The sequence below is a fragment of the Enteractinococcus coprophilus genome, from assembly GCF_006716305.1.
Lineage (GTDB): Bacteria > Actinomycetota > Actinomycetes > Actinomycetales > Micrococcaceae > Yaniella > Yaniella coprophila.
Genome location: NZ_VFOU01000001.1, coordinates 749,731 through 807,401, shown reverse-complemented (window position 1 = coordinate 807,401; position 57,671 = coordinate 749,731). Strand labels below are relative to the sequence as shown.

Annotated in this window: 49 protein-coding genes (2 of these 49 only partly in view); 16 read left to right on the top strand and 33 right to left on the bottom strand. The window is 56.9% G+C overall.

Annotated features, from left to right (window positions below; all coding sequences use genetic code 11):
• The 12 genes from FB556_RS03670 to FB556_RS03615 all read right to left on the bottom strand — a co-directional run.
• Positions 1–1,897, bottom strand: partial view of a type VII secretion EssC family protein gene (locus tag FB556_RS03670; RefSeq protein WP_141864820.1) — the beginning only. It extends 2,435 nt beyond the left edge of the window; only the first 1,897 of its 4,332 coding nucleotides appear in the window; its start codon is at positions 1,895–1,897; its stop codon lies beyond the left edge, outside the window.
• A gap of 27 nt (positions 1,898–1,924) precedes the next feature.
• Positions 1,925–3,313 (bottom strand): ABC transporter substrate-binding protein, encoded by a 1,389-nt coding sequence (locus FB556_RS03665; protein ID WP_141864819.1) that lies wholly within the window; start codon positions 3,311–3,313, stop codon positions 1,925–1,927.
• Positions 3,310–6,201 carry a hypothetical protein gene (locus FB556_RS03660; RefSeq protein WP_141864816.1) on the bottom strand — a complete coding sequence of 964 codons (2,892 nt, stop codon included), beginning with the start codon at positions 6,199–6,201 and terminating at the stop codon, positions 3,310–3,312. Before FB556_RS03660 ends, FB556_RS03665 begins: the two co-directional genes overlap by 4 nt.
• A 514-nt stretch (positions 6,202–6,715) precedes the next feature.
• Positions 6,716–7,543, bottom strand: a complete 828-nt coding sequence (locus FB556_RS03655) for an energy-coupling factor transporter transmembrane component T family protein (protein ID WP_141864815.1) — start codon at positions 7,541–7,543, stop codon at positions 6,716–6,718.
• A gap of 72 nt (positions 7,544–7,615) precedes the next feature.
• Entirely contained in the window at positions 7,616–8,023 is a 408-nt protein-coding gene (locus FB556_RS03650; RefSeq protein WP_141864813.1) for a DUF6188 family protein, read from the bottom strand.
• Positions 8,024–8,350: 327 nt separating this feature from the next.
• Positions 8,351–8,647 carry a DUF6881 domain-containing protein gene (locus FB556_RS03645; protein WP_141864811.1) on the bottom strand — a complete coding sequence of 99 codons (297 nt, stop codon included), beginning with the start codon at positions 8,645–8,647 and terminating at the stop codon, positions 8,351–8,353.
• Complete coding sequence (locus tag FB556_RS03640) at positions 8,644–14,088, bottom strand: HYD1 signature containing ADP-ribosyltransferase family protein (RefSeq protein ID WP_170200348.1); 5,445 nt, start codon at positions 14,086–14,088, stop codon at positions 8,644–8,646. Before FB556_RS03640 ends, FB556_RS03645 begins: the two co-directional genes overlap by 4 nt.
• A 109-nt stretch (positions 14,089–14,197) precedes the next feature.
• Entirely contained in the window at positions 14,198–14,485 is a 288-nt protein-coding gene (locus FB556_RS03635; protein ID WP_141864808.1) for a pyrophosphorylase, read from the bottom strand.
• A gap of 284 nt (positions 14,486–14,769) precedes the next feature.
• Entirely contained in the window at positions 14,770–15,252 is a 483-nt protein-coding gene (locus FB556_RS03630; protein ID WP_141864806.1) for a hypothetical protein, read from the bottom strand.
• An 80-nt stretch (positions 15,253–15,332) separates the two neighbouring features.
• Positions 15,333–15,659, bottom strand: a complete 327-nt coding sequence (locus tag FB556_RS03625; RefSeq protein WP_141864804.1) for a hypothetical protein — start codon at positions 15,657–15,659, stop codon at positions 15,333–15,335.
• A 428-nt stretch (positions 15,660–16,087) separates the two neighbouring features.
• Entirely contained in the window at positions 16,088–17,596 is a 1,509-nt protein-coding gene (locus FB556_RS03620; protein WP_141864803.1) for an APC family permease, read from the bottom strand.
• Positions 17,597–17,833: 237 nt separating this feature from the next.
• On the bottom strand, positions 17,834–17,938 hold the full coding sequence (locus tag FB556_RS03615) for a DUF1348 family protein (protein ID WP_211343966.1): 105 nt from the start codon (positions 17,936–17,938) through the stop codon (positions 17,834–17,836).
• 176 nt (positions 17,939–18,114) lie between these two features.
• On the opposite strand from FB556_RS03615, the gene FB556_RS03610 reads away from it, so the two are divergent.
• The 5 genes from FB556_RS03610 to FB556_RS03590 all read left to right on the top strand — a co-directional run bounded on the left by FB556_RS03610 (position 18,115) and on the right by FB556_RS03590 (position 22,091).
• Positions 18,115–18,741: a DUF2249 domain-containing protein gene (locus FB556_RS03610; RefSeq protein ID WP_141864801.1), complete on the top strand. Its 627-nt coding sequence runs from the start codon at positions 18,115–18,117 to the stop codon at positions 18,739–18,741.
• Between the two features lie 225 nt (positions 18,742–18,966).
• Positions 18,967–19,776, top strand: a complete 810-nt coding sequence (locus FB556_RS03605; protein ID WP_141864799.1) for an ABC transporter ATP-binding protein — start codon at positions 18,967–18,969, stop codon at positions 19,774–19,776.
• The gene (locus tag FB556_RS03600; protein WP_141864798.1) at positions 19,773–20,450 is read left to right on the top strand and encodes an ABC transporter permease; all 678 of its coding nucleotides are present in this window, start codon (positions 19,773–19,775) and stop codon (positions 20,448–20,450) included. Before FB556_RS03605 ends, FB556_RS03600 begins: the two co-directional genes overlap by 4 nt.
• Positions 20,447–21,202, top strand: coding sequence for an ABC transporter permease (locus tag FB556_RS03595; RefSeq protein ID WP_141864796.1), 756 nt, complete (start codon positions 20,447–20,449; stop codon positions 21,200–21,202). Before FB556_RS03600 ends, FB556_RS03595 begins: the two co-directional genes overlap by 4 nt.
• Positions 21,174–22,091 carry an ABC transporter substrate-binding protein gene (locus tag FB556_RS03590; RefSeq protein WP_141864795.1) on the top strand — a complete coding sequence of 306 codons (918 nt, stop codon included), beginning with the start codon at positions 21,174–21,176 and terminating at the stop codon, positions 22,089–22,091. The genes FB556_RS03595 and FB556_RS03590 overlap by 29 nt, the downstream gene beginning before the upstream one ends.
• 60 nt (positions 22,092–22,151) lie before the next feature.
• Here the strand turns inward: FB556_RS03590 and FB556_RS03585 are convergent, their stop codons facing one another.
• Together FB556_RS03585 and FB556_RS03580 are read right to left on the bottom strand one after the other, a co-directional pair.
• The gene (locus FB556_RS03585; protein ID WP_141864793.1) at positions 22,152–22,688 is read right to left on the bottom strand and encodes a TetR/AcrR family transcriptional regulator; all 537 of its coding nucleotides are present in this window, start codon (positions 22,686–22,688) and stop codon (positions 22,152–22,154) included.
• Entirely contained in the window at positions 22,675–24,156 is a 1,482-nt protein-coding gene (locus FB556_RS03580; protein WP_141864791.1) for an MFS transporter, read from the bottom strand. The genes FB556_RS03585 and FB556_RS03580 overlap by 14 nt, the downstream gene beginning before the upstream one ends.
• A 280-nt stretch (positions 24,157–24,436) precedes the next feature.
• Between FB556_RS03580 and FB556_RS03575 the strand changes: the two genes are divergently transcribed.
• Positions 24,437–25,348 (top strand): amidohydrolase family protein, encoded by a 912-nt coding sequence (locus FB556_RS03575; RefSeq protein WP_141864790.1) that lies wholly within the window; start codon positions 24,437–24,439, stop codon positions 25,346–25,348.
• Between the two features lie 178 nt (positions 25,349–25,526).
• On the opposite strand, the gene FB556_RS03570 is transcribed toward FB556_RS03575, so the two are convergent.
• Positions 25,527–27,131, bottom strand: a complete 1,605-nt coding sequence (locus FB556_RS03570; RefSeq protein ID WP_141864788.1) for a Na+/H+ antiporter NhaC family protein — start codon at positions 27,129–27,131, stop codon at positions 25,527–25,529.
• Between the two features lie 346 nt (positions 27,132–27,477).
• Between FB556_RS03570 and FB556_RS13750 the strand changes: the two genes are divergently transcribed.
• From FB556_RS13750 to FB556_RS03535, 6 genes are all read left to right on the top strand, one after another.
• Complete coding sequence (locus FB556_RS13750; protein ID WP_141864786.1) at positions 27,478–28,680, top strand: PucR family transcriptional regulator; 1,203 nt, start codon at positions 27,478–27,480, stop codon at positions 28,678–28,680.
• 413 nt (positions 28,681–29,093) lie between these two features.
• Complete coding sequence (locus FB556_RS03560; protein WP_342774651.1) at positions 29,094–30,491, top strand: short-chain fatty acid transporter; 1,398 nt, start codon at positions 29,094–29,096, stop codon at positions 30,489–30,491.
• Positions 30,492–30,539: 48 nt separating this feature from the next.
• Positions 30,540–30,956: a cupin domain-containing protein gene (locus tag FB556_RS03555; protein WP_141864785.1), complete on the top strand. Its 417-nt coding sequence runs from the start codon at positions 30,540–30,542 to the stop codon at positions 30,954–30,956.
• A 303-nt stretch (positions 30,957–31,259) separates the two neighbouring features.
• Positions 31,260–31,748: a metallophosphoesterase family protein gene (locus tag FB556_RS03550; protein ID WP_141864783.1), complete on the top strand. Its 489-nt coding sequence runs from the start codon at positions 31,260–31,262 to the stop codon at positions 31,746–31,748.
• Positions 31,699–32,922 (top strand): metallophosphoesterase family protein, encoded by a 1,224-nt coding sequence (locus FB556_RS03545; RefSeq protein WP_141864782.1) that lies wholly within the window; start codon positions 31,699–31,701, stop codon positions 32,920–32,922. Before FB556_RS03550 ends, FB556_RS03545 begins: the two co-directional genes overlap by 50 nt.
• Before the next feature lie 264 nt (positions 32,923–33,186).
• Positions 33,187–33,534 (top strand): LPXTG cell wall anchor domain-containing protein, encoded by a 348-nt coding sequence (locus tag FB556_RS03535; protein WP_141864778.1) that lies wholly within the window; start codon positions 33,187–33,189, stop codon positions 33,532–33,534.
• A gap of 193 nt (positions 33,535–33,727) precedes the next feature.
• On the opposite strand, the gene FB556_RS03530 is transcribed toward FB556_RS03535, so the two are convergent.
• From FB556_RS03530 to FB556_RS03470, 13 genes are all read right to left on the bottom strand, one after another.
• Positions 33,728–35,365: an FAD-dependent oxidoreductase gene (locus tag FB556_RS03530; RefSeq protein ID WP_141864777.1), complete on the bottom strand. Its 1,638-nt coding sequence runs from the start codon at positions 35,363–35,365 to the stop codon at positions 33,728–33,730.
• Complete coding sequence (locus FB556_RS03525; RefSeq protein WP_141864775.1) at positions 35,365–36,441, bottom strand: alcohol dehydrogenase catalytic domain-containing protein; 1,077 nt, start codon at positions 36,439–36,441, stop codon at positions 35,365–35,367. Before FB556_RS03525 ends, FB556_RS03530 begins: the two co-directional genes overlap by 1 nt.
• Before the next feature lie 12 nt (positions 36,442–36,453).
• Positions 36,454–36,753 carry a YciI family protein gene (locus tag FB556_RS03520; protein ID WP_141864773.1) on the bottom strand — a complete coding sequence of 100 codons (300 nt, stop codon included), beginning with the start codon at positions 36,751–36,753 and terminating at the stop codon, positions 36,454–36,456.
• Positions 36,754–36,866: 113 nt separating this feature from the next.
• Positions 36,867–37,667, bottom strand: a complete 801-nt coding sequence (locus tag FB556_RS03515; protein WP_141864772.1) for an IclR family transcriptional regulator — start codon at positions 37,665–37,667, stop codon at positions 36,867–36,869.
• Positions 37,668–37,722: 55 nt separating this feature from the next.
• Positions 37,723–38,604, bottom strand: a complete 882-nt coding sequence (locus FB556_RS03510) for a shikimate dehydrogenase (protein WP_141864770.1) — start codon at positions 38,602–38,604, stop codon at positions 37,723–37,725.
• On the bottom strand, positions 38,601–39,986 hold the full coding sequence (locus FB556_RS03505; RefSeq protein ID WP_141864768.1) for an MFS transporter: 1,386 nt from the start codon (positions 39,984–39,986) through the stop codon (positions 38,601–38,603). Before FB556_RS03505 ends, FB556_RS03510 begins: the two co-directional genes overlap by 4 nt.
• Positions 39,987–40,098: 112 nt before the next feature.
• Positions 40,099–40,992 carry a LysR family transcriptional regulator gene (locus tag FB556_RS03500; RefSeq protein ID WP_141864766.1) on the bottom strand — a complete coding sequence of 298 codons (894 nt, stop codon included), beginning with the start codon at positions 40,990–40,992 and terminating at the stop codon, positions 40,099–40,101.
• A 137-nt stretch (positions 40,993–41,129) separates the two neighbouring features.
• The gene (locus FB556_RS03495; RefSeq protein WP_141864764.1) at positions 41,130–41,873 is read right to left on the bottom strand and encodes an SDR family NAD(P)-dependent oxidoreductase; all 744 of its coding nucleotides are present in this window, start codon (positions 41,871–41,873) and stop codon (positions 41,130–41,132) included.
• On the bottom strand, positions 41,870–43,678 hold the full coding sequence (locus FB556_RS03490) for an FAD-dependent oxidoreductase (protein ID WP_246057184.1): 1,809 nt from the start codon (positions 43,676–43,678) through the stop codon (positions 41,870–41,872). Before FB556_RS03490 ends, FB556_RS03495 begins: the two co-directional genes overlap by 4 nt.
• A 23-nt stretch (positions 43,679–43,701) precedes the next feature.
• On the bottom strand, positions 43,702–44,544 hold the full coding sequence (locus tag FB556_RS03485; RefSeq protein ID WP_141864762.1) for an aldo/keto reductase: 843 nt from the start codon (positions 44,542–44,544) through the stop codon (positions 43,702–43,704).
• Positions 44,545–44,560: 16 nt separating this feature from the next.
• Positions 44,561–45,412 (bottom strand): sugar phosphate isomerase/epimerase family protein, encoded by an 852-nt coding sequence (locus FB556_RS03480; RefSeq protein ID WP_141864761.1) that lies wholly within the window; start codon positions 45,410–45,412, stop codon positions 44,561–44,563.
• Positions 45,409–46,512 carry a Gfo/Idh/MocA family protein gene (locus FB556_RS03475; RefSeq protein ID WP_141864759.1) on the bottom strand — a complete coding sequence of 368 codons (1,104 nt, stop codon included), beginning with the start codon at positions 46,510–46,512 and terminating at the stop codon, positions 45,409–45,411. Before FB556_RS03475 ends, FB556_RS03480 begins: the two co-directional genes overlap by 4 nt.
• A 119-nt stretch (positions 46,513–46,631) precedes the next feature.
• The gene (locus FB556_RS03470; protein WP_141864757.1) at positions 46,632–47,417 is read right to left on the bottom strand and encodes an IclR family transcriptional regulator; all 786 of its coding nucleotides are present in this window, start codon (positions 47,415–47,417) and stop codon (positions 46,632–46,634) included.
• A 127-nt stretch (positions 47,418–47,544) separates the two neighbouring features.
• Here FB556_RS03470 and FB556_RS03465 point away from each other — a divergent pair, with 127 nt between their 5' ends.
• On the top strand, positions 47,545–49,278 hold the full coding sequence (locus FB556_RS03465) for an FAD-binding protein (RefSeq protein ID WP_141864755.1): 1,734 nt from the start codon (positions 47,545–47,547) through the stop codon (positions 49,276–49,278).
• Positions 49,279–49,291: 13 nt separating this feature from the next.
• Here FB556_RS03465 and FB556_RS03460 read toward each other — a convergent pair whose 3' ends face one another.
• The gene (locus FB556_RS03460) at positions 49,292–50,311 is read right to left on the bottom strand and encodes a LacI family DNA-binding transcriptional regulator (RefSeq protein WP_170200346.1); all 1,020 of its coding nucleotides are present in this window, start codon (positions 50,309–50,311) and stop codon (positions 49,292–49,294) included.
• A 187-nt stretch (positions 50,312–50,498) separates the two neighbouring features.
• Between FB556_RS03460 and FB556_RS03455 the strand changes: the two genes are divergently transcribed.
• Genes FB556_RS03455 through FB556_RS03445 form a run of 3 tightly spaced genes read left to right on the top strand, consistent with a single transcriptional unit; the run spans position 50,499 to position 53,616 of the window.
• Positions 50,499–51,479 (top strand): tripartite tricarboxylate transporter substrate binding protein, encoded by a 981-nt coding sequence (locus FB556_RS03455; RefSeq protein ID WP_170200345.1) that lies wholly within the window; start codon positions 50,499–50,501, stop codon positions 51,477–51,479.
• A 27-nt stretch (positions 51,480–51,506) separates the two neighbouring features.
• On the top strand, positions 51,507–52,037 hold the full coding sequence (locus FB556_RS03450) for a tripartite tricarboxylate transporter TctB family protein (RefSeq protein ID WP_141864750.1): 531 nt from the start codon (positions 51,507–51,509) through the stop codon (positions 52,035–52,037).
• Positions 52,038–52,053: 16 nt separating this feature from the next.
• The gene (locus tag FB556_RS03445) at positions 52,054–53,616 is read left to right on the top strand and encodes a tripartite tricarboxylate transporter permease (RefSeq protein ID WP_246057183.1); all 1,563 of its coding nucleotides are present in this window, start codon (positions 52,054–52,056) and stop codon (positions 53,614–53,616) included.
• 231 nt (positions 53,617–53,847) lie between these two features.
• Here FB556_RS03445 and FB556_RS03440 read toward each other — a convergent pair whose 3' ends face one another.
• The 4 genes from FB556_RS03440 to FB556_RS03425 form a co-directional block, all read right to left on the bottom strand.
• Positions 53,848–54,867: an NADP-dependent oxidoreductase gene (locus FB556_RS03440; protein ID WP_141864748.1), complete on the bottom strand. Its 1,020-nt coding sequence runs from the start codon at positions 54,865–54,867 to the stop codon at positions 53,848–53,850.
• 458 nt (positions 54,868–55,325) lie between these two features.
• A complete protein-coding gene (locus FB556_RS03435; RefSeq protein ID WP_141864746.1) occupies positions 55,326–56,039 on the bottom strand; it encodes a TetR/AcrR family transcriptional regulator in 714 nt (237 codons plus the stop codon).
• Positions 56,040–56,055: 16 nt separating this feature from the next.
• Positions 56,056–57,357: an aminotransferase family protein gene (locus FB556_RS03430; RefSeq protein ID WP_141864744.1), complete on the bottom strand. Its 1,302-nt coding sequence runs from the start codon at positions 57,355–57,357 to the stop codon at positions 56,056–56,058.
• Positions 57,354–57,671, bottom strand: the 3' portion of a protein-coding gene (locus tag FB556_RS03425) for an APC family permease (protein WP_170200344.1). Its footprint extends 1,074 nt past the window's final position; 318 of the gene's 1,392 nt are visible here — the last part of the coding sequence; its start codon lies beyond the right edge, outside the window; it ends in the stop codon at positions 57,354–57,356. The genes FB556_RS03430 and FB556_RS03425 overlap by 4 nt, the downstream gene beginning before the upstream one ends.

Below are 57,671 nucleotides of genomic sequence, written 5' to 3'. Positions count from 1 at the left end.
TGACCCCCACCGGACCAGACATCCCAGGTGAACGCCACAGGTCCTGAATCGTGTCGGCGTTGAGCTCTTCGACACCAAGCAGCTCGGGCAGGCGGACCAACGACGGCAGCGCAGCACCCGGCACCACGAGTTCCGGATCTTCAAACTGCGCTAAGCGACGCGCACACGCTTCGGCGTCTTCAAGACTCACACCCGCCAAAACCACGTCGTCGACATCAATGAGGTTTTCGGGGTGGTGTACCGACGCCGAAGCATCCTGGCCGACCTCAATCACCGTGGTACAAGCCGCCGGCAGCTGGTCGGTCGTCGTCGCAATAACGATGCCACTGACCTGAGTGCGCCGCTCATCGGCACGTAGGATCCGCACGCCACCGGTGTCCCGGCCGTGGCCCAGCAGGTCACGCGCCGGCGAATTGCGCCCCTCGGTCAACACCTCGGAATCAATCACCAGCAGCAGCCCGTCGGCGGGCAGCCCGTTGATGTTGTCCATCAAGCCGCGCAGCATCGCATCGCTGGCATCACGCTGATTCGACATCCAGTGCGCACCCGAAGATGTTCCGGGCTGTTTGGTGTGCGGCAACCAGGCGGCCCAATCCCACACGTCCTCGCGCCCATGATCGCAAAACACGCCGACGCTGAGATCCGCCGGTCCCACGTGCACGGTGGCTTGGACCAGCAAACTACGTGCCAACGCCAGCGCACCCTCGCGATCACCGACAATCCCAACCACCCCGGCATTCTTCAGATCCACCAGAACGGGGGCTGCAGTGAGCTGGCTGGCGTCTAGCACTTTGCGCACGCGTTCGTGATACTTCTGCGAGCCCCGGTCATCGAGTTCCGGCTGCCACGGAATATCCCCGATCCCGGCGTGCAAATATAGGTAGTCGGTCGCATCGGGACGACGCTGCCACATCAACGTGGACGGCAGTGCCAGCCGGCGCATCACGGTGGCCGGATCTGGAATGAGCTCGTGACGTCGCTGGATCTCCGCGGCCGCGGCATCGGTTATTTCGTGGTCGAAGTCCTTGATCGCCTGGCTGAAGCGTTCTTCTTCGGCCGCGAGGTTCTTTTTCCGACGGCGCTTTTGCTCAAAGTACATGCCGATCGCCATCATCGGGCTCAGCAGCGCAAACAGCGCGAACCGTGGATTGCCCAGTACCACCACGAGCACACCGGCCATGATGAGCGGCGCGATCACCGTGACCAGGCTAAAGCGCGCCTGATCATTGACCTCTTCGGGTGCAGGCGGCTCAATCGCTTCCGGTTTCGGGGGCAAGCCGGGACGCGGCGGTCGGTTGAACGGAGCGGTGCCCGCCGGGGTGAGGTTCTTCAGCGAGCCCGGCGCCGGAGCCACCGGATCGTGCCGGAATGGTTCAACCGATAGTATGGCGCCACCGGCCTGCACGGTCGCAGCCTCGGTGACCACCGTGCCCTCGCCATCGACCGCCACACCGTCGACATAGGTGCCATTGGTCGAATCAGAGTCTTTGATCAGCGCGCCGTCATCGGTCAGCTCGATCGTGCAGTGGTGCCAAGACGCGCTTTCGGTGGGTAACACCAAATCAGCCTGGGGTGCCCGGCCAATGACCAGCGGGCGGTGATCGGGCACTACGACAACGGTTCCTACGGCAAAGCCACCGGAGATCACGACATTCCACCCCGCAATGTTGCCGGTCTGCTCGGGCGCCTTCCGGGAGATCACCGAACCCTCAAGAATCGTGCAATCAGCCAGGGTCGTCTCCCCGGTTACCGGCAACTGATCAACATAGAGCCGATCGTCGTCGGCCAGGCGGTACCCCAGCGCAGATTCGGTCAGATCGGCAAGGGTTGCCTGCGGCTGGAAGCCGTTCAAATTGACTACCTGTGATGACCCATCGAGGTCGAGCAGAATCCGCAACGCCGCATCCTTCCTAACTGATTAGGGCTAGTCGATCCACACCAACGCGTCCGAGACTTCATCGTGGGTCGGACGTAAGCCAAGGCGCTGCGACGACGCATTGAGCACCGTCGGTCGCGCCTCCACTGCGTGGGCCTGGGTAAAGTCTAGAGCCGGTCCAGCAATTCCATGCCCAGCCACCAGGTGCAAACCACCCAGCGCCTTGGCCACATCGGCAGGGTCCGTCCCGCCGGCAGTGTCCAGCGCTTCAGCAAAGGCGAGCACCGCGTCGTGACCGCGCGTATCAGCAACCGCCGCGGTTTCGGCGAGAGGAGTATCCCCGGTCAGATTGGTGATCGACTCATCGCCCGCAAACTGGCGGTTGGCACTCAAAAACGCCGACATCGCACGGCTCTGCCCCGAGGTCCCCAGCGCCACGCCGTCATCAGCAGGCACACCGATTGTGCGCAAATTCGACGACACCGTACCGCCCAGGTCTAACAATGTCTGTTCAAAGCGCGGACTCAACGCATGATCAGTCAGCAGGATCGGCACTGAAACATTGCCGGTCTGCAGGGCAAACACCACGCGGGCCTGCATTGCGGCCGACCCTGAAACCACCACAGCATCCGCCGGGTTTTGCACCACGGGGGCGGGTTCTTGTTCGTCTTCTCCCCCACCCGTATACGCGCCGTTGCCATACGGGTTCGCCCCGGTGCGCAGGGCGATGTCTTTGGCAAAGTCATCGACATTGGTATCGACGGTGAACGTCACCGCATCCGAAACATCCACGCCCTCGGGCAGCTCAGTACCCGCGTTAATGTGCACGGGCCGCTCGTATTCGGCAACCTCCGCCGCCAGAACATCGACCGTATCTTGTGCTGCTGGAGCCAAGGACCACACGTGCTCCACGCCCTGGGGTACGGTCTCATACGGCAGAATCACCGGCACGCCAGCCGCTGATGCAGCCTCCAGCCCGTCGCTCACATGCTCACCGGAGCTGGCATAAATAATCCCGGAGACGCCCTGATTGATCAGGCTATCCACCGCATCCACACCACCGGATGCCGTCCCCAGGTCATCCTCGGTCACCAGTTCGACGTCGTTACCACCCAGTCGAACCCGTTCCTGCGCGACGACGGCGCCCTGAGCAGCCTGATGCCACTGCGACCCGTCAATCCCTTCGGAACCCAGCGTCAGCACCACGCCGATCTTGGCATTCTCGGGAGGCGCCACTTCCGAGAGCGCAATCGGCACCGTCACCGCAACCGGGTCCGGTCCCTGATTCGCATTCGCCCGCACCAAGTAGCCGACCAATAAGACCAGGACAATGACGCCCGCAAAAATCGCGAGCAGGAGCGCGACGCGTTTCTTGCGCTTCGACCCGGTCTCTTCTTCACCTACAACATCATCGAGTTCTTCAGCTGCATGACTCATTTGCTGTCTCCGCCGATGTGGAACGCGTAAATAGTCTGCGTGCGCGCGCCATTAGGCACATCAAGATGGAACGCCGGCAGCGTGCCCGCAGCTTCCAGCGACGCCGAGAACTGCGCCTGACGCAGCATAATCTCCGCGATATCTTCCGAACGCACATTCGCATAGCCTGCAGCACGCTGTGACGCCAACGCCAACTGATAGTCCGCGGTGTTCGACATCGCCGAGCTTGCCGACATCGAACCGAGAATGCCCGACCCCTGAATCTCTGGATCACCCAAGTCCAGGATGACGTTACTCAGGCTCGCGCCCAGCTGTGCCGAAGCACCTTGAAGGTCACGCGTCGACGACGTCGTGGATGCGTGGATCGATTCCAGAACGTTCGTCGTGCTCTTGTTCAGTGCTTCCGTTGTTGCGCCCCGCTGCTCTTCAAGCGACTTCTTCTGCTGATCCAGCTGATTCGCTGTGTCATTGACGACGGCGTCCGAAGTCGTGGCTAGTCCAGAGATTGTCGTGTTGTACGACTCGGTTACAGCCTCCTCCGCGTTGTTGATTCGATCCGTCACGATACGAATCTGCTCGTTAACACGCTCGGGGAATTCGCTTGCGGCATCGTCAACGACTTCTTGGAATGCCTCCGTGATCTCTTCCGGCAAATCATTCTCATACGTTGCGAGGACCTCGAGTGCCTCCTCTAGCTTGCTTTGATGCTTCGCTGCACTCTTTCGAGCTTTTTCAATCTTGCCGACTAACTTTTCTACTCGCTCGGCTTCATCGCTTGCCGCATCCTTAAGTTCCTCGATGTCACCTATCAGTGCCTGGATATCGTCGTTGAGGGACTGAATATCTTCCCCAACGATGCCTTCCAGCTCTGTTAGAGCTGTATCAATATCTTGCAGAGCGGCATCTATTTCATATGCTGCAGTGCCCTCTACCACGACATCAAGATCCTGAGCAGCGTTGTTCCAGTGTGCTTCTTGGTCTGCACGGAACTTTTCTAATTCTGTTTTATACGATTCGCCTACCAATGCAGCAATATCCGATGTCATCGACTCGCCCGGTTTATCGGTTCCAGCGGGATTCTGGTCGTCACAGTCGGTACCAGTGAGCTGGAAACTGATCTTATTTCGAGGATCTGCTGAGGCATCCTCCGTCGGGGAAAAACTTTCACAAACTTCTTCTGCAAGGTCGCTGTAGTCACCGGCTATACTGTTCGCTTCACCATCGATGCGTTCGAAATGCTTGCCAATTTCCTCATTGTGCTGGTCGACGCCTTCTAGCGCAGCAACACTATGTGATGGAAGAACATCCCCAATGCTCGCGAGCTCCTCGCGAGCATGCTCGATATCGCGCGATACGCTATCCCAGGTCACCTCAGGTTCCGTAACGTCCAGATTATCGGGATTTCCTGGCTTATTTGTCCCGCCAGTTTTCTCCGAGTCAAGGATTTTCTGCAGTCCTTTATCAATTCGTTCCAGCCGCTTGCCAATCTTTTCATTGTGTCGATTAGCTTTCTCAACTTTTTCAGGTTGTAGTTTACCGACAATCTCATCAGCGGCACCGACGAGATCTCCTAGTGAGCTTAAGACCGAATCCTGTGCAGCGAAGAGCGCACAGGTGATTGAAGTACTGTTTTCCTTACATACTTCGGCGTCCGGAATTTCAGGTCCCAGGGTGTCTTGGATACCTGAAACGATCTCGTCGCGGCATTCAGCGTTAGCATTCGCATAACCCTCAAGTTGGGCGCCGAGAATCAAGAAAGTCGAGTAGAGCGAACCGTTTGATTCGGCGTCTTCAACAGTGGCGGCGCAACCCTGACCCGTCACCAGTTTTGGTGCGGTCGCTTCGGTATTGCCCATCATGCCGCTCATCGAGGATACGATTTCAGCCAACTGCGAGTTCATGGCAGTTTCGGCGCCACTTAGGGAGCCGTCAACCTGAGCTTCAAGCGCGGTAAGCTGCTCACCAACGCGCTGCATTTCGGTGACCATGTCGTCAGAGTTCTGACGCAGCTGCTGCGCAGCGTCGACACCCAGAGTCTCAGAGGTGTGGTCGAGGTTCTGACGAATCTCGGTGATGGTTGTACCGGCACGGGTCAGCACTTCGTTGATCTCAGCCACCAGTTCAATGGCTTTTTGCTGCATCGCGTATTCGGAGCCAGCGCTGGTGTCGAACGCGGAAGTCAACATGCCCTCAAATGACATGTCGGTGTGGAAGCCGGCCTGTACGGCCAGATCAAATTCTGGGGTGGAAAAGTCTTCAACGTCAGCGACTAGTCGAAACGTGGTGGTCGCTTCAGACTGTGGCGGAGCAAGGACGGTGCCCCATTGGACGACGGCGTCACCGTCGGTGGTCTGGCTGACCACACCGTTGGTGGTGTTATCGGATTCGACGTCGACCACCACACTGCTGGCGGTGGTGTCTTTCAGTTCAACGGAACCGGCGACGCTCAGGGGCGTACCAACCAGCGCTGAGGACTGACGTGATTCACCTGCGACGTCGTAGGTCAGGTCAGAAGAGTTCAGGGTGAGGTTTTCAACCGTTACAGCGATTTCGACGCGACCGGTGTGGCCTTCCAGGTCTTCGAGGTTGGACCCGCTGCCCTCATCGGTCGTGTACTGGGTGGAGACCCGGACAGGAAGATCTTCAACGACCTCTTCCACGGTGTAATCATCGGTGCTGTTATTCGATCTGCCCGAGAGTTCATCGAGGTATACCGCGTTGCTGGCGACCTCGGTAATCGCGCCAGCAGGGTCGAGGTTTACGTCCACCGACTGGATGACTTTGGTTGCTGCTGACTGATCGAAGCTCGTCCCACCGCAGCCGGATAATCCGAGCGCCGCGATGATGAATATTCCGGTGCCTCGAACGAGACGTCCTACCCGTGACATACGGGTTCCTCCTCGAATAATGCGGTGTGATGATGAGTCATGATGGAATGCCTTTTTGAAACGACAAATGCCGCCAGATGACGCACTCGGTCGAGTATATCGGAATTACATGAAAACTTTGGTTATATGCAGAGCTACAAATATGAACAAAATGAAAAGACTACATTAGACCAAGTCAAAGATAGAGCACGTCTGCCGCGCGATGAGTCACACTTAGACACGCTTCTCAGCTCAGTTTGTCCGCAATTCCCACGAGCGTGATACCAGGCAATCCCAAGACCCACGGATCAATATCGGTGGCGGCGTTCACCCGAAGTTCGATACCGCCTGAAATGTGGAATATCGGATCGATCATCTGCGCATTTGAAGTGATTGCTTACTCATCGGCCATCCACGCCATCACAGCATTAGCGCCCTCGTCGATTCTCATCCTGCCAACTCAATTTCTCTGTGTGTCATCCGTTCGCATTCTCGCCTGCAAGAGTTCATGAGTCCAGTCATTATGTCAGTTTTTCTAACTCTCAGTAGACAAGCTTGGACGAGTGCCACCGGCCATCGGGCCTGGGTTTAGCCAGTGGTTGTCTTGGGCGGTGTCGATGCGAGAATTTCTCGTGAATTCGGCAGTCAGAACTTGAGCTCGCTCAGACGAACACCAAAATCTTTCAGGGATATAGCCTTCAACATCGCCTATGAACATCAACTGTTCATTCGAGTCGGTTCGGCTCGTTGGATTGGACTCTGAATAGACAAACCATGAGTCGTCATCATGTCGATCATCCGAGTAATACATCACCAAGCGACCGTGCAAACCTCCCGCGACTTCGAGGCACGTGGTGTCCCTGATGAACTGCACAAGAGTGAGGTTCCGTCCGTCGAGTTGCTTGATCAGCTCTTCGGCAGATTGCTGAAGTGTTTCGATTCGTCCGCGGGCAGACCAACATTGTACTGTGATGCCGTCGACAACCACAGGTCGATTTGTCTGGGCCCGCTCTAAATCCGGGTTCCCAAAAGTCAACACGCCCGCAATCCACCCCAGTGGGCTCATAACAAACCAGTGCTGATCAGGTCGAAAGTCAGCGTCACGGAGTAAAAATAAGACGACGTAGCCGATGACGAATACCAAGAGAATGAACCAACCTCGGAGCCTGATCCGAGAACCCAACTGTAATCCACCGAGGATCACAAAAGTCAGAAACGCCCAGACGCTCACCGCGACCTGCTGATAAAGGTGGTCTGGTTGTGAAAAGAATACCGGGCCCACGATGGCCACCATGATGAAAACACCATAGATCATGATCGCCGAGACCCAGCTCGACAAGCCATCGGTTCGGTGTTTCACCATTCCGATATCATTGTCCAATCGTTCGTCGAGGGTAGAAGTTCTTCTCAGTCCGCATCCCCTCGGTTAGAGGAACTAAACGTCGTCGTCAGACAACCAAACGGCAAGTTCGCCACCTGGCATAGCGATAACTCGCGTGGGTGTGGATTCAGGGCCGGTATAGCTCCAGGATTCGTAATCCTGGTTGGGTCCAGCCTCCAGCACTGAGCCATTGGAAAACTTCAGTACCAAGACGCTGTCATCGACGTGTGCAGCTTCCACGGTTTCACCGTGCAGTTGAAGGACCGGCACGAATCGAGCTTTATCACCGTCGGGGTCAATAATGGTCTGAATGCCGGTGATGATGGAAATGGAAAACACTGATTCCAAACGCACCACACAATTATTGGAGAATCGCAGGGTTATCTGGAAGTCCACACCAATAAACGCCACGTGAGTGCCCACAAGCTGCAAGTGCGGGTCAGCTGCTGTGTTTCTGGTCATCCACGATACCTCCTCTGCCATTCTGACAGGATGTAACTCCTGGTGGCGGGGTTCTGGACCCCTGCCTCAAAGAGCGTACCGATCAAGATCGGGTGGGAAGCCTTCCTCGTCATCCACATATTCACGGACCCGTTGAAGAACCGACTTCGGAACTACAATCCATTCGTCATGAATGCAGCGGCATCATGCAGCAACTTCCGCACTTTTGCAAATATCGCTGCAGTCCCTCGAAGATGTCAACCTCGAGGAAAACAGCAGGTTGTCATTGGGGCGTCCGAACCATCGATCCGGTGCGACAAACCAGCGGACCGCTGGACCCCGCAGCCCTCACCTAATGTCTTCCTCGGCGGTGCTGACGTATCGCGACCACAGTTCTTCGAATTCACTTTCAGTAATGTATTTTCCCGTGAATTCGTCCTGGGCATTGATTTCCTCGAGTGTTGGCATAATGCCTTCCGACAGGATCGAACCGCGTACTTCACGAATTGAATCTGCGAATCCGACTTGACCATCGCGATACACCTCGATTTTGCGACGTTCGATGCCCGAGTCAATTTCACTGATGATCTCAACCGGCTCGCCTACAAGATCGTGGTGCCAAGTGACCTGGATAAACGTTTTCATGAATTCGATCCCCAGCTAACTATTCGACCGTTGAGGTCAAGTGCGTTGTCGTTTGGTACTACGAACACATTCTCCCGTCCTTTCATGACGGGTAAATTCGTAACATCAATCTCTATATATTGAGAGTAGTGGTTTCCTTGGAATGGATGACCTACAAAACTTCTCGAAAGCTGAGCATTGGTCTTCGTCCCCGGCACAATGTCTGACAGATACTGACCATCCCCGTATCTAGCATCATTCGGGTTATGAGCTCTTATCGATGGATGCAGGCTCTGAGACTCGAGAATTCCATCGAGACCTTTTTGATCTGTGTAATGATATAACGTCGGGGTTGGTGGCTGGTCCGAAAGCCGGAGCGTACTTTGAGGTACCGGCATTTTGTTCATCGCGCCGAAAGTTGCGGCAGACATGAACGCACCCGTACCTGCCGTTGTCACCATGCCTTGAAGCGTGAACGGTTCGCTACTGGCCGCGTAGCTTGCAACGTTTTCTACGGCACCTTCGACTGCATTTCCACCAGCTTGCGCAAGTAAACCGCCTGTGACTCCTACACCGCCGAATGCACCAAATGCTCCACTAACAGCGACTTGTCCCCAATTAACCTCGCCGGAGGTGGCTTTTTGAATCATCGTGTCAGCGCCAGCACCGATCAGCATGAGACCTGCTGGTCCACCGACACCGGTAGCCATGAGCACACCACCGGCTACGATGGCGGCACCCCCGGCGAGGTACTCCCAGTTATTCTTCGTCCAGTCCCACGCTGAGCTGGCAGCGCTCTTGGTCCAGTCCCAGGCTGAACTGAAACCGCTTGCTAGCGGGCCCTGCAGTCCGTCGGCATAGGCCTGCAGGTCCGCGTCAGAGACCGGTGATAGTCCTAGGGGGTCGATTGAGTGCAGTGGATCGTTGCCCGCATACGAATATGGATTCGCAGTCCAACCCGAGCCGGTGACCGGTGCCAGTGGGTCAACGGAAAGGAATCCGCGTGCCACCGGATCATAGGCGCGAGCGCCCATCCACTCCAAGCCGGCGACTTCGATGCCACCGTCGGCTGTCAGTCCGATGCCACCCGGCAGGTCGGTTTCGGAGTGTGAAGCAGCAGCCAGGACTTGCCACGGGTCGTTGACGTCGGTGGCCCGGGCAGAACGCCAGGTTGCAGTTTCCCACTGTTGCCCAACACCGGTGAGTCCCCCGGGGGCTTTGAATATCGGGGTGCCATCGATGCCGATGGTGGTAGGGGTCGAGGCGGCCAAGTCCCACTGGATGGCGGTGTCATTGACTTCGGCCAACTCACCCAGTGCGTTGGCCCATAGGTTTGTAGTGTCGTCGTTGGTGATCTTGGCCAGCCAACCGCGAGCGTCCCAGGAATAGTGGACGGTATTGTCAGCGCTGGTGGTCTGGATGCGGCGCCCCTGGCCGTCGTAGGCGTAATCGGTGACCGAGCCGTCCGGTTCGGTGACGGTCACCAGTTGACCGGCGGCATCATAGTCGAGTGTGCGGGGGCCGCGTGCATCGAATTCGTGGATCAGGCGACCGCCGAGATCATAGGTCCAGGCGCGGCCTCCGGCGGGGCCATAGGATTCGATCAGTTGGCAGGCGTCGTCGTAGGTATAGACCGTGGTGCCGTCGGGGCCATCAATTTGGCTGATGCGGCCGTCCATATTGCGGGTAACGCGGGTGACGGTCACGCCGGAGGGATCGGTCAGGGTGTGGACCACCGGATAACCGTGGTTGTATTCCCAGGTTTGGAGTTGATCGTCGGCGCGGACCTCGATGACGCGTCCGGCGGCGTTATATGCAACGTTGATGTCACCGAGGGTCGGGTGGGTGATCTGCGTGATGCGTCCGAGCATGTCCCGGGTGTATTCGATGCGTGCACCGTCGGTGTCGATCAGGGCCGTGCGGGCGCCGTCGGCATCATATTCCCAGCGGGTGGTTTGGGAGGTGGTGGGGCCGGTGGTCGCGCGTTCGATCAGCTGACCCAGTCGGTTATAGCGCAGCGTGTGAGTCGTCTCGCCGTCGTCACGAGTGAAATCGTGGATGACGGTGGTGCGGGCATGTTCATTGCGAACTAACTGGGCAACCCAGCGCCCGTTGACCTTCATACCGGTTTCGCGGCCTGCGGCGTCGTGCGTCCATTCGGTGACGTTGCCGTCCGGGTCGGTCTGGGACGTTTGGCGGCCGGCGGGGTCATAGGTGGCGGTGGTCGCGCGGCCCAGCGGGTCGGTGGTCGAGGCGACCTTATCCAGTTGCGTGTAGGTGCGAACGGTGACGCCGCCGGTGGGGTCGATGATTTTGGTGACGCGGCCGCGGGCATCGTATTCGTAGCGGGTGATGCCGCCGACACCGTTGATGGTTTGGGTCAGTTGGCCTGCGGCGTCATAGCGGAAGCGGCGCTGACCCGACCAGGAGTCTTGCACAGCGACCAGGCGGCCTGCCCTATCGTAGCGGTAGCGGGATGCACCGACGCCGGGGATGCACTCGCCGATGATCCGGCCGGTGACGTCGTAGTCGAGCGTGGTGGGTTCGCCCACCGGGTTGATGCGCTGGATGACCCGCGAGTCGGCGTCGTAGACCAGGGTCGTGCGGGCTCCGGTGGCGTCGATGGCTGCGACGGGGCGGCCGCAGTCGTCGTATTCATAGCGCGTGGTGCGCCCGGCCGGGGTGGTGACCGCGGTGATGCGTCCGGCCAGGTCGCGTTGGATTTTAGTGAGCCCACCGTTGGCATCGACGAGTTCGACCGGGCGCCCGCAGGCGTCATAGGTCACGAGTTCTTGGGTGCCGTCGGTTTTTTCCACGCGGATGGGGCGGCCGAACTCATCGGAGTCGACCGTGGTTTCTTCAAATGCGTTGCGGATGGTCGCAATCCCGTCGGCGCGGGCGCGGGTGACTTCCGCGCGGATACCGGTCGGGTCCACGGTCGCGGCCAGGTGGCCGTTGGCGTCGTATTCGCGACCCCACACGCCGCCGGCCGGGTCGATGACCTCGCGCAGCCGGGAGAGTGCGTCGTGGGTGAAGCCCCATTGTGCGCCGTCGGGCAGGGTCAGGCTGGCAACGTTGCCGAATTCGTCAAAGTCTTTGGTGATGGATCGGCCCAGCGGGTCGATCGTCGTCGTCAGCTCACCGGTGGGGCCGTAGACCAGTTCGGTGCGGGCGCCCAGCGGGTCGATGATCGCGGTAACTTTGCCGCCGGCCCCGTGTTCGTAGCGCCAGATCGCGCCGTCGGGATCTTGGCGGGCGATCAGCAGGCCGCGTTTATCGTAGCGGTAGGTGGTGCGCGCGCCACTGGGGGTGATGGCTTCGGTGACACGTCCGGCGTGGTCGCGCAGCATTTGGGCGGTGTCGCCGGCCGCGTTGGTGACGCCGATCAGATCGCCGTGGGCATCGTAGCTAAAACGCAGGGTGACGCCCTCGGGATCGACCATCTGCTGCAGCAGCCCATCGACCCAGATCAGCTCGGTGCGACCACCCACCGGATCGATGATGACCGACGGCGAACGGTCGGTCTCGGTAGCATATGCGTATTCGACGACGCCACCGGAAGCGGTCACCACGGTGGTCACGCGGTCGTGGTCGTCGTAGCCGTAGGTGATGTCAGCACCTTCGGGGGTTACGGTGCGGATTTTGCGCCCGCGGACATCGTAAGCGTGGACGGTGACTTGGCCGTCGCGCGCCGTCGAAGAGACGACGTTGCCGTGCGGGTCATACGCCATGGACTGCCGGTTGCCCTCGGCGTCGATAATGCCGACCACCCGCCCCTTACGGTCGGCGATCCAGGTGTTGGCCCCGGTCCCGTCGTCGGTAGAAACCGAGGTCACCCGACCGCGCAAATACGCGTACCGCACGCTGCGCCCGTACGGGGTCAGCTGGCGGATCACGCGCTGTTGGGCGTCATAGAAGTTCTCAGCCTCGACCGTACCGTCGGCGGCCACGACCTGGTCGATCAGTCCGGCGTCATCCCAGCGATATGTGCGCGTGCCCACGGCATCGGTCACGCCGGTCAGGCGGTGTTGGTCATCGTAGAGGTATTCGATGCGCCGACCGTCCGAGGCGTCAATGCTCACGACGCGGTCGTTGGCATAGTGCACATCCAGCCAGCGGCCGCGCTCGTGCAGCAGCCGGGTGATGTTCCCGGCGTCATCGCGGAACACCCGGACGGCGGTTCCGGGACCGTTGCCCTTGCCCAACCAGGCACCGGCGCGGGTGAAAGCCCACCAGCCGCCGGCGTTATCGGTCACTACGAGCAGCCGCCCGGTGGCCACGCCCAGGTCGGTGTGAAAATCTGCGGCTGCAACTTCGTTGAGCCACAAGCTTTCCCCGATGCCACGGTCCCAGCCGGTTCCGATGCGCGGGAATTCGACCTGGCGACCATCAGCCAACACAAAGCTTGCACCCTCGTCGTCCACTTCCAACCGGGTTTCCAGCAGCGAGGACCAGCCCAGCCCGAACACCCCGACGCGGGTGTCCTGCGTGTTGTACATGCGGGTGAATTCAAATGACGACGCCGCCCCGGCAAACCGCAGATCAACCTCAGGTTCTAAGAAGTTGCCGGTCGCGGTATTGACGGGGTCATCGGCAAATCCGGTGGTCGGCGGGCTCCCGATCGCCGTGAACGGGCCGATCGTAAAGTCATCGCGGTGCACATCCACGCCGGCCGAAGCCAGTGCCGCACTGATCGAGGCATCGGCAACCGTGATGACACCATCGCCCCCGGCTGCCTCAAACGCCCCGGCGACTTCCCCGGCCCACTCGGCGTCCTGACTGTTGGCCTCGAACCATTCCCGCAGCGCGGCTACCAGCGACTGGGCATCCAGGTTGCCCCAGCGCCCGTTACACATCATGATGTAGTCGGTCAGTGCCGCGTCAAAATTACGAAACGGCGAACCCAACTCGGCATCCAGGTCTTGGATCCCAGTCTGAAAACTGCGCAAATCCGCCGGTACTGCCGACGACGTCGATGAACCACCAACCGGTGCCGGAATCTCACGACCCTCAACGGTCACGGGCTGCGCCGTGCGATGCGGTGCTGGTTCGGCGGGCGGTGGCATGGGGTCGTCTTCGACCAGGCGTAAAAACGTGCCGATCTCGTGAATGGCCCCGGTAAACCAGTCCTCTTCGCGCTGGCGCTGCCGTTCTGCCCAGGCCCGGGCCGCTTCACGACGCTGATCCTCGGCTGCGGCGGCCTCACAGAGTTCTTGGACAAAGCCGGCCAGGCTCCGCAGCGAACCGGCAAGCTCTCCCCTGCTACGCGAAGCGATAGTGGCGTTGTTTTCAAAGACTTCCGAGAAATACCCGCGGAACTCGTCCATCGCCCGGGACACCAGGCTCGCACGAGAACTCGCCTGAGTCTCAAGTAGGGACGACAACGACTCGGCGCGCTGTTTGAGCGTGTCAGCCGCCGTGTAGTTATACCCGGTAGGTTCGTTACCGCCGATCCCTGACATGGTGTCTCGCCTTCTGAGATACAAAGATTCGCGTGATATGAAGTTCCACGCGTGCATCGATACACCTACCTGTTAGACAGCGTAGGCGTACCGTATTCTGATGATGAGGTTAGGCGCCGCCACCGGCGGTGAAGATGTCCTGGGAGATGCGATCCAACTGGGCGCGCAATTCTTCGAGCTGCTCTTTAGCAGTGTCCAGAGCTGATTTGGTCTCGGGCCAGGTGCCGTTGCGGAAAGTCTCCGCCAATGGGCCATCCCAGACATTTGGATCCGACAGCATGCGACCCTGGGTGTCGAGCTGGGTAATCTGCTCGGTGAACCCACCGTTGATGATCGACTGGATCTGACGGATCGCCGTTTTGGCTTCCTCGGTAGATAAAACGCGCGCACCACTCATGGGGCAACTCCTCAAGGTGAAATGAAACATAAAACGTGCCAGCGGGGCACGTTGAAAACGCAGAGTTTCAACTAACTGTACCGCATATCACAACAGGCTGGCGCATAATGTACGACTAGACACTATGAAAAACCCACCGTAACTAGACGAGATTTCCTCTCCGACTTGGGCGTTTGTCAAAGCTTCATGTTTTTAAATTATGCACGGTTTTCGGATCCTGCTAGCCACGCCCAGACGATACACCTCAGCTTGGCTGAGCGGGTGCCGACTCAAGACGATACACCTCAGCTTGGCTGAGCGGGTGCCGACTCAAGGTGAAACTTATTGCGGTGCAGCCGGATCCCGATGACACTCGTGGCAATAGCTAGCAGCCCTGAAGGAAACCCATGCAGCAAACTAAACAGCACTACTGGCATGCCGAAGCCGCCAACCTCTGTCGCAGAGTATATGAAACTAAAAAGCACGCTGAGCACGAGTACCAGCCCGAAGTTCCACCCGACGGATTGACCAATCGATACCTCCAACGTGAGGCCCTGTTTTCTTCGAGAAGCCACTGTCCTGGCATACAGCACGCCTGCCGGGACCACAAAGAACACACCTGAAAAGAACGTGGCTGAAAACAACGGTTCAAGAACGAAGTTATGAAATGCCGCAGCCACCAGAAAGTACATAACGCAGTGGCCAAGCAATACAGTGATCGTCGCGAGCAGCAAACCCAAAGCACAGCTGGTCGAGCCTGTCGAATGCCTCGTGGTGTAGCCCGCCAAAAGATCATTCCCCTAGTACAAGTTGGTAACGGCGTACCTGAACCATCATCACCTTGGATGATCAAATTTTCAACGGACCGTCAGCGTGGAAAGATCAGTCGCGGGTGGGGACCCTCCAAACGTGCCACAGCAACTTTCACATCGTTCAGTTCAGTTTGCACCTGACTAATCCGTTCGTCCATTTTCTCAAAACGTTGGTCTACCTTGTCGAAGCGCTGATCTACCTTGTCGAACCGCTGATCTACCTTATCGAACCGCTCATCGATCTTCTCAAAACGTTTGTCTACCTTGTCGAACAGTTCTTCCATGCGCCGGAGCGACCACGCCAGACCGGCAAGCAGACCCCCACCGAGGGTTATCAACACACCGGCAGCGACGAGGATTATCGAAATCACTTCGGCTGACATATACATACCCTCCCATTGTGCCGTATCGCGGGCCTCGAGGCTATCCAATCTAGAACACAGCTGACCTTCGTAGAAGATCAGCACATTATTTTGTGGAGAACCCTCACGAGGAAACACCTGTGATGATGTACTGAACGGATCCTTCGACGTCGTTCCGAACCTCAAGAACCGAGGCAACGGTCCAAAGAATCGGTAACGACTCACCATCGATCGGGACCTAAGGCCTTCCAAGCAAACGGGTCCCAGCTCAACACCTCGGCCCCGGTTCCTGTGCTCGATGTAAGGAAGCCGGGGCCGAGGCTTCTATACATCGTTGGATACCGGCTTCGGCAGTGTTGTTTGGCTCACAAGGAGCAATGAGGACGCCGCCCGGTTGCCTTCGTCTTGGAATCAGCGTTAAGTACGGAATCGCAGCAGTAAGCCCATCCCTAGGAACTTGCGGCATCTTTCTTTTCCGCCGCTGCAATCAGCTCTTCTTCTGCATTCGCGCCGGCCTTAATCCCGCGCGGTAGACGAGTCATGAAGTAGATGCCGATAACCATCCACAGTGCAAACATGACCCATGCCGGCCAACCCAGGTCAGTCGACCAGGGAGTCAACGGCAGGTAGATCCCAAACATACCCAGGGTCAGCACGATAGCCAATGACCCAAGAATGATGCCGCCTGTTCGTCCTGGGCCACCCACACGGAAGGGACGTGGCATGTCGGGCTCCTGACGACGTAGCACTACGAAACCTATGGAGACTAAGAAGTAAGCGATAATGATGGCTGGTGAGCCGGCATTGACAACCCAGTTGACCATACCTGAACCAAGGAATGGTGCTAGGGCTGCCAAAATACTGATGAAAATAATTGCTGTAGCCGGGGTTCGGTACCTCGGATGCAGTTTGCCGAACCGGGCCGGGATCATTCGGGCACGGGCCATGGAGAACATGAGCCGTGACGCGCCAATCAAAAAAGCATTCCACGACGTAATGATCCCTGCGACGCCACCGGCAATCACCACGCTTCCCCAGAACTCATGACCCAGCAGAATTGATAGCGCATCTGCTGTCACCAACTCGTGATTCGGTAGCTCAGCAGAGGGAATAGCCATCGAAGAGGTAAAGATAATCAGCAGGTACCAGGCCATAGCCATCAGCACTGAGAAAACGACTAATTTGCCAATCTTGCGCGGCGGGATCTTGGCCTCTTCTGCAGACTGTGGGATAACGTCGAACCCGACAAAGAGGAATGGGACTGCGACCATTACCGCGACAATGCCGGGCGCGCCACCGGTGAACAGTGGCTGAGCGTTGCTTGGCTCGCTGCCAACAAACACCCCGATGATCAGGAGAACCCCGACTACTAACAGGAAACTGACAATGAAGGTCTGAACGAATGATGCCGTACGGATACCGCGCACGTTGATCCAACACATGATGACGGCGGTCACGGTACCGATGAGAGCCCAGGTGAGATAGACATCAGAGTCGGCGAAATTCCACAAGTGAATAGTCTCTAGACCTGGAAACCAGTACAGGAGGGTTTCGGGGATCACCACGGCTTCGAACATAATCACGGAGATATATCCCCCGGTGATAGCCCAAGAGCCAAATAGGGCCGTCCGGGGTCCCATAGCTCTCAATAAATAGTTGTGCTCTCCACCGGCAAAGGGCATCGCCGAGACGAGCTCAGAGTACACTAGACCGACGAAAATCATCACGATGCCACCGATCATAAAAGCGAGCATCGCACCGAGCGTCCCAGCATCCTGAATCCACCCGCTGGTCAGGACAATCCAGCCGAATCCGATCATGGCTCCAAAGCCCACGAACAGGATGTCGGTATTGCCTAAGACTTTGGCCAAACCTTGACCATCAAGTGAATCGAATTCACCGGCGCCCGATGTGTTACCTTTCGATGTCGGCGCTTCATCCGATTTTCTGGAACTCATAACACTCGGCCCCTTTATTTGCGCAGATCAACGGTAATGATCAACCCATCCTGATTACACACTTCTGGAGTAGGGTCCTGTCCTTCTCCCTTTGCAGACTATTCTAGTGACTCACGTCTACTAGGTGCACTGAGAACTGGGCCTAAGTTAGTGAAAATTCCTGGGTCAGGGCAAGGCCACGCGATACGCAGCTCACTGACCTGCCATTACAGTCCGGGTTCGGTGAGACTTGGATGATCATCGGGTCGCGGGGTTTTGTTGATTCCAGGCATCTTCGGCTGCCCGGATCTTCTGGATCGCGGTTTCGCGGGTAAACGGTGGCAGCGGTGGACGAATAGACATCAGATTCCCTTCAACGAGTAGTACTGAAAACGTCGCACAAACACTTCAAGCCTGGACACGCTCGAAGCACGCGACCGGGACAGGAACCCGCCTGAGCATTTCATGACACCAAGGTTGTAGTGTTGAAGTCCAAATACCGCCCCGGCTAGCGATCAGTACAGCGATGAAGGATCGACATGTCGAATACAGAAACCCCAGCACCCGAATCCCGCGAAATTGATGTTCGCGCCGTTGCCCCCGCACAGCGTCACCCAATGGTCTTCGAGGCCTATGCCCAGCTGGCCGTCGGTGAATCACTGACGGTGATCAACGATCATGAACCGCGAGGCCTCCGAGACGAATTTGACCGCGAATTCGCCGGTGCTTTTTCTTGGGACCCGGTCACGCCCATCGAGCAGGAATACCGTGTTCGTATTACCAAGCGTGCAAGCACCGCGCTGCCCCGGGTGGTCGCAGACACCACGGCGCTGCTTGGCCACGTCGACTCTTCGACCGGCGGTTCAATTTGGCAACTCGAGCCGGGTGCACGGGACCTCGACTCCAATGTCATCGCACTGCCTGCAGGCGACGAGATCGGCCTGCACGTTGGTCCGAACCTCGACGTGCTGATTCTCGTACTGCAAGGTTCTGGACAACTGCAAACAGAGCTGACTGTGCTAGACCTTCAGCAGGGCGCGCTGGTGTGGCTCCCCCGTAATGCGCAACGTCGCTTTATTGCAGGAACGGAAGGGATTCGATATCTGACCGTGCATCATCGCAAACCGACCCTGAATATTACCGCGGCGCCCAAGCGCGTCGACTAGTCGTCGCTGTCTAGTTATTGGTCACCAATCCAACAATTGGTTCTGAAGATGTGTTGCCTTCCGGTGGGCGGATTATTGCCGGTATGTCAGCGGAATCATTGAAGATTCTGCGAGCGCACTGCTCGATGGCGATGCGGCTAAAAGCCGATAGCTTCGTCCGGTAAGGTACGTCAAGAGCCACGGTGTAAACCCAGTGCTCATGAAGGCGCATCAGTCAGGAGATCCATGATCGAGTTCCGGTCGGTTGGCAAGCAATTCGCGGATGGCACCCGCGCGCTAGCAGATTTTTCATTGACGATCCCCTCCCACTCCACAACAGTGCTGGTTGGGCCCTCGGGTTGCGGGAAAACCACGTTACTGCGCAGCATCAATCGCATGGAAGACCCAACTGAAGGCCAGATCCTCATCGACGACCACGACATTGCGCGGCGTGATCCGATACAACTACGTCGCAGTATCGGTTATGTCATGCAACATGCTGGTCTGTTGCCGCATCGTCGCGTCATCGATAATGTCGCCACGCAGCTACGACTCAATGGCGTGCCGAAGGCTGAAGCCCGACGACGCTCCAGCGAGATGTTGGAGACGGTAGGACTGGGTTCGTCCTTGCATCGAAAATACCCCAGTCAGCTCTCCGGGGGTCAACAACAACGTGTCGGCGTCGCCAGGGCGCTGGTTCATGACCCCAATATTCTCCTCATGGATGAGCCCTTCAGCGCGGTGGATCCCATTGTTCGTGCCGAGCTGCGGGACGAATTGCTAAGGTTACAGCAGGAACTAAAAAAGACCATCGTATTTGTGACCCACGATATCGAAGAGGCCTTTGCCTTAGGCGACCAGGTGGTCGTCCTTAAAACGGGCGGCGAAATCGCCCAAGTTGGTTCCCCCGTTGATCTGTTGGCCCGGCCAGCTGAGGCTTTTGTTGAGGAGTTTATCGGCTTGCAACAGGGTGGCCGCAGACTTCGGGTGCAGGATGCCTACGGCCGGCGGATTGTCGTAGATGAACACGGCCGTCCCGCGGGAGTTCTCGAGTGAACTGGGTGGTAGCGAACGCTGATCGTCTTGGCGACCTGCTGTGGCAACACACCTGGATCAGCGCCATAGCCATCGGGCTGGGCTTCGTCCTGGCCCTAGTGGTTGGGTGGTCTGCTTATATTCTGCGAAGTTCGCACCGCAAGGCCGTACGGCAGCTCAGCGGTGTCATCATCAGTGCAAGCAGCCTGCTGTACACCGTGCCCTCTCTCCCGCTATTTGTCATCTTGCCTACCATCTTGGGGCTGGGATGGCTCAACCCACTGAATGTGCTGATCGCCCTGGTGATTTATGCCTTCGCCCTCATGGTCAGAGGAGTGGTGGATGCTTTGCACGCGGTGCCGGACACTGTTCGAGACTCCTCAATCGCCTGCGGCTTTAATAAACTTCAGCTGGGCTTATATGTCATGCTGCCGCTGGCAGCTCCAGTCATGTTGGCCACGCTGCGCGTGGTGTCCGTGAGCACCGTCAGTCTGCTGAGCATTGGTGCTCTGATTGGTGTCGAGAACCTCGGGTCGCTGTTCACCAACGGGTTTAACCGCAATTTCCCCACGGAGATCATCACCGGAGTAGTCCTCACCATAGCTTTAGCCCTACTGTTCGACCTGGTCTTATTGATGGCCGGGCGAGTGTTGATGCCGTGGCAATCTGCCCTGCGTGCGGCAGGTGAATCATGAGCCTTCTACAAGAGACTCTGGCCTGGTTCAGCGACCCTGCGCAGTGGTCCGGTCCAACGAGCATTCCGTGGCGGATCGTCGAACACATCGGCTACACATTCTTTGCCATCGTGGCAGCGGCCGTCGTGGCGATCCCGGCGGGGATTTACATCGGGCACACCGGCCGGTGGCGCAAGCTGGCTGTCCTGAGTACCGGGTCGCTTCGTGCCCTACCGTTCCTGGGATTGCTCACCCTGTTGGCGCTGTGGTTGGGAATTGGTCCTTTGATTTCAATCATCGCGCTGGCTATATTATGCATTCCCCAGCTGTTGGCCGGTATGTACTCCGGTATCGATGCGGTGGATCCCCACGCAGTCGATGCTTCCCGCGCGATGGGAATGACCGAAACCCAGATCATCCTACGGGTTGAACTGCCTCTCGCCATGCCCGTCATCCTGGGTGGGTTACGCTCGGCGGTGCTACAAGTCACTGCAACAGCCACTGTGGCGGCCTTCATCGGCGCCGGCGGCCTTGGCCGCTACATCATCGATGGGTTAGCTCTCAGAGACACTCCCCGAGTGCTCGGCGGAGCCCTCGTTGTGGTCCTTCTGGCATTACTCCTCGACGGACTCTTCGCCCTGGCCCAGCGTTTTGGCGCACGGCTCGCCTACCCTGCAGCACACACTGCTCCAGCTGTTAACGTCCTCGCACCGTCGCCGTCACCAAATTCAAGGAGAACAACACATGATCAGCCGCCGACTCATAACTCTTAGCGCAGCAGCCGTACTCGTCCTGACCGCCTGTAGCAACCCCAACACTGCCGCGCAGGACAATATCGACGAAGCCGCAGGCGCTGCCGAATCCGTGAGCATTGGCTCAGCAAACTTCCCTGAAAGTGAGATCATCTCCGAGATCTATGCACAAGCTTTGGAGGCACAAGGCTTCGAGGTGGATCGGCACTTCCAAATTGGTGCCCGCGAGGTGTATTTGCCGGCTTTAGAGAACGGAGAAATCGATCTCATACCCGAATACACGGGCAACCTTCTGAGCTATTTGGACCCAGACACTACTGCCACTTCCGCCGAAACCATAGAGGCAGAGCTGCAAGAAGCTCTGCCGGATGCATTAGACATCTTGGACCCAGCTCTGGCCGAGAACAAAGACTCGTTGAATGTGACTCCGGAATTCGCAGCAGAACACGACCTTACCTCCATTGGAGATCTGGCCGAGTTAGACCAGGTCCGCCTGGCCGCAAACCCCGAGTTCGCCGAACGTTCCTACGGACTGCCAGGGATGGAGGAACTATATGGGGTCACCGATGTCGAGTTCACTGCCATCAGCGACGGTGGCGGACCGGCCACCGTGCAGGCGCTCTTAGACGGCACGGTTGATGTCGCCGATATCTACACCACCACCCCGGCCATCGAAGAACACAACCTCGTAACTCTAGAGGACCCCGAGCAGATGATCGCTGCGCAATACGTTCTCCCCGTCATTCGAACCGAAGCCATGAATGAACAAGTGGTCGACACGCTCAATGAAGTTTCGGCAGCGTTGACCACGAAGAGTTTGAGCCAAATGAATGCCCTCCACTCCGGGGATGATGTGCAGGAGCCTGCAGAAATCGCGGCGAACTGGCTTGAGGAGAACGACTTGAACTAGAACGCGGTTCGAACCTCGTAAGCAAAATTCGGCATGCAACAGGGTGCCACGGAGCTGGTGTTACTCCTCAAGCAGCTGCAAAATATGGTTGGTTAGCGCCTGACGCTGGACCGGGGTGAGGGCCTGTTCGTGGACATGGTCGTGCGTCCACAAACCATCGGCGAGCACTTTGACCAGGTATTGGGAGCGCAGCTCGGTGTCGTCCTCAATACCGTCAGCCGATGGCACCCAGCGGTCATTGACGTCCGCCCAGATCGCCGAGAACTCGGGATTGCTGCGAGCATCTATTTCTAACAGCAGCTCGGCTTTGGTCGCGGTGTTGCTCTGGGACAGTACGACGGCGCGCAAGCGGGTTTTCATGTCGACGGTGTGCGCCGGTCCCCCGGCGGCGCGTTCGAGTTCTTCTTCCCATTTGCCGGCGAGATGGTGGTGGATGCTGCGCATGATGTCATAGCGCGACGGGAAGTGATACACGATCCCTGATTTGGACATGCCCGAGGCCTCAGCCAGCGCCTCATAGGACACCGCTTCAAGGTTTTCGCGTTCGATCAGCTCGACAGCCGCGTCAAGGATGTAGGTTTTCTTACTGGGGCGCATCAACACCAGCCTCTTTCGGGTTGCCACGGAAACAGTAGGCGGTTACCACAGCAGCCAGTGCGGCCACCGCGGTCAAGATCAACAGGATGAGCAGATAGGCGTCGTCGTAAGCCGCGATCGCAGCCGGGCCGTGAACCGGGTGTTCGACGCCGTGGTCAACATCGCCGGCGACGGCATCCGGCGCTCCCAGGGCATAGAAAAATGGTAGCAGCGAACCAAAAACTGCCACGGAGATCAGTGTCCCGAACTCATAGGACACGGATTCGACCGAGGATGCCATGCCCGCCTTGTCCAAGGGTGCCGCACCCAAGATTGCGGTGGAAGCAACCGAGGACGCGAACCCGCTGCCGATGCCCACCAGCAGCAGGCTGGCAATAAACGGCACCAGGGAGTCGAAACGAAAGGTCCACCAGGCCAGGCCAATCCCGAGGCTCAGCACGGCGAAACCCCCGGAGATCAACGGGATGAATCCAACGCGATGGAGAAATGCGCCACCGAGCAGGGCCGCGGGGATCGATGGGACCGCCACGGTGGCCACGAGTGCCCCTGCTTGCAGCGGGGTAAAACCGCCAGCAGTTTGGAATCGCTGGGTGGTCATCAACTCCAAACCGGCGACCACGAACATCATGACGGCGGCGGTCACGACTCCTCCGGTGAAGATGCGGCTGCGGAAGATCTGAGCATCCAGCAGTGGTTGTTCCAGCACGCGCTGACGGAAAATGAACAGCAGCAGACCGATGAGGCCGACGACGGTCGCGGCGATCAACAGCCAGGCTGCGCGGTTGGGATTGGCAAGTTCCTTGATGGCCGTGACCATCCCGAGCATCGCGAACATCGCCCAGATCGACGACACCAAATCCCATTGTTTGTGCGGATTTGGAATATTGGGTGGAGCGATGGCGACGACAGCGAGCAGCGTAGCTAGCGCAATGGGTACGTTGATTAGAAAGACCGAGCCCCACCAGAAGAACTCGAGTAACAGCCCGCCGAGCACCGGACCGGTGGCAGCACCCACGACGGCGACCGACATCCACACGGCAATCGCCATATTCCGTTCTCGGACGTCGGTGAATGTGATGCGCACGAGCGCCAGGCTTGAGGGCATCATCGTTGCAGCTCCGACACCCAGCAGTCCGCGTGCAGCAATCAACAACCACGCTGTAGGTGAGAACGCAGCCAGGAGCGAGCCCAGACCGAAGATCGCCACCCCGACCAGGAACATCAGCCGGTGACCGATCCGGTCACCCAGCGTCCCGGTGCCTAGCAGCAGTCCCGAAAGCACCAGCGGGTAGGCATTGATAATCCAGAGCCCCTCGAGGGGCGTGGTGCCGAGCTGATCGCGCAGCTCTGGCAGAGCCGTATACAGGATGGAGTTATCGGCACCCACGAGAAACAGTGCGGCACTGATGACGGCAAGAAACATCCAGCGCTGGCGGGAAGTAAAAACAGACGGCGATCTCGGATTCATCACCGCACTAACTGTACCAAACGTTCGGTACAGTTAGTGACCTTCTGTGTGGCGTCATGGGAAAACCCGGGCCCCGTCCGTAATATCGTCCGTAGTAGGCATAGAGCAAGACTGCGGTGTCAACGCGCGGGCGCCACGGAAAGGGAAATGCCAAAGGTCGCACCCACCACGTCCGTGAGACCCTGCCATGTATACCGTCGCCGGGCTTCTGTGGAATAGTCATTTCCACATGCTGTGATGTTCATGGCCCAGACAAGTTCAGTGCACGAGAGGACAAGGCTTGACCGAATACACTGCAAAAACTCCAGGCTGGCTCGACTGGGTCCAGAATCGTCAAGAGCCTGCTGTGCAACTTCCTGCCGGAACGGTAGATTCCCATTGCCATGTGTTTGGTCCAACTGCAGCATTTCCATTCGCACCCGGCCGGAAGTACACGCCGGGAGACGCCAGCAAATTCGACCTCGAGCATCTGCGCAGCCATCTGGGTGTGGCACGAAACGTCATCGTACAAGCTTCGTGCCACGGCCGCGATAACGCGGCCCTGCTCGACGCCCTGGACTACTTTGGGGATACTGCCCGCGGTGTCATCGCCATCGGCAGTGATGTCAGCCAAAGCGAACTCGAGAGCATGCATCAACGTGGTGTGCGCGGTGTCCGGTTCAACTTCGTCAAACGACTCGTCGAGCATCAATCCTTCAAAGAAGTTGAGCAGGTGGCCGCAAAGATTCGTGAGCTCGGATGGCACATCGTGGTCTACTTCGAGTCGTCAGATCTTCTCGACCTTGAAAACTTCCTTGCGAACCTCGGCGTCCCGCTGGTCATCGATCACCTCGGCCGCCCGGATGTTGCCACAGGAGCCTCATCCGCCGAATACTCGACGTTCCTGAAATTCGTGGAGCGCACCGAGGCCTGGGTGAAAGTCAGCTGCCCCGAACGCCTCACCATCACCGGACCATACGCAACCGCCGGAGCGCACAAGGTCTATACCGATGTGGCACCCTTCGCCCAGAAAGCTATCGCAGAATTCCCCGAACGCGTCCTGTGGGGAACCGATTGGCCGCACCCCAACCTGCGCTCACATATGCCAGACGATGCCGTGCTGCTGAACTATCTGATGCAAGTAGCGCCCGACGCATCCGACCTACAGCGCCTGCTGGTCGACAACCCAATGACCCTCTACTGGGATGAGTAGCCTTTAAATGAATGCGCTCCGCCTCCAGAAATTCCACGACTCGTCAAATTGAAAGCGTTTCAGTCGTCAAGTTAGAAGCGTTTTAGTCGTCAGTTTAGAACTCTTTGAGAGTCACTTCGAAAAAACAGAGCGAGCGCGCATCAGTCGGATGAAAGGTGTATACCTACGCCCCTAGAATTTACCCCTCCGAAGATTGAGCAGCGAGCACCGCTTGGTCCTCCACGCTCGGCCGCACTTTACGAATCACCAGAGCAATCGCGACCACCAGGCCCAGTGTGACAACCAAACCGAGCACACCGCTCTGGGCCAACGCATAGACCACATATCCGACGAGAGCTGCAAGCGCACCAACGAACGCATACGGCAACTGAGTGGACACGTGGGTCGGGATCGAACAGGCGGCACCGGTACTGGACAGAATCGTGGTGTCGGAAATCGGCGAGCTGTGGTCACCCCACACGGCACCGGCCAGTACCGCACCAAAGGCGGCGATCAAAAACTCATCGCCACCGGGCACCGCCGTCATCATTTCACCCGCTAGCGGCAACAGGATCCCGAACGATCCCCAAGACGTCCCGGTGGCAAATGCAATCAGCCCTGCCACGACAAACAGTGCCGGTACGAGCCACACAGCAGGCATCGATAGAGCTTCGACTACGGATGCCAGATACTCGCCGGTACCCAACTCACCGATCAGATCCGCCAACACCCACGCGAATAATAGAATCAGCACGGCACCCGACATGGATTTCGCCCCGTGGGCCACCCCGCGTCGGCGCGTACCCGTCGGGAATTTCGCACTGCCCCGGGTGTAGCGCACACAGTAATACCCGGCTACCGCCAGCGCGGCAAGACCCCCAACGTTTAGCGCAATCGCCACATCAGTATTGGCAAGGGTGGCCAATACTGACCAGTCGTCACCAACGATCCCACCGGAGACATACATGCCGATGACGACGCCGATGAACAGCACCACAAACGGCATAATCAGCGCCCGCATCGCGCCACCGGTATGGGTTGGTACATTCTCATCTATTTGTGCCGGTGCGACATCGTGAGCACCATACAGCCCACGACCTTGCGCGGCTCGTAGCTCTTCACGTCGCATGCCGCCGAAATCCAGACCCAGCAGGATGGTCAGCCACAGCAAGAGCAAGGCGGCGATCGCGTAGTAATTCATGAACGCAGACAGCACGAAAGCCTCGATCTGCGTGAACGCTAACGTCGAAGCCGCAAGCACCGGTGCCATGATGCCCATGATCGTGGCACCCCAGCTCGACAGGGGCATCAGCACCACCGTTGGGGCGGAACTCGAGTCGATCATATAGGCGAGCTTGGCCCGGGAGACCTGATACCTATCGGTGATGGGACGTGCGACCTGACCAACTGCGAGCGCGTTGAAGTAGTCATCGATAAAGATGATCATGCCTAATAAGCCTGTGAGCACCCGTGCCCCGCGGCGCGACTTGATGCGCTTTGCAGCCCACTCAGTGAACGCCGCCGCCCCACCGGACATCATGACCAGCGCCGTGACGATGCCCAACTGGAATAAGAACGCCACAATCAGGATGGTAAACCAGTTGATTTCACCATCCACCCACACCAACCGCACAACGGCGTCCCAAATCCAGACGACCATACTCACCGGGTTGAACTCTGCCAGGACCAGACCGGCGACGACGGCGCCGGCACCCAGCGAGACCAGCACCTTCTTGGTGACAATGACCAAGACAATCGCAATCAGCGGTGGCAACAGGGTGAGTATTGGATAGGCGTCAAGCATCAACGAACCTCATCAAAATGTCCAGCGAAGTGTTCACCTTAGATTAGCAGCGATCGTAGACCACGTGGAGGCGCAATTTCAGTCTCAGCTTCTCTGCTTTTAGCGTGCGAAAACTATGAAAGTTTTGCGGACCAGCGCAGGCACGGTTTACCTGCAGAAAATCGCATTCCACAACTCATTCCAGCACAGGCCGGCTCATGCCAATATAAAGAGTGCGGTATCTTGCAGCTCTGCTCAGCTGCGGAGCACAAGCTGCAGTGAACCCTAGACTACGGTAAGGCGAGGCATAACTTGTGAAGGTGCCTCTCTACCTTTCATTGATAACCTGGAAAGCCCTGGAAGACCCATGCCTCCAAGAAACGACGATATTCAGCACCTAGTCAATCAACTGGCAGAAAGTTTACGCCGGTCAGTGTCCATTGACGATCGGTCACGCCACTATCTCACGTCTAGCCGCCACTTTGGTGACCTTGATGATCTGCGAATGAAGGTCCTGCTATCGCGCGAACTGAGTCCTGAGGCTTCCGAGTACTTATTTAGTTTCGTAGATGCGGCAGATTGTGTGGGTCCGATTGAAGTGCCAGCCAATCAATCATTGGGGATCTCTCGCCGAAGGTGCTACCCGGTTCAAGAAGACGAAACCTGCGTGGGCTACCTCTGGCTGATTGGTGATGCTACGAAAGCAGAAGACCGTCTCATTGCACAGACCCTCCCCTTGCTTACGGAAGCTCTCACCCATCTCACGCCCAGAACGCCACGACAGGATTCGGAGATGTGGATTTCTTTGCCACAGCAAATTATCCGTTCCCGTCGTCGCACTATGCAGCAACTTTGGAGCGATCAAACAATTGATCTGAGCAGCCAAGTAGCGGTCGTCACGTCGTATGCCCCCGCTCTCCAGCTTAAGGATGCTGTTCATGCTCAAAGCCTGGATGACTTCGCTGCGCAGTCCACGCTTGACCGCAGAGTCTCGCGCTTGCCTGCAGCAGCGCGCGGAGACCTCGCGATAACCCTCTTACGATTCCCTTCAGGGCAACCACCACAGAACATCCGTATGTCTCAGAGCCACGATCTGAAAGATCACGAAACCCTGGACATAGCTTTCGGTCACAGCGATTGGGGGCGGTTAGGTGACATTGAAAGGTTAGTCACTCAAGCAACCCTGGCCGCCTACACCGCATTCGAGTGGGGGCGATTCGTTGCGTCGTGGTCTGATACTGGTTACTTTGGTCTTCTGCTTGAAGCTACTCTGGAAGACCCAACTCGGGTCATACCATCAGAGGTTACCCAGCTACGCACAACAGGAACTGGTGCAGATCTCATCAAAACGGCCTCTGTTTTCTCTCAAGAAGCTGGCGATATAAGCAAGACTTCCAATCGCCTTCGTATCCATCGCACGACCCTCTACTACCGACTTGCACGCATTGAAGAACTGACTGGTTACGATCTGAAAAATGGGGACGAGCGATTAGCACTTCACATCGGGACTGCCCTTATCAAGTTCCTTGAAACTTCCCTACGTGCCTTCCTACATTCAGAGGAAAACTAGCTCCGAAGTTCATACGAATGGACGTGGCTCCGTCTCCGACCCGCAGCCTAAGCTCAGTCATACATCAAAAGTGACCCAAGTCACACACATCGACTTACGGTCATACTTCTACGCGTAAAGGATCTACGCATGATTGAGCAAAGACGGCCTGACCTACGTTTTCACCCTTCACGACGCTACCGGCCCATAGACCCCTCAAAGTCATTTACTCATGTCACCCGAACTCCCAGCATGGCCTCCAATAGGAGAAACCAGCCAGCGGGTGCATCACTAGCTCACGAGAAGTTCGTGATAGGCCAGATCTAGAGAAAATAACATGAGATACATCGAGCTGCGGTCACTGTCCGTCAATCGTTCTACTTCGAACGCCTCTACAAACTACTCTCACGCCTCTATCAGTTAAGGATGCTCTAGTGACGATTGCCAATAAAGAAAAAACTCCGATTAAGATTATGCCACCAAGGCGCACAATCATTAGTAAAATGATGGAGCCGTTAAACAAAGTTGTGGAACGACTCATTCCGTCGGCCCTCATATTTGCTATCGGACTGACGGTGGCTGTGCTTCTCATGGCGCTCTGGTTGACCCCGAGCAGTCCCTCAGAGGTCCTCCAGGAGTGGGGTACGGGTCTTTCCGGCCTACTCGAATTTATGACTCAGATGGCCCTCATGCTATTTCTGGGCTTCATGCTGGCGCACACAAAACCTTTTAGTCGCTTGCTGACTTGGCTCGCTCGAGTTCCGAACACCCCGATGCAAGCGTACTTATTCGTGTTCTTGTTAGCCGCTATGGCTTCGCTAGTGACGTGGGGACTGGGACTCGTCGTTGGTGGGCTGATGGCACGAAAAGTCGGAGAAGAGGCGAAACGACGCTCGATTCAAGCTCACTTCCCGATGTTAGTGGCTTCAGGTTTCTCTGGGTTCATCGTTCAACACATGGGGTACACAGGGGTCGGTCCACTGACTGCTGCAACCCCAGGGTCGTTCCTGGCGGAACACCTCGGTCAACCACTTTCGACAAGCGAAACTATCTATTCCAGCTGGAACCTAGTCGCCATTCTCATTGTCATCGCGGTAGTGGCAGCCACCTTGTACGCTATCGCTCCAAGGGGAGTAAAAGTCATACCGTTTTCGGGTGAGATAGTAGAAGAAACGACAAAGGCACAGGAATCAGAAAAGACTCCTGCGGAGCGGTTAGATTCGAGCAGGATCTTCACCCTGGTCCTGGGAGTTATCCTCATGTTGTACGTCATCCAGTATTTTGCAACGGGTGGCGAACTTATTCTCGACATCGTCAACTGGACCTTTTTGGCCCTCGTATTCTTACTGGTGAGAAGCCCCGTTGAAGTTATTCAGCTAGCTCGCAGCGCAGCTACAAACGTAGGCGAAATACTTCTTCAGTTCCCGTTGTATGCAGGGATCCTGGGGGTCATGTCTGGTACTGGGCTCATGGCAGTGATATCCGGTTGGTTTATTCAATTCGCGTCACCAGAGATGCTTCCAATCGTCGCATTCCTGTCAGCTGGCCTCGTAAACATGGCTGTCCCCTCGGGAGGTGGACAGTTTGCCGTACAGGGGCCTCTCATGCTCGACGCCGCTGCAGCATCAGGTGTAGACCCCGCTATTGTCATCATGGCCGTTGCCTACGGCGACCAGTGGACGAATATGATTCAGCCATTTTGGGCCTTACCCTTGCTAGCAATCGCAGGCCTTCGAATCCGCGACATCCTCGGGTATACAACGGCCGTGCTCGTGACCTCTGGCATTGCATTTCTCGGCATATTGTTTGTCGTCGGCACTTTCATTATCTAAACATCAGCATCACGATCGTCTAATCACGCTACAAAAGGAGCACATATCATGTTGGAAAAGAAGAACGAACACGCATTTGATCTGTCGTTACATGGCGGCCTAGGACGAATGACTATAGATCACCATTTTGCTGGAATAACGCGACTTCCGGTGGCAGTGCAGACCTGGGTCCTAGAACCCGGCGCTACCGAGGGGATGCACACTCATGATGAACCAGAGCTAGAAGAGCTATACATCGTCGTCTCGGGAACGGCAGAAATTAACCAAGAAGGAGAGAAATACCAGCTCCAAAAAGGCGACTCCTTTCTAAGCCCCGTGGGCGCAGAACACGATCTCGTCAATCCTTCGTCGGAAGAACCACTGGTCGTCGTCATTGTTTGGGGACCTCCCGGTGAATTCGATTTCACCAGGTTTGAAAGCTATCAAAAAGCCATGGCCACACGGGGCGAGACCGTGAGCAGTTAAACATCCACTGAGCCTATGTAGATCTAAACCGAAGGAGGCACAGGTGAGCTATAAAAGACTCCCTGCGCCTCCTTCAATGTAGCTAACCGACGTCTCCACGAACAGCGCTCATGCTGCACCGATCCGTGCCGTGAACCCTCCAGCACGGGAACTTCCTAACTGTAACCGATCAGTCAAGCCCGCAATCACAAGCCGGTTCACGTGAGGTTGGCCGTCCCGGGGCGTCAAATTAGCCAAAATCTACCGAACTTGGCCACAGTACTTTTCATATACGAAAACCCTTTGCTTTCACCTTGGAGTACTGTGCTCTCTAGTTTCACTACTCGCCGCGGATGGATCGCAGCGAGCGCGTGCGCCAGCATAGCTGTCACAGCGCTATTTTCAACCTCGGCGGTCTCTGCGACCGTTGTACCCGATGATTCAACATGGCAGCACCAGGATCTGACATCTCGCTTTAGCCTGGGTATCCCGTCCGATACCCAGTTCTACTCGCGCTATGCCACCCAGGAAACCGGCGATCTGTTCAATGCGCGCTACGGCTCAGAGCCATTCGAAACGCAGACTTCCTGGCTGGCCGACACTACTGATGAGCTGCACATGCCGTTTGTAACGCACCTGGGCGACGTCGTCGAACAGGCGTATGTGCCAGCCGAATGGCCGGTTGCCGATGCGACGAGGCAGAACCTGGAAGACGGCGATCTGCCATACTCCATTCTGCCGGGGAACCACGACCTGACCTCAGATGGCTCGGTGCCCTACCGTCGGCACCTTCCCAACGTCTCGAGCAGCTGAGCAACTCACCTTTGGTGGCCGATCACCGGATGAGCTCAGTGAGTACCATATCTTCGAAGCGGAAAGCCAGCAGTTCCTGATCCTGGCCCTGGAATATCATGCCAGCGATGAGACACTGGAGTGGGCATCCAAGATGCTCAACGAACATCCAAGCCTGCCAGCGATCTTGACTGCGCACGAATACGTTGGGCTGTCGCAAGACCGCAGCCAGGTCACCGACACCGAATACGGTCAGCACCTGTGGGATTACCTGATTGCAGAGCACGACCAGATTTTCCTGACACTGTCGGGGCACAACCACGGCGTCGGTTACCGGATCCAACAGAATGACGCCGGCAACGAGGTCGTTGAGATTCTGATGGATTATCAGATGGCATACCAAGGCGGCAACGGCCTGCTGGGCTTACTCGAATTTGACCTGACGAACGATCAGCTCCAACTGGCTGCGTTCTCGCCGTGGGTTGACGTCAAACCGTATGACACCCTGACGTCGTTCGACCACCTGTTGCTGAACAATGAGCCCGATAGTTGGACCCTGGGCTTCAACTTTGCCGAACGTTTCGCGGGATTCAACACGGTCTTCACTGCAGGTACGGCCGATGAACTGCCCCTGGCCGACCGCGACGTAGAGCGGGTGTCCAAAAGCTTTGTCCCATATAAACCCGAAGCAGCAGACCTGCCGCGCCACCGGGATGATTATCCTGCGCTCGAGTCCACCGCCGCTCACTGGCGTCCGGGTGAACTAGATCAGCACGATGGCAGCGTGATTGCAACCGGTGAGATCATTCCGGAAGTCACCGCCGAGCAACACTTCACCCGTCAGGAGGGTATCAACGGTGCGCAAGAAGCCGATGTGACCTTCGCTGACACCTTGCACCCGCTGTCCTCGGATGGTGCGGCCGCGTGCTTTGCCAACGCTGACAAACACTTCGGCGGCCGCGATGTTTCCCGTCTGAACTACTTCAACGCCGACGACGACGCTGCCGTCAATGCTGAAACCTTCGACAAAGGTTACACCGCAGAAACCTTCATCCGCGTGGACGAAAATTGGACCGCCCAGCTCAACCCTTCGATGAAAGCCTTGAGCCGGATGGGTCAGCGCGAGAACATCACCGCAGGTGACGGCTTGAATATGCCCGTGAACCTTGCGTTCTCCAACCTGCAAGAACTGTAATGGTCCGCCAGGTCGAATCAGCTGGCCAGTTCTTCGAACTGGTCGCACCAAGTACCGAGGGCCGAATGGGTGCACGTTGCCGTGGTCAATGATCCCGCAGACCAGACCGTGACCATGTACTTGGACGGCGTCCCAATTCTGCGCAACGTCCTCAACGTCACCGGCATTCAGCACGACGACGCCAAACCATAGATCCTCGGCGCTGGCCTGTGGGGCGAAGCGCTCACCGACGGCTGGAACGGCTGCATTGGCGAAACCCGCCTCGTGACCGAACCCCTCGATGAAGACCAGTGGCTCACCGCTCGCGCCGAAGCAGAGACACCTGCGCCTAGTGCCGAACCAACTGACGAGCCGACTACGGAACCGACCGTTGCTCCAAGGGAGGAGCCCAGCGCTTCTCCAACTGAAGAACTCACCGATGTCGAAACTGACCCGATGACCGAGCCGACCGAGTCACCATTTGAGGCCGTTGGTATGGACGACGACACCAACGCCGACAATCTCGCTCGCACCGGTGCTGGGGTGCTCTGGCTGATCGCAGCCGGTGTCACTGCGGTCATCCTCGGAGCGATAACCATGTTGCTGCGTCGTAGAAGCACATCACAAAGCTAAGCACTCTTCAATCACGGCTCCTTGAGATAAACGGTAGGCAGAGGACCCCAGTAGGCCGCTGCCTAACGGACTCTTGTGGACTCCTCGGACGTCAGAAGATCAAGCCTCTTCATCTCACCCCATTCCAAGCCTCGATAAGCAACATGCTCATCGAGGCTTGAAGATGGAAGTTTCTGTCAGGGGGGCTCTACTCTTATGGAGCGGGCACCGGGGCCATTACCTGGGCAAGATTACGGCCTACGGCATACGCTCGAGTGATACCCGATCCCAGGGTTGCTCCACCACCCGGGTAGGTATTGCGGAAGACACCCCCGGAGACGTTGCCAGCCGCATATAACCCTTCGATGGGCTGTTGATGGCGATTTAGGACTTGTCCGTCGTGGTTCGTGGCCAAGCCACCCGAAGTGCCCAGGGTGCCGGCATGCAGGGGCACTGCATAATACGGTCCGGTTTCCAACGGCGAGAGACACGGGTTGGGCTTCACCGAAGAGTCGCCCAGGTGACGATCCTGTTCGGATGAGCCACGGCCGAATTCGCTATCAATCCCCTGTCGCGCGTCGTCGTTGAATTTTTCGACGGTAGCAACTAATTGCTCTGCTTCAATACCAGCAAGTTCGGCCAAAGCATCGAGACTTTCTGCCTGCAGCATCCACTCTGGGGCCTGGCCTGGTGTGGAGCCGGCGACCGGATACTTCGACATGAAGGTGTGGTCGAAAACGAGCCAGGCTGGGTTATTCTGTGCCTTGCCGGTGTGCGGGTCGATATTAGCAAACACCCGTGCGGCATCGTGATAGTTCAGTGCCTCGTTAACGAAACGGCGTCCGGCCGTGTTGACAGTGATGGATCCCGGCAGGGTCATCTCCACATTGCCCATACGACCGGTGGGTTTACCGTCATAGGTTTGGCCCGCCGCGTTGATAATGGGAACACCCCATAGGGCGTTCATATCGAGCAGACTCGCCCCGACGGCCATGCCCAGTTCAAGTCCTTCACCTTCATTAGATGGCGCACCGATTGGGATGATCTCCAGGGGCAGGAAGGTTTTTCGCAAGCGCTCGTTGTACTCAAAGCCACCCGAGGCAATGACCACGGCGGCAGCACTGATGGCCTTGGTTTCGGCCACGGTAACCTGCCAACCCTCCGCACCGCGGCTCAAGTTGGTCACGGGTGCGCTCAGTGCTATATGGACCCCGACATCAAGGGCCGAAGCCGTGAGCGAACCAACCAGGGCCCCACCCATGGTTCGTACCCCTTGAGCTGCACGGTCTGCCAACAGTTGTGGATCTGGTGCTAGGCCGTCGAGGTCGTCACGTTCGACCATGGTGAGCAGCGGAAAGTAAGTTGGCTGACGCATGACTGTGGCAATGTCTGGATAGTCATCGGCGCGAAAGGCAGCATTGTCAAGACTGCGACCACCTGCTGCAGCGCCCGGCCATTCCATATGGTAATCCGGACGGCTCAGCGGTAACAGTTCCACGCGGGTGTGCTCATCAAGGAACTTGACAGCTGCACCACTGGTGCGAACGTACCAGGCGATGTCTTTGTCCGACATGATGTCGCCAGCGGCAGCGGTCAAGTAATCGATACCATCTTGCTCTGAATCTTGATAGCCGGCAGTTGCACCCAGGTGGTTAGCTGGCGCCCAAATGACCCCGCCACCGGCAGCCGAAGTTCCCCCGAGCTTCTCGGCTTTTTCGACTACAGCGACTCGCAGGCCGGAATGTGCGGCCCGGACTGCTGCGGTCAAACCGGAGGCACCTGAGCCCATCACCACGACATCGTACGAATCGTTAAGCTGATCTGCAGTGTAAAAGGAAGATGTTTGAGACATCAGTTATGCACCTCTGCGAAAAGTTCTGCGGGTTCGGCGACCGTGGTCACTGGCATGTCGATGACGATCTTGCCGACCTGCGCGCTACGATCCTCCATGGTTTCGAAAGCTTTACCCAGCTGGTGAAAATCGAACGTGTGGGTAATCAAGGCCTCTGCCAGATCTTGGCGCTTATTGAGAATTTCCAGTGCCTGAGGAATTAGGTTCAGTGAGTTGCGGCTACCGCGGATATCCAGTTCTTTGAAAGGCACATCGCGCATCGACAGTGCAGCACTCGCCGTGGAAATGCCGACTTGGACAATGCGAGCAGTGGGGGCTGCGAGCCGAATCGCGTTTTCCAGGCTAACGGGCACACCGGTCGCCTCGATCACAAGCGTTGGCCCGTCCATCGGGCAAGCCTCGGCCAGCACCCGGGCGTCCTTCGCGTTGGGGAAAGGATTCGTACCCGCGGCGATCGTTGTAGTTGCACCGAATTGGCGGGCTAAGGCCATGCGGTGTTCATCGAGATCCGCCGCGACGACGTTCACGCCGCGTTCAGTCAAGAACAGTGTGGCCAGAAGGCCGATTGGTCCGCACCCTAGAACCAGGGCTGTTTCACCGGCGACCGGTGTGCCCCGGTTGACGGCTTGCATCGCAATCGACCCTGGTTCCCCCAAAGCCGCAAGCCGCAACGGCATACCTTCGGGTAGCGGATGCAGCTTGTCGACCGGCATCGAGATGATTTCAGTCAGGGCACCGTCTTCGTAGCATCCTAAACAGGAGATCGTATCGCACACGTTGTAGCGACCGGCCTGGCAAGGTCCACACGTGCCGCAATAGACCATTGGGCTGATCGCGACGGCGGTTCCCACAGTCAACGTGGATGCGTCTTCATCAATGGCTTCGATGACACCCGAGAATTCATGCCCTTGGACAATCGGCAGTTCGGTGACGTACTGATCGTCCCAGATGGTGTGATCCGTGCCGCATAGAGCAACGTGGTGGACACGGACGAGGGCATGACCGGCAGTCAGCTGAGGTGCTGATTCGTCTTTGAGTTCGACGGTTCGTCGAGCGACTGTATGGGCGCGTAACATGGCTGAGCGTTCCTAGGCGTTGGCAGGAACGAGTTTGTCTTTGCCGAAGAAGACACCCCACTTGCGGATGCCACGTTCGGTGATGAGATCGTTTTGGGCAAATGGGTCATTGTCCATCAGGCTCATTGCATCGGCTTCGTCCTCACCTGTGACGATCAGCAGCGCACCGGCGCCGTCATCTACCGGACCTGAGACCAGCAGACGGCCGTTGTCGAAGCATTCTTGCAGAAATTCTACGTGGACGGGGCGGACTTCGTCGCGAGTCGCAGCAGTGGAGTCGTCGTAGACGTAATTGATGGCGTAGATATTCATGGCTTGTCTCCTAGGTTTTAATAGGCAATGTGATGTCCACTGTATGAAGGATGGTCAGAAGAAATAATCGGTTGCCCATTGAATGGGCGGCCGATTCCAGTCGACTTGAAGCTCTAGTCGCCGAGAGCTGACCAGCGGCGGGCAGAATATGGCCGGTGCTCAGCGCCCATGAGCCGTGACAGTGCTCGGCCCGCTGCAGCCAGCACAGGCACGATGAACTGGTGGTTGTCTTCACGCTGAGTTGTCACGACGGTGACGGCACCAATGATCTGGTTCTCTGAACCTTTGATAGCCACTGAATAGCCAACGTTTTCTGCTACGAGGTCGCCGGCATGACGTGCGAAGCCGCGTTCCCGAATCTCAGCAAACCGGGACCGCAATTGTGCCGGGTCCGTCATGGTTCGCGGAGTGCATTGCGGGATTACACCTGCAAGGAAGGTTTCTTGCACATGACGTGGCGCATTCGCCATCATGACCAGACCGGCGGAGGTCGAGTGCATGTTGAGTCGGCCAGCAACCTGAGCCAGATTGTTGACGGTGCCGTGCTTGTCGAGGCGTTCCACATACAGCACGGTGTGGTCCTCGAAAGATGGCACCGACAACGAGACATCCTGTCGCAGGGCTTCTTGAATACCTTCGAGCACTGGACGACCGCGCTGCCGGAACTCTTCCAGTGGGTTCGAACGGGCGGCAAGTTCCCACATTCGCGGTCCGATGCCCACCCGCCCCTCGTCGTCGCGGTTGAGGAATCCGACATCGCAGAGTTCAGCAGCGAGTCGGTGAACGGTTGACGAGGGGAGGCCAGTTTCTCGGGCGAGCGCGCTCACGGTCAGGCGTGGCTTAGTCCGTCCAAAAGCACTGAGCAATTTGATGACGCGTTCCACGACGGACTCGCCGGACCGTGAATTCGCCATGATCGTGTTCCTTTCGCCAGTGAAATCACCGATGATGCTCGGTGGCCCTTTCGGGCTAGGCAGCAGAAACTGCTAGGAGCTCTTGATGTAGGTGAGTCCGCATCCGTTGCCGGTTGGCGGTCAGCCCGGTTTGATATTCGAACGTGTCTGCTGCTTGTTCAACCAGCATGGCCGTGCCATCGACCGTGTGGCAACCTAAGCTGTGCGCATGAGCTAACAGTTGAGTTTCGATCGGCCGGTAGATCACGTCCGCTACCCAGTGGTCGCCGCTCAACAGGCTGACATCAAACGGGGTGCCCGGCAGATGTTCCATGCCGATCGGCGTGGCATTGATGACCGCATCAGCATTCGGCACCCAAGCAACTGCCATATCTGGGCTACCGGTATGCAACCGCAGGCCTTCAGCCAAAATTGCGGCGAGCCGCTCGTTGAGCTGATCGAGTTGCACTGGCTGCGGGTCAATCACATAAAGGTTCTGCACGCCGAAATCGAGCAGTGCGCTGGCTACTGCGGCTCCTGCACCACCAGCTCCGAAGAGCACCGCGGTTTCACGTGGCGCATCTTCGGGAAGTTGGGTGTGCAGACCACCGAGGAACCCACTGTGGTCGGTGTTATGACCGACCCAGCCCTCCTGGGTGACGATGACGTTGTTGACAGCGCCCAACATTCGGGCTGCCTCGGTCAAGCTATCGAGGTGGGCGATGACGTGCTGTTTATGCGGATGAGTAATGTTGAAACCGGTGAACCCGGCAGCCACGTGTTCTTGGATGATTTCTCCAAGTCGTTCGGCAGCATCCGTTTGGCCTTCCAGGTCGATGAGGTCGTACTGGAAGTTGTCGAGACCCTGGGCCGTGGCTTCGGCGGTGTGGATCATTGGCGACAACGAGGTGCCAATGTGTTCACCGATGAGTCCGATGCGGTAGTTATCCGACCTCATTTTGCTTCAGCCGCTTTGTTTCGTGGTTTACCCAGCTCCGAGGTTGGAGTCCGGTAGGTTTCTGGACCAGTGGAGAAAGCGATAGCTGAGCCGATCGCAAACACTGCACACATGATCGCCACTGGGATCCAGTTGGTGACGTCGCCACCGGTAATCATGGTTCCGATGGCCGGGGTGAAGCCCGAGACGAGCAGGCCGAGCATCAGACCGATCGCCATGCCGGAGTAACGAACCTTTGCTGGGAACTGTTCTGGGAAGGCAGCGAAGTAGATGCCGTTAGCAGCTGCGTAGGCTCCGCCCATCATCACGATGGAGGAGATGAAAATCAGAGCGACATTTCCGGTGCTAATAGCCCAGAGGAAGACGAACATCATTAGACCGGCGCCGATCGTACCGCCGATGAAGACTGGTTTGCGACCGATCTTGTCGGCCAACAATGCAAAGAGCGGTTGGGTGAGGACTGCGGCGAAGTTCGACGCTGCAATCGCTGCCAGCATCACAGTGCGGTCAACACCTGCGTGTTCTACGGCAAAGGAGAGGCCGAAGACGTTGACCATGGTATTGATCATCGCAAACGTCGATGAGAACATAACGCGCAGCAGCGCTGGTAAGTGGTCACGGAACAGAACGACCAGTGGCACCTGTGGTTCGGTTTCTTCTTCGATAGCTTCTTCGAAGACTTCAGGTTCTTCGAGGTTGCGGCGCATCCAGACGGCAAAGAAGGTCAGGACCACGCTGATGAGGAATGGCATACGCCAGCCCCAGCTGAATAGCTGCTCATCAGGGAGTAGCGCGACGGGGATGAAGACGAGAGTTGCTAAAACGATGCCGAGCATGATGCCGGAAGCGGTGAAGCTAGCAAAGAATGAGCGGCGGTATTCTGGGGCGTGCTCGATCGATAGCGAAGCAGCGCCTGGAGACTCGCCGCCAGCCGACAAGCCCTGGCACAAGCGAAGGAAGACGAGCAGGATTGGTGCCAGAATGCCGATCTGGTCATAAGTTGGCAGTACTCCGATCAGGAATGTTGCCACCCCCATGAGCAACAGCACAGCCATCAGGGTGTTCTTGCGTCCGAACCGATCTCCCAGGTGGCCCCACATCACCGCACCCAGGGGACGGGCAATGTATGCAACCCCGAGGGTTGAGATCGACAGCAGCAGCGAGTTGACGCCATCGCCCGGGAAGAAAATATGCGAAAAAACCAGTGCGGCAGCAGAGCCGTAAATGAAAAAGTCGTAGTATTCCAGGGCACTGCCCAGGAAACCCGAGAATGCCGCGCGCTTGGCCTGCGGTGTTACTGTCGTAGCGTTGCGAACGCGGGGATCGGTCCCGCCAATGGCTTCAGGATCGGATACCTGAAATGCTGTCGTGTCGGTAGTCATGTGATGGTCCTTTCAAACTCCTGCTTGAAGATCACCATCTAGTGTGACTGACCGCACTAGGTGTTGTCCACGACTTTATTCGTCTCAGACTGTGTGCGAAAAACACACAATGCTAGAGACCTTCGGCCAACACCTCGTCGACTAGTCCAAGGAATGCTTCACGAGCCGTTGAGCCACGGATCTTCGACCAGGCCAGTCCGTGATTCATATACACCGGCTCGCCCTCCAGCGGAACAAAGGCTGTACCTGGCGGCACTACGGGCCGAACACCTTCCGGCAGATATGCCACGCCCACTCCGGTCGCCACCAACATCATGCTCATGTAAGGATCGGTGATCTGCTGGGAAATGATGGGGTAAAAGCCTGCGTTGGTGCAAGCGCGGATCGTATCGTCGTACAGCGCCGACCCGCCACCGATAGGCGGGGTGATGAAATGGTCTTCGGAGAACATCGACAACTCCACATGGCGCTGATCGACTAAAGGGTGACCGGTAGGCACGACCATCCCAAACCGTTCGCGCAGTAAGAGTTGTGTCTCGATCCGCGTCGAATCGATTGGCAACCCGACAAACGCTAGATCCAGCGTGCCAGCATCCAACTGAGCGATGGCCTCCTGCGTCATGACCCGCCCTACCAGTGATAGTTCTATCTCGGGGTAGGTGTCTCGCACCGCGCGCGTAAACCGTGGCAGGGTCCGTTGATTGAGTACCCCGGTAAACCCCAGACTGAGATGACCATAGACAACCCCTTCGGGAACTTTCACCGACTGCCGGGCCAGTTCAAGATCCTCAAGCACCATACGAGCGTGTGGCAAGAACGCGTGCCCAGCTGATGTGAGTTCGACTGAACGCGTATTTCGGTTAAATAACTCCGTGCCAACCGAATGCTCAAGCTTTCGAATCACCTGGCTCAACGGTGACTTCGCCATGCGCAGTCGGATAGCGGCATTACCAAAGTGCAGCTCTTCAGCAACAGCAATAAAGGCTTCCAACCAGCGAATTTCCATGTTCTCGTAGCTCCTTCAGGTCCGCAGTATTAGTGCGAGTGTAGTCTCAGCACCCAGCCGTCACAGCAAGCACCGTAGGGCGCAAGAATTCCAGCAACGTGGCTTCGGCACATGCCAATATCTTGCGCCGATTACGACTAGTACGTTGCTCGTCCTCCAGAGAGATCGTAGACAGCACCTGTCGAAAAGCTACAGCGATTCGAGGCCAACCATGCCACGAGTTCCGCGGCTTCATCGGGGTGCCCCGGGCGCCCCATCGGAATGCGTTCCATGAGACGGTCCTGGGTTCGTGGATCCATGTGCTGGTTCAACGGCGTAGAGATAATGGTCGGTGCAATCGCGTTGACTAACACACCGTCTTGCGCCAGTTCTTTTCCAAGAGACTTCGTCAACCCAATGACGGCAGCTTTGGACGCCGAGTACGCCGACTGGAATGCGTTTCCTTCCTTGCCTGCAATGCTGGCCAGATTGATGATCCGACCCCACCCAGCAGCGATCATGCCAGGTGCAAAATACTTGCACATGAGAAAAACGCCATCGACATTCACCCGCATGGTCTGCTGCCAGTGTCGGTATTCAGTGTCTGCGAGCGCAGACTCAGGACCTTGCAATCCTGCGGAGTTGATCAGAATATCAACTGATTTGCCGTCCTCCACCACCCGTTGTCGCAGGTCTGCCACCTGCTGTTCGTCACTGATATCGCATTGATAATCGGCCCCGGGATTGAGATCAACCGTACAGACCCGCACCCCGCGGTGGCGTAGGAGTTCAGCACAAGCTGCACCAAGTCCTCCACCACCGCCGGTGATCAAGGCCAGGGCTCCGACAGGGTACTCGTCGTTGACGATCGCGCGGTCATCGGATGATTGTTGTGTACTCATCGTTGCACTGCGGTGTTTGGGAGTTCCGTAGTAGTGACTTCGTACTCTGTCGCCCCGGCGAGGTCGCGACCTGCGATATACCCGAAAGTTAACGCTGGGCCAATGTTCACGCCACCCGAGGGGTACTTGCCGCGCATAATCGACACCATGTCATTACCGGCCGTATACAGGCCACGAATGGGTTCACCCTCACGGTTCAGTACTCGGGCCTTGGTATCTGCTGCCAGTCCGGCAAATGTTCCGAAGGAGCCGGGACGAATGTGGACGGCGTAAAACGGTCCTTTTTCGATCGGCGCCAGGCTCGGGTTCGGTACAACGGCCGGGTCACCACCGTAGCGGTTAAAGTTCGTCTCGCCCCGCTGGAATGCCGGGTCCTCCCCGCGGCGGGCGTTCTCGTTGAACTCACGAACGGTTTTGACCAGCTGCTCCGGGTCGATGCCGGTCTTTTGGGCTAGTTCTTCTAGCGTATCGGCCTTGATGAGGTAGCCGCTGCGAATGTATGGCAGCAGCGGGATCGGAATGGGTTTGGCAAAACCAAGTGGATATTTGCGAACGAACGTTGAATCCGCGATCTGCCATGACTCTACGGCTTCACCTTCAGGGGTCGCATTCATCATGCCATCGACATAGTCAAAGTAGCCGTTGGCTTCGTTGACGAAACGCTTGCCGTCCTTCCGGACTCCGATGGAGCCCGGCTTGGCGCGGTCCATGATGTGGGGGAACACGCCGGTCTTGCCATTGGGGTAGGGCACCAGCGACACCGGGCACCAAGCCGCAGCCGAGTACACGTCTATATCGAGGTAGCCGCCAACGGCCTCGGCCAGGTCAGCACCCGAACCGTCGGCTTCATCCGGCGCCAAGGTCCAGTGCTCGTTGCCTGTCGGGGTATTGCGGAAATACTTTCGACGGCGCTCAACATCCGCAGGGAACCCACCCGTGGCCAGGACCACGCCTCGTTGGGTGCGGATAATGCGCCCGCCGTCCTCGGTGCCCACGACAGCACCAACTACGGCGCCCTCGTCGTCGACAATCAGATGCTGAACTTCTGTTTTGACGCGAATATCTACCCCGAGGTCCTCGGCAGACTGAATCAACCGCCCCATGAGCGCTGTTCCATTGACCAAGTGCATGCTGCGGCGGTGGGTAACCATATCCCAAACGTGTGGGATGACCCGCGATGCCGAATACACCCAGCCCTTGGGGGATAGTTGGGAGGCGGACATGATCTTCTGCAGGTCTGGTCCTGCCATGATGCCCATTCCCAAAAAGGATGTGGGGTAGTACTGGTTGTTGAGTTTTTCGAGCGCGGATTTGGACAGTTTGCGCGCGTTGATCGGCTTGGGTCCCACCGATCGGTTCCCGGTACCGGCACCCGGCAAGTGGCCGTAAATGTCATTGATCTTCGCGCCCGTGACAAATTGCAGCGCGGTTTTGTAATGGAAAAAGTCCACCATGTGTGGCACGGCGTCCAGGAACGCGTCGATCATCTCGGAGGCCGAGTCGGTGTACAGGTCGCCCAGCACGCCGCGAAGGTAGGTGCGGAAGGTTTCCGGGTCCTCATCCACGCCTTCGGCCTTGGCCAGGGAGGTGCCCGGTGTCCACGCCCAACCACCGGATCGTGAGGTTGCGCCACCGCAGGCTGCGGATTGTTCGGCCAACAGGACCCGCAAACCGTGATATGCGGCGGTCGTGGCTGCCGCGAAACCGCCTGCACCACCGCCTACAACCAGGACATCAACGTCATCGGTTGGCAGGTGGTTGGGCAGATCATCAACGTGCAACAGACCGGGTGTTGAGGTATTCAATGGTGTCTTGCCTTTCTAGAAGATTAGTGACCGTACTCGTCGGCATCTAGCCGGGCACGGGAGCCGTCATCGAGCGCATTGATCGCGGTGATTTCGGCATCGGAAAGTTCAAAATCAAAGACGTCGAGGTTTTCTCGCTGGCGTTTAGCATTCGCTGACCGTGGCACCGCGATGCGGCCCTGTTGGACGTGCCAGCGCAACACGATTTGATGTTCAGTTTTGCCGTGCCGCTCGGCTGCTTCACGAAGCGCCGGGAAATCGGACAAAGTCAGGTCCCGGCCCGTTGGAGAGTAGGCGCTCACGATGATGCCGTGTTGAGCGTTGGCCGCCAGGTAATCTGGTTGGCCGGCAAGCGGATCCACCTGGATCTGGTTGATCGGGATATCCAAGCCAGCAACTGCTACGGCTTGTAAGTGTTCAGGCGTGAAGTTTGAGACGCCCCACGCCCGGATCAGTCCGGTATCCACAAGTTCGGCCAGCGATGCGCAGGTTTGAACGTAGTTTTTCAACCAGGGGTTAGGCCAGTGGATGAGCATCAGGTCGAGGTAGTCGAGTCCGGTTTCACGCAGGCTGTATTCGATGCCCGCACGAACCGTGGCCGCATCACCAAAGAATTCATTGGTGAGTTTGGTGGTGACAAATAGTTCATCGCGCGGCACGGAAGCTTTGCGCACGGCCTTGCCAACGGCGTCCTCGTTGCCATATTTTTGGGCGGTGTCGATGTGACGGTAGCCGTTGTCGATGGCCATGGCCACCATATCGGTGGATTCCTGCCCGGTGTGCGGCCAGGTGCCCAACCCGATCTGCGGGATCTGCACCCCGGCCACCCCGGTGCCGGTCAGAGTCAGTGGGTCAATATTCGGCATGACGACGTCCTTTCCTTTAGGCACGCTGCTGGGCCGGTTCCATGCTGTCCAACAGATCGCGTGTTGTTGTGTAGAGTCGGTTGACCCAATCCTGGGCGTTCATGGATTCTTGCAGCACCCTATTTGGCACCTCCACTGAGATCGGGAGCAGTGGCTCGTGTGCACCTCGGCCAGCGTCCACGGCAGCAATCATTGCCGCCAAATGCTGCCCGCCTTCACCGGCAGGGAAACGTCCGCTGCGCGATTCTTCCACCAGTGCGTCGCGGGTGGCCGGCATAGTGGCAACCGAATCACACAATTGGATCATCGGCACCCGAGGGGCAGCAGCGCGCAGATCCTGAGTGGTCGCACCGAACCGTGCGGCATGCAGGGTATCCACCAACACGGTGACACCGGTCTGCTCGGCAATACTTGTGGCCTGTGAGTAGCTGTTAACGGCTTGATAACTAATGGCTTCCAGTGCGGGGGTGATCCCATAGGCTTTCCCATCGGCCACCATTTGGCCCAGGTTGTCGAGCACGCGGGCCTGATCAGTATCGGCAACCGCAACCGTCAGCGATTCGGCCCCCAGCGCCTGGCCGGCTTCAAACATTTGGTTCCAGGCGTCACGCTGATCACTACCGTCGAGCAGCAAGAATTCGGTGTCCTTGACCTGCAATCCAGTATCCGCCAATCGGGCCAGGGTTTCAGCAAGCATGGGCGAACCCGGCTGCACGTTAAAGGGCGTTTCGTGTGCGGTCACGGGGCGCACCCGAATGCCAACGAAGGCAAAGCCCGCCTGAGCGGCAAGCTCAACGAGCTTGGGAGGTTCAGTGGTCAAAGAGGAGAGTTGAGCAAGTCCTAATGGACGGGTGTGTTGTGTAGTCATAGTGAGAGCTTCACCGGCTTTCCGGTCTCGGATGATTCATAAATGGCAAGTAGCACACGCAGGGCTTTCGTTGCTTCTTCGCCCGTTACTGCGGGTTCGGTATTCGTGACGACGGCATTGACAAAATCGGCGACCTGGAGTTTATGGAACGGCACCAGGGCGGCGTTAATCTCTGACAGCGCCGTATTTGGATTGGCGTTGCCTGGCCAGGTGGGTTCGGTCTGGAGGGTGTTCTCGGTGCCGAACAAGTCGACGCGACCCTCGGTGCCTTCGGGAAATTCGGTCAGCTGCACGCTGGCTCCGGTGGTACCGGTAATCCGAATTTGCACCCCAAGTCCAGGCGTCACCGCGGTAGAAGCCTGAATCGTGGCCATCGCACCTGAAGCGAACTTTAAGGTGGCCGTTGCGGAATCCTCAGTTTCCATGTGCGCTTGGTGAACGAACGTATTGGTGTAGCCGTACACTTCAACGACATTGCCCATCATCCACAACAGCAAATCGATGTAATGAATGCCCTGGGTCATCAGCACTCCCCCACCATCGGTGTCCCACGAGCCACGCCACGGGGTCGCTGAATAGTAGCTCGGATCGCGGTGCAGCATCACCGAAACGTGGCCCAGAATGGGCTGACCGATTGTGCCATCGTCGATGAGAGCCTTAATGCGTTGAGCTGCCGGCCAGAAGCGTCGTTGAAACAGCACACCCAGTTTCACATCGTTGCGTCGGCAGACGTCGACCATGCGTTGCGAGGAATCCAAAGAAATGGCCAATGGTTTTTCGCATAACACGTGCACCCCGGCTGCGGCGACCTCCGTCACGACGGCCTCGTGGGTTGGATGCGGGGTACAGACGGAGACGAGATCCACACGCCCCAGGTCTGTCTCGTCATTGGCTGCGGACAACAACGCAGTCACGCTACCGAAAGCGCGCGGAATGTTGTGCTGCTGGGCGGTGCGGACCGCAAGCTCTTCATCGACGTCGCACACTGCAACAATCTCAACGTTCTCTAGGCCGCGATAAGCCTCAAGATGGTTACGAAAAATAGCGCCGGTGCCAATGATGGCCACCTTCAGCGTGGCGCTGGGTGATAGTTCGGACATGCAGAGTGCCGCATCCTTTGTTCTGTGGTCGGTCAGTCGATGCGATTCTTGCAGCAAACATCCTGTAATGCGCACCACTTCTCACTGAATGGGAAGTCCGGGCAGAACCAGCTCGTCTGTCACGCAAAGTCTTGATAGTGCTCTGGCTGTTGAGCCATCAGCTGGCTCAACCCTCGCGCAGCAGCCAGAAGTACTGGCAATTGCACGTTCAGATGAATTTCCTCGACCGGACAGACGATAGAGATCGCCCCAATGACACGTTGCCGGCGCCCAAATACCGGCGCCGCCGTACCGGAGGAACCCGCACTGAGGACCTCCGCCACATGGGCCCACCCATCGCGCCTTACCTGCGCTAACCGGTCGGCTACATCCTGAGCAGTCAGTCGCTGAGCAGTGACCCCGGGATCCTGGTCAGATTGACGAATGTATTGTTCTTGCACGTTGTGTGGCGCAAAGGCCAACATCACTTGGCCAGGAGCCGTAGACAATACCGGCAGGCGTCCCGCGAGCGATGAAACGTCGGTCTCATCATGACCCATGGCCAACCGTTCCAAATAAATAATGGAGACATCAGCCGGGTCCAAAATAACCAGGGAAACGGTTTTCCTCAGAGTTTGGTGCACACCTTCCAAAAACGGGCGAGCCGCAGCAGAAAAACTCTCATACACCGTCGAGCGGTGAGCTAATTCCCACAAGATGAGCCCAAGACGATATTTCCCTTCCGGTGTGCGTAGCAAGAGCCCCTCGTTCACCATCGCTCCCACCATGCGATGCGCGGTTGAGACTGGCAGATCGGTACGCTGCGCGATTTGGGTAGCTGAAAGCACCTGATGATCTTCGTCAAAGGCTCGAAGAATCCGCGAAACTCGATGCACCACGGATTCCCCACGAGGAGAATTTGCCATGACTTCATGGTATCCGACTCCCTATTAGACTTCCCGCCCAATGGGATATTGCTTGGAATCCGTGACCCCCGCCTCGATGATCAGAAACAGCAAAGTTTTCTTCTTCGATTTCTAAGGTACTTCCACCATGAATCAACACATCGACCCTGCATGGGACCTCGAGGTAGACCTCCTCGTACTCGGCACCGGAGCTGCCGGTCTGGCAGCTGCACTTACTGGCACGGCCGAAGGGCTCAAGGTGCTGGCGCTTGAAAAGACCGACTATATCGGGGGAACCACCGCCTACTCGGCAGGTACCTGTTGGATCCCAAATAACCATTTCCAAGAAGAAGACGGACTGGACGACAGTCGGGAAAAAGTCGAGCGCTACCTAGACGCGGTGGTTGGCGACAAAGCCGACAAGAAGCTCCGCATGTCATATATCGACAACGGCCCGGAAATGCTGAAATACATGGAGCGCTTGAATGTACGATTCCTCCGCTCCCCCGCCGTGGTCGATTACCACTCTGAATTACCGGAAACTGGAAAAACCGGCCGCGCGCTTGAACCCGAACCATTCGATGGCCGCAAACTCGGCAAAGTACGCTTCCGCGATGTACGTCCTCCGGTCCCAGAATTCGCCTTGATGGGTGGCGAACTGATGGTTCGCCGTCCTGAAGTAAATACTCTGTTAGGACTGTTTTCGAAGAAACCTGCCAGCACTGCAAAAGCTGTTGGCACCGCACTGAAACTCGGTACCCGTTGGGCCGTCGACCGAGTCTCGAATCCTCGCGGAACCCGTTTGGTGATGGGCAACGCCCTGACTGCGCGGATGTACTATGAAACGCTGCGACGTGGCGGAGAGGTTTGGCTCAACGCTCAGACCAGCCAACTCATCCGCGAAGATAAGACCGGACGGGTGATCGGTGCAGTTGTTGGCTACCGGGGCAAAGAGCACCGCATTAAAGTAACTAACGGCGTGGTGCTCGCAGCGGGCGGTTTCGCCCAGTCGACAGACCTGCGCAAGCAATATTTGCCCTCCCCTACTCCACAATTCTCTCGAGCTGCAGAAGGCTCCACCGGCGACACGATGAACCTGGCCCGAGAAATCGGTGCGCGCATCGGCAATGACAACGGCGAAAACGCGCTATGGTTCCCATCGTCAATCGGCACCCGTGCCGACGGTTCAACCGCAGTCTTCCCACATATTTGGGATCGCGGTAAACCAGGAGTCATCGCCGTCAATGCCGCAGGTAAACGATTTGTCGACGAATCTGTGTCGTACCACCGCTTCGTTCGCGCAATGTACAGAAGCCATGAAACAACGGATTCGATTCCGGCCTGGCTGGTGGTCGATTCCCGGACATTGGCGAAATACGGACTGGGCATGATCACCATGCCACACCTGCCAAAAGCTGCCCTGAAGAAATACCTCGATACCGGTTACCTGCACACGGGCAATACCCTCGAGGAGTTGGCCGCCACCATGGGGGTTGATGCAACCGGATTGCGGCAGACAGTCGATCGCTACAATGGCTTCGCTCAGACGGGTGTGGATGAAGACTTCCACAAGGGCGAATTGGAGTTCGGCATTGCTGCGGGCGATCCGGATCACGGCCCGAACCCGAATATCGGACCGATTGAAAAAGCCCCGTACTATGCGATCGCTGTCGTACCTACGCCCTTAGCGACGGTCTATGGCATCTCGACCAATAAGCACGCGCAGGTCGTGGATAACGACGGGGCTGCAATTCCTGGCCTGTATTCTGCGGGTAACGACGCACAATCAGTCATGGCCTCCGAATACCCGGGAGCTGGCACCCAGGTAGGTGCAGCGATGACCTTCGGATGGGTAGCAGCCCGGCACGCTGCCCGCAGCTAACCCGGGTTGTGGCTCATGGCGATGGCAACGAATGTTGCCGTGCGGGACCAGTAGAGCCTCGTGTTACTAGTTCGGCTTCGAGTCGGATTGCCTGAGCGCCGGTATCACCCTCGAGTAAACCGAACAGCATTTCCACTGCCCTGTGGCCAGCTAGCGTGAGGGGGGCGCGCAGACAGGTAAGTCCGGTATGGATGATACTGGCTGATTGAGTATTATCGAATCCGGTGACGGAGATATCCTCAGGAACCCGATAACCGTGTGCCAATAAATACTGGATCGCTCCAACAGCTAGCTGATCATTAAAGCCCATAATGGCCGTAGGTTCATAGGCTATTGCTTTCGAGGCGGCCAGCCAACCCTGATGAACGGTTGGGATAAATGGACCCGTCACGATGAGTTCAATCCCAAGTTCGGCACAGCGCTGTACCAGCCGATCCGTCCGGATTTTATTACTCCAGGCAAATTTTGGTCCCGCACACCACACAATCCGAGTATGCCCATATTGATGTAGATGGTCTACAAGCGCAGACACGTCATCAGGGGTAAATGCCACCACAGAATTTACGCCACTTATTTCCCTATTGAACAACACCAAGGGCGCAGTGCGGGCAAGTTCTCTCAGCTCGGAAGCTGGGGTGGTCGGCGCAGCGGCAATGATGCCATCAACAGCGCGATTTAATCGTCGAATATATGCCCGTTCCATCGATAGATCTTCACCGGTATCAGCCACGATTGTGAGATAGCCGGCGAGCCGTGCTCGCTGCAAAATGCCGTGCATGAATCCCATGTAAAACTGATTCGATGAATCCTGCACAATGATGTTGATGGTTCGAGTCAAAGCATCTTCAGACGCGGTCAGGGTGGGCTGGCGGCGGTAGCCCATCTGATGTGCCACACGCATGATTTTCTCGACCGTTTGGAAATTCACACGATCGGGGTTCGTGAATGCTCTCGACACCGTGGATGGTGCCAGGCCGGTTGCATCGGCGACGTCTTTGAGACGAACCCGGCCGGATTTTGGATGCGCGGGCAATCGCTTCTCCTTGCTCTTTTGCGTAGTAACGCGTGGTGCGACGAGCGTAAAATTACCCGTTTTGGCAATTTTTGGCAATAATGTGGGCGGTCACACAGTTGCTCGTTAGGCTCAGGTGACGCTTGACCTCAGGCACATTCATCTCTCCATCATCTCTACCCCAGGGAGTTAGACCTTGAAGATATCGTTGAGAAATTCTCTCAAATCAGCGAAGTTCGTCGCGGTAGCCGCACTTGGCGCTCTTGTTGCCACCGGGTGTGCAGCTGGCGCCAGTGAAGACGAAGCGGGTGATTTCCCGTCCAAAGACATTCGGCTGGTCGTACCGTGGGAGGCGGGCGGTTCTGGTGACCTCTCCGCGCGGACTCTGGCCCCCAAACTGGAAGAAGAACTTGGCGTCAACGTGATCGTCGAGAACCGCCCAGGTGCCAACGGGTCTGTTGGTTACAACTGGATGACCGAACAAGAACCCGACGGTTACAACATGGTGATGGTCGGCGCAGAAATCGTAACCCTGCAGTACCTGGACTATGAGATTGATCCGGCAGACTATGAATTCCTGTCACAGCTCCTGGCTGGCCCCGGTGGCATCGCAGTTCGTGCCGATAGCCCCTACGAAACACTGGATGACTTGATCCAAGACGCCAAAGAACGTCCGGGAGAAGTCACTTACTCGTCTCCCGGTGTGGGTTCCGTGTGGGATAACCCCGCCCAAGGCCTACAAGAGCTTGCTGATATTGAGCTCATCAATGTGCCTTTCGACGGCTCAGCACCTTCCATTGCAGCAGCCGCAGCCGGTGACGTCGACTTCTCAATCGACGCTGTAGGCAGCCAAAAAGCCCAGGTTGACGGTGGCGAGATGCGCTACCTCGCACTACTAACCGAAGAACGCCTAGAAGATCTACCTGATGTTCCTACTGCCAAAGAGCTCGGCATCGATCTCCAAAACGCGTCTTTCACCGGCTTGGTCGTACCTGACGGCACTCCAGAGGACGTAGTTAACACTCTGGCTGATGCAATTCAAACAGCTGCACAGTCGGATGAGTTCAAAGAAACAATCGAGGCATCGAACCTTATTCCCAAAGGCACCTCTCCCGAAGAATTCAGCGAATTCATCAAGCAGGAAGACGAGCGCCACGGCGCTTGGATCAAACTTGCACAAGGTGAGTAATAGCGCTGCTAGCTACATCGAGACATTATGACCCCCCAAGATACCCTTGATCAGCGCCACAGCACCGGAGTTATCGAATCCGATGACTCCGGTGCCGTTAGGCACTCAGCATCCAAAATCCGCATCCGAGAATCACTCGCCGTGACACTGGCACTGGTCGGTGGCATCGCAGTGCTCATAGGAACCAATAACATCCCCCTACGTGGCACTGGGGAACTCGGTCCCCGCTTCTGGCCTGCCCTATTGGGCTGGGGCATTGTTGGGCTCAGCGTCCTGCTGGTAACCACCAACGTCCTACCTGCTCGAACATCTCAAGACACTCCAAGTCCCATGACACGGTATGGAGCTACCCAGCTCATCTTGACCTTCGGGGTGTTACTAGCGTACTTATCGCTGTTTAATGTAATTACTTTATGGCTCATCACATTCGTGACCGTCGCCCTGCTCGTATTACTTTATGGGTTCCGCGGGTGGAAAGTGCTGATCCTCTTTCCAGGGATCATTGCCGCAGTTCTGCACATTCTTTTTGTGGTGCTCCTGCGCGTTCCGCTCGGATGAAAGGACCTGAGACAACATGACACACTTCTTGGAAATGCTGGGTCCATCCCTGGTGACCGCAAACGCCGTCTTAGATGGCTTCAGCATCATTCTTCAGCTAGATACCTTGCTTTACATTGGGCTTGGGATGCTCGTGGGAATGCTCGTGGGAGCGTTCCCCGGCGTCACCGCGACCATGGCAGTAGCGTTGGCTGCTGGGTTCACCATGACCATGGAACCCATGCAAGGACTCGCAGTGTTGCTAACGATCTATGTGGCAGCACAATTTGGGGACCGAGTCCCCGCAATCCTTATTAACACTCCTGGTACCCCGGCTTCTATCTCAACGACATTCGACGGCTACCCCCTAGCTAGACAAGGTAAAGCCGGCCTTGCCATGACGGTATCGGCATTCGGCTCCGCAGTGGGCATGCTAGTCGGCATCGTACTGCTAGCCGTTATCGCAATCCCGCTTGCACGGTTTGCTCGAGAATTTGGGCCACCAGAACTCTTCGCCCTGGTAGTCTTCGGGCTGACCATGATGATCGGTGTATCATCTGGCCGCATTATCAAAGGCCTCATCGCCGGATGCTTCGGCCTATTCTTGGCCACAGTTGGACGTGATCCCGTGTCCGGCGATGCCCGGTTCACTATGGACATCCTGGAACTCAACTCCGGTGTCCCCTTCATCCCGGTGATCATCGGCTTATTCGGTGTAGCTGAAGTGCTCAACCAAATGCTCACACACAATAAGAACATCACTCAAACCAAGCCCATTAGCCAGCTTGGTCAGTGGTGGCCCGACAAAAAGACGAGCAAGTCACTAATCAAGCCCACCGCAGTTGGCGCAGCTACCGGCTCGGTCATCGGTCTTGTCCCCGCGGTAGGGGGCGACATCTCGGGGATCATCGGCTGGGATAATGCCCGGCGCGTATCCAAAGAGAAAGAGAAATTCGGCAAAGGCTCTCTCGAGGGTCTCATGGCCGGCGATACTTCAACGACCACAACACTCGGCGGTTCGGTAACCACCACCATGGCGCTCGGCATTCCAGGCGACTCGGTGATGGCGGTCCTGATCGGCTCGATGATGATCTGGGGAATCCAACCGGGCCCTGCCCTATTCTCTTCGAACCCTTCAATGGTCTACTCCCTGGTCGCCATCCTGACAGTAGCCACCCTGCTCTCACTGGCAGTATCACTACTGCGCATGAAATCCATGGTCAAACTCCTGGAGCTCAACCAGGCATATTTGTGGATCATCATCTTGGTGTTCTGTATGGTCGGAACTTACTCCATCAACAACTCAGTCTTCGATGTTGTTGTGATGCTCCTGATGGGCATTATCGGACTCGTCATGTTGCGGCTGGATTTCCCTGCTGGACCAACCGTCCTGGGGCTCATCCTCGGGCCCCTGGCCGAAGCTAACCTGCGGCGTACGCTCATCGGTGGTGGGTGGGAATCATTCCTCTCAAGCCCAATTGCGATGATCCTGTTTATTATTTCAGCAGCTGCATTACTCTTCCCGCCGCTGCGTGAAATGTCACGACGACGCAAAGCCGAGGTCGGCGAAAAGGGTAAGTTCTCGGCAAACGTGCCCTAAATATCAAAACGCCACCTAAGATGACCCGACGTGAAGCTTCCTGCCAGAAGTTGGGTTCTTCAGACCCTACCCACTGAGGAACCCAACTTCTGTATTAAATTTTCCGGCAGAACATCGACGAAGTGACATTGCGGTGAGCCAGCCGCTTGCTGGACACTGTGCGGTGTCCCGACGATGCGATAAACCCCGGCAGGGTGGGGTAGCACTCTCCCCCGGCACCATTGGGCAGGATCAGATTTTGACGACCATCTTCCCGGTATTCTCCCCGCGGAGCATCCCGAGGAATGCGTCAGCACTGTTTTCGATGCCCTCGATTATCGTCTCGTCGTATACAAGTTGGTCTTCAGCAAGCCATTGACCCACTACGCGCTGAAACTCGGCGTGAGCTTCGCGAGCATGGTCAGACACAATGAACCCCTGAATTCGAAGTTTCTGCTGGAGGATATTAGCCATGTTACGAGGTCCTGGCTGTGGCTTGGTGGCGTTGTACTGACCGATGGCCCCACACATTGCCACTCTTCCAAACGGTGCAAGCACATCAAGTGCTGCTTCGAGGTGGTCTCCGCCAACGTTATCGAAATACACGTTGAGACCATCATCGCCAATCACCCGGTTAACTTGATCTCGGATCGGTTCCTTCTTGTAGTCGATTGCCTCGTCGAAACCATATTTTTGCAGAATCAGTTCGCACTTCTCAGGACCGCCGGCGGATCCAAATACTTTCCGTGCGCCCAGCAGTCGCGCAAACTGACCGACGGCAGTGCCTACCGCGCCCGCTGCGCCAGAGACAAAAACAGTTTCGCCCTCATGCAAATCAGCGATCCGCGTCAACCCAACATAGGCCGTGAGTCCTGGCATGCCAAGCAACCCTAGATAAAGGGAAAGCGGAATATCATCGGAGGGAGGATCTACACGCCGAAAAGCTGAGGCTTGGCCCTGTGAAATGTCCCGCCATCCCATTTCATGCAGCACCACCGTGCCCTCAGGAAGGTCAGGCGTTCGGGACTCGACGACGTGCCCGACGGCGGCACCGGTCATCACTTCTCCTACGGTGTAAGGCTCTGCGTAACTCTTGGCAGCACTCATCCGACCGCGCATATATGGGTCCACCGAGATAAAGGCATTCTGCACGCGAACATCACCTGCAGCAAGCGCCGGCAGTTCTGTCCTAACCGTCGCGAAATTCTCAGGGGTCGGGACACCGGTTGGCCGGGTCGCAAGGTGTATTTGGGTACTCAATGAAGTCGTCATGCCTTCATTTTAGAGTGAGAGGGAAAATCCGCACATGAGCCGAGCACGAAGTGCTCGTTTCCAACACCATTCGGAAGCTTTGCAAATTGCACGTCAAGATGGTTGTGGAGGTGCGAGATCGCGATATCGATTTTCAACACTATGGCCCCCTAAATATGCCAGGCAAAGCGCTGTACTCGACGGATCTACTAAAAGCTCACCAATTGCGGAAGATCAATCAGACGAGCACCTCACGGGAAGAGATCTTATAGCAGCGCGCAGATGGAATGCGCTGGAGTCAAGAGAGGCTCAGTACTTCTTCTGGAGTCGTATTATTCGCCATCAAACGCTGGGCAACCAATGAGCTAAGGAAAATGTACGGTGTCAGAATCACTGGAGTGTTCGTTTCGAAACAGCTTCCTCACACAATAAAGGCTCCACATACTCCTTACTATGGACGACCGCATGGCCGGGTTGGACTAATTACTACTGGCACCCCCGCTCTCGGCCCTCTGACAAATTCGTGAGACGACCGATTCAAGTAAGAATTCATAACTCTTATCCAAGGGTGAAGCCGTGCCATTAGACCAACGCAACATGAAAATCTTGTTCAGCACTTCCATACCGTGATCATTTAGCGCAGTATAGAGAGCTGGTTCGGCATCATGTAGAGTCTCACGATAATTTTCTTCGACTTCGTGGGCAGCCTCGGCGGGTTCCTCACTGAGTTCCAAAGCTGCCCACCCAAGAAGCACTCCCGTATAGGCATTGAACGCGACGATTAAACCGTCACCGCGGAGACCTAGATCCCCCAAGACTCGCAAGACTCGTTCCACAAAAGGTAACGATGGCGGCTTCGATGCTAGCTGCCCACCAATGAGTGGCGCATAATTTGGGTTGTCCATGATCAATTTGCGGAATCGTCTGCCACTGTCCATCAACCACTCATAAGCAGTCATGGATCGATCATCCGCTAATCGTAATTCGCGGAATATCACACCCGATACTTCTACCAGCAGGTTCCGCTTCGAACCGATGTGCCAAGTAATAGCGGTGGGATTGACCCTAAGCTCTTTGGCGACTGCTCGTAGCGTTACCGATTGCAACCCATGCTCTTTCACCATTGCGCGAGCGGTTCGAATAATTTGCTCTTTAGTGAGATTCTGGCGCCCATTCCGCGGTGAAGCCGACATCGGGAAGTTCACTTCCTTATTCTTGAGCCAATAAGTTATCCCTCAGAGTACTCATTGCCCGCTCCAATCGACGAATTAATTCTTCGATTTCCTCAAGAGTTGACGTTAATGGCGGCGCAACTAAGAAGGAGTCGTTAAAACCCCCTGTTGCCGGGTAGATAATTAAGCCTTCTTCGAGGCACGCTAAGCGCAGCTGCTCCACAGTACTGCCGATGCCTTCGCCATCAGCAGCCGCATGTAAAGTGACGCCTTGTAGGAGACCCTTTCCGTGTACTTCCTCTACGAGGGTTGGAAAAGCCGACTGCAAGCGTTTCAAGTGCTGATGTAGCAGTGTTCCTTTGTTGGCCGAAGCAGCTACCAAGTCCTGTTCGAGAGTCACTTGTAAGACCTCATCAGCCACAGCTACTGAAAGTGGATTGCCACCATATGTATGGCCACCTAAGATTCGTCCGGACCCGAGAGTTATGACATCAAGGATGGTTTCGTTGAGTAGAGCCGCAGCGATAGGAGTGTAACCCGCTCCTAAACCTTTACCCAGCGCCACCAAATCTGGCTTAACTGACCAGTGGTCACACGCCAAATTCTTACCAGTTCGGCCTAAGCCAGTCATAACCTCATCGGCAATTAGTAGAATTCCGTGATGATCACAGAGTTCTCGGAGTCCTGCTAAGTACCCGTCCACAAGAGGCCTGGCGGAAAGCGATGCTCCACTGACTGGTTCAAATAAAATCCCCGCGATTGGTTCTCTGGAGCTCTCAATAACCTGCCGTGCCGCATGGAGGAGTTGGTCTGCGGTCTGATTCGGATCGTAGGGGCTGGGCAACCAATCATGTGATACTTCGATGCCTTGAATGACTGATCGCCGAGCGTGATCAGAATGGCTAAGCGCTCCTAAAGTATTGCCGTGGTAGCTGGTGCGATGCGAAACGAAATGGCTACGAGGTTCACCTCGTTCGCGATGATATTGCATTGCCAGCTGCAACGTTGCTTCTACTGCCTCAGAACCAGAATTAACAAACCAAGCGCCAGTAAAACCTGTCATCTGGGTCAACCGCTGCGCGAGATCAATCTGTTGTTGTGTCACAAATGCACCACGATGAGCGTAGGTCACTCTCGCGGCCTGTTCCTGGATTCTGGCTAAGACACGCGGATGACTATGCCCGATATTGGCAACTACTGCCCCAGAACATCCGTCAAGATAATCTTTACCTGTTGTGTCATAGAGCCACACCCCCTCAGCGCGCTGTAAGTGTGGCAGGACCGCGCCGAGGGAGTTTTGGACCAGTGGGCTATGAGATTCGATTTCCTGCGAAATCATTTACGAAATTCCGTTTCTTTGAGTTGAACTTTGACTATTGCATCTTCTGAAGTCTCTGCTGTGGCACCTTCTTCAGAAATCGCCACTTTGAGCAATTCTTCAACACTAGTACCCGTGCGTTTGACGATGCTCGCTCGCCATACATAGATCCCAAGGCCGAGCGGAATGAGTATAAATGACAGCAGGCTCATCTGTGGATCGTCCATAATGGCTAGCACTAGGAAGAAAATACTTGTGACGATGGCTCCGATCGGCCAGAAGTAGTACCAGAATCCGCGCAGCTTAAAGTCGGCTCGGTTGTACATCTCGGGAAG

Excerpts from the sequence above, each read along its gene's own strand:
- FB556_RS03665 (WP_141864819.1), bottom strand. The coding sequence starts at position 3,313 with ATGAGTCATGCAGCTGAAGAACTCGATGATGTTGTAGGTGAAGAAGAG.
- FB556_RS03660 (WP_141864816.1), bottom strand. The coding sequence starts at position 6,201 with ATGTCACGGGTAGGACGTCTCGTTCGAGGCACCGGAATATTCATCATC.
- FB556_RS03655 (WP_141864815.1), bottom strand. The coding sequence starts at position 7,543 with ATGGTGAAACACCGAACCGATGGCTTGTCGAGCTGGGTCTCGGCGATC.
- FB556_RS03650 (WP_141864813.1), bottom strand. The coding sequence starts at position 8,023 with ATGACCAGAAACACAGCAGCTGACCCGCACTTGCAGCTTGTGGGCACT.
- FB556_RS03645 (WP_141864811.1), bottom strand. The coding sequence starts at position 8,647 with ATGAAAACGTTTATCCAGGTCACTTGGCACCACGATCTTGTAGGCGAG.
- FB556_RS03640 (WP_170200348.1), bottom strand. The coding sequence starts at position 14,088 with ATGTCAGGGATCGGCGGTAACGAACCTACCGGGTATAACTACACGGCG.
- FB556_RS03635 (WP_141864808.1), bottom strand. The coding sequence starts at position 14,485 with ATGAGTGGTGCGCGCGTTTTATCTACCGAGGAAGCCAAAACGGCGATC.
- FB556_RS03625 (WP_141864804.1), bottom strand. The coding sequence starts at position 15,659 with ATGTCAGCCGAAGTGATTTCGATAATCCTCGTCGCTGCCGGTGTGTTG.
- FB556_RS03620 (WP_141864803.1), bottom strand. The coding sequence starts at position 17,596 with ATGAGTTCCAGAAAATCGGATGAAGCGCCGACATCGAAAGGTAACACA.
- FB556_RS03615 (WP_211343966.1), bottom strand. The coding sequence starts at position 17,938 with ATGTCTATTCGTCCACCGCTGCCACCGTTTACCCGCGAAACCGCGATC.
- FB556_RS03610 (WP_141864801.1), top strand. The coding sequence starts at position 18,115 with ATGTCGAATACAGAAACCCCAGCACCCGAATCCCGCGAAATTGATGTT.
- FB556_RS03605 (WP_141864799.1), top strand. The coding sequence starts at position 18,967 with ATGATCGAGTTCCGGTCGGTTGGCAAGCAATTCGCGGATGGCACCCGC.
- FB556_RS03595 (WP_141864796.1), top strand. The coding sequence starts at position 20,447 with ATGAGCCTTCTACAAGAGACTCTGGCCTGGTTCAGCGACCCTGCGCAG.
- FB556_RS03590 (WP_141864795.1), top strand. The coding sequence starts at position 21,174 with ATGATCAGCCGCCGACTCATAACTCTTAGCGCAGCAGCCGTACTCGTC.
- FB556_RS03585 (WP_141864793.1), bottom strand. The coding sequence starts at position 22,688 with ATGCGCCCCAGTAAGAAAACCTACATCCTTGACGCGGCTGTCGAGCTG.
- FB556_RS03580 (WP_141864791.1), bottom strand. The coding sequence starts at position 24,156 with ATGAATCCGAGATCGCCGTCTGTTTTTACTTCCCGCCAGCGCTGGATG.
- FB556_RS03570 (WP_141864788.1), bottom strand. The coding sequence starts at position 27,131 with ATGCTTGACGCCTATCCAATACTCACCCTGTTGCCACCGCTGATTGCG.
- FB556_RS13750 (WP_141864786.1), top strand. The coding sequence starts at position 27,478 with ATGCCTCCAAGAAACGACGATATTCAGCACCTAGTCAATCAACTGGCA.
- FB556_RS03555 (WP_141864785.1), top strand. The coding sequence starts at position 30,540 with ATGTTGGAAAAGAAGAACGAACACGCATTTGATCTGTCGTTACATGGC.
- FB556_RS03545 (WP_141864782.1), top strand. The coding sequence starts at position 31,699 with ATGGCTCGGTGCCCTACCGTCGGCACCTTCCCAACGTCTCGAGCAGCT.
- FB556_RS03530 (WP_141864777.1), bottom strand. The coding sequence starts at position 35,365 with ATGTCTCAAACATCTTCCTTTTACACTGCAGATCAGCTTAACGATTCG.
- FB556_RS03525 (WP_141864775.1), bottom strand. The coding sequence starts at position 36,441 with ATGTTACGCGCCCATACAGTCGCTCGACGAACCGTCGAACTCAAAGAC.
- FB556_RS03520 (WP_141864773.1), bottom strand. The coding sequence starts at position 36,753 with ATGAATATCTACGCCATCAATTACGTCTACGACGACTCCACTGCTGCG.
- FB556_RS03515 (WP_141864772.1), bottom strand. The coding sequence starts at position 37,667 with ATGGCGAATTCACGGTCCGGCGAGTCCGTCGTGGAACGCGTCATCAAA.
- FB556_RS03510 (WP_141864770.1), bottom strand. The coding sequence starts at position 38,604 with ATGAGGTCGGATAACTACCGCATCGGACTCATCGGTGAACACATTGGC.
- FB556_RS03505 (WP_141864768.1), bottom strand. The coding sequence starts at position 39,986 with ATGACTACCGACACGACAGCATTTCAGGTATCCGATCCTGAAGCCATT.
- FB556_RS03500 (WP_141864766.1), bottom strand. The coding sequence starts at position 40,992 with ATGGAAATTCGCTGGTTGGAAGCCTTTATTGCTGTTGCTGAAGAGCTG.
- FB556_RS03495 (WP_141864764.1), bottom strand. The coding sequence starts at position 41,873 with ATGAGTACACAACAATCATCCGATGACCGCGCGATCGTCAACGACGAG.
- FB556_RS03485 (WP_141864762.1), bottom strand. The coding sequence starts at position 44,544 with ATGCCGAATATTGACCCACTGACTCTGACCGGCACCGGGGTGGCCGGG.
- FB556_RS03480 (WP_141864761.1), bottom strand. The coding sequence starts at position 45,412 with ATGACTACACAACACACCCGTCCATTAGGACTTGCTCAACTCTCCTCT.
- FB556_RS03475 (WP_141864759.1), bottom strand. The coding sequence starts at position 46,512 with ATGTCCGAACTATCACCCAGCGCCACGCTGAAGGTGGCCATCATTGGC.
- FB556_RS03470 (WP_141864757.1), bottom strand. The coding sequence starts at position 47,417 with ATGGCAAATTCTCCTCGTGGGGAATCCGTGGTGCATCGAGTTTCGCGG.
- FB556_RS03465 (WP_141864755.1), top strand. The coding sequence starts at position 47,545 with ATGAATCAACACATCGACCCTGCATGGGACCTCGAGGTAGACCTCCTC.
- FB556_RS03450 (WP_141864750.1), top strand. The coding sequence starts at position 51,507 with ATGACCCCCCAAGATACCCTTGATCAGCGCCACAGCACCGGAGTTATC.
- FB556_RS03445 (WP_246057183.1), top strand. The coding sequence starts at position 52,054 with ATGACACACTTCTTGGAAATGCTGGGTCCATCCCTGGTGACCGCAAAC.
- FB556_RS03440 (WP_141864748.1), bottom strand. The coding sequence starts at position 54,867 with ATGACGACTTCATTGAGTACCCAAATACACCTTGCGACCCGGCCAACC.
- FB556_RS03435 (WP_141864746.1), bottom strand. The coding sequence starts at position 56,039 with ATGTCGGCTTCACCGCGGAATGGGCGCCAGAATCTCACTAAAGAGCAA.
- FB556_RS03430 (WP_141864744.1), bottom strand. The coding sequence starts at position 57,357 with ATGATTTCGCAGGAAATCGAATCTCATAGCCCACTGGTCCAAAACTCC.